Here is a 57,671-nt window from a genome sequence, read left to right as displayed (position 1 = left end):
GTAATTGCCCCGCTGCGCATCGCGGCACAGATCGCCCAGCACGGCACCGGCCTCCACCGAGGCGAGCTGATCCTTATCGCCCAGCAGAATCAGGCGCGCCGTGGGCGGCAGGGCCTGCAGCAGCGCGGCCATCATCTCGAGGTGGATCATGGAGGCCTCATCGACGATGAGCACGTCGACATCCAGCGGATTGCCCGTATGGTGGGCAAAGCGCCGCGTGTCGGGCCTGGCGCCCAGCAGCGAATGCAGGGTGCGTGCCGCCCCCATGCGCTTGACCAGTGCTTCCAGATCCAGCTCGCGGCCCACGGCCTCCTTCAGCTCCAGCAGCGAGCTGTCGATGGACTGCTTGAGCCGCGCCGCCGCCTTGCCGGTTGGCGCAGCCAGTGCGACGCGCAGCTGGGCGGCATCCGGTGCCGTGGCAAACAGCAGCGCCAGCAGACGGGCCGCCGTATAGGTCTTGCCCGTGCCCGGCCCGCCGGTGATGACGGACATGCGCCCCCGCAGCGCCAGCGCGCAAGCCAGCTTTTGCCAGTCCACCGCATTCGCGGCAGCGGCGGGCGAGCTGAAAAGCCGCCCCAGCCAGTCGCGGACCCTGGGCTCGTCAAGCGCCACCGCATCGGCCGCCGTGCGCTGCGCCATATGCGCGGCGACACTGCGCTCATAGTCCCAGTAGCGGCGCAAATACAGCAAGGGCGCAGCGCCGTCCAGCAGCACCAGCGGCTGGCCTCGGTCTGCCGCCACCGCGCCCGGCTGCACGACACGCACCACGGGGCTGCGACGCAGGGCCTGCAGCCAGTCGGCAAGCCGACCGGGCAATTGCTCCCATAGCGATTGCTGCAGGCGCTCGGCCTCCTTTGGCCAGGCGAGAATCTGATTGGGATCGCCAGCCAGCGCCTGCAAGGGCAGACAGCTGTGTCCGCGCCCCTCCATCTGCGCCAGCACGGCCGTGGCTACCAGCAGTGCGGGCCCGGCCTCGGCATCCTGCGCGGCCACAAAAGCCGCCAGGGCGCTGTCCAGACGGCGCAGCAGGCCGGCATCGGCCAGACGCTCCAGAGCGGCCAGCCAGGCCGTGGTGTCCAGCGCAATCGTGTCGCCATCCGCGGGGGCTGCGAACAGGTCCAGCGTCTGCAGATCGGCTTTGCGGCGGCCCTTCATGGCTGCTCCTCCTTCGATTCTTGCTCGCAGTCGCCGAGAAGCGCCTCAAGCCCTTGCAGCAGCGCCAGCGGCGGCTTGAGCACATGCATGCCGGCGGCCTCGCCATCGAGACCGCGCAGAAAGAAATAGAGCGCGCCGCCCAGTTGTTGCCGAGGGTCGTAAGCCGCGCCCAGCCGGCTTTGCAGCAGGCGGTGCAAAGCCAGCAGATACAGCGCCGCCTGCACGTCATAACGGTGCTCGAGCATGGCCTGCTCCAGCGCCTGAGGGGTATAGCCCGCACTGTCCTGACCCAGGTGGTTGGTCTTGTAGTCCAGCACCCAGTAACGACCGGCATGGTGAAACACCAGGTCGGCAAAGCCCATCAGCATGCCGTGCAGCTCACGCTCGGGCAGCGCCGGGCGCGGCTGACCGGGCAGGATATGCCGGCGGCACAGCGCGTCGATATGCGGTGCCGACAGGCGCCGCGCTGGCAGCCAGAACTCCATCTCGGGCAACAGCGCATCGCCTTCGCCCAGCTGGGCCAGCGAGACACCGAGCGGCGCCAGCGGCTGGTGCACCACGGCGCGCAGCCACTGCAGCACATCGGCGGCCTGCTCCTTGCGGCCCGCACGCTCGCAGCGGCGCAGCAGGCGGGTCGCCAGGGGCTCGCTGTTGTCGGGATCATCCTGAGCCTGCAGCGCAAAGTCCTCGGCGGCCAGCCATTCCAGCTGGTCGTGCAGGAAATTGCCCACCACCGGGCCGCGCATGAAGCGGTGCCACACCGCAGCATCGCTGCGCGCGCCGGCGGCGAATCTGGTCAAGGTGGGCAGGGCGGTCATGACCTCGTTGATGACGCCCAGGTCCAGCGCAGCTTCACCGGCCTCCTGGGCCTGCAGCGCACGCTCGTCCTCGGCGGGGCTTTGTGCGGCCACCGGCAGGACCGGCAGGCTGGGTGCGGCCATGGCGCGGGTCAGCGACGAAAAGCTGCCAATGCCCCAGCGGCGGTCGAACTGCGCCGCGTACATCGGCGCGGCGGTCAGGGCGGGCAAGGCCTGCGCGGCAACATAGCGCGAGGCCACGGGCAGTTCGGCCGGCAGATCCACCACGGCGATCTGCGTGCAACGCTCGCTCAGGGCCTGGATGCTGGCGCGCCAGCTGGCAGCGGACTGCGCAACATCTCCGGCCAGCAGATAGCCCGCAGCCCCCTGCTCGTTCGCACAGTTTTTGCTGTTGCCGCGCTTCATGGGGGCCAGCCCCATCCACAACGCATGGCGCGGACGGGTCAGCGCCACATAGAGCAGGCGCAGATCCTCGCGCAGGCGCTCCTTGTCGGCCTGCGCCAGTTGTGCATCGTCGTAGTCCAGCACCAGCTCGCGCGCGGGTGCGCCATCGATCTGCACGGGCAGCGAAAGATAGGCCGCCTTGCCGTCCACAGGCCGGAAGCTGCCGCCAAACGGCAGGCAGACCAGCGGATACTCCAGCCCCTTGCTCTTGTGCACGGTGACGACCTTGACCAGATCGGCGTCCGATTCCAGCCGCACGATCTGCGCATCGCCGGCCGCGCCCGGGTTCTCGATCTGGGTCGCCAGCCAGCGGATCAGCGCCTGCTCGCCCTCCAACTGGGCACTCGCGCCTTGCAGCAGCTCGGCCAGGTGCAGATAGTTGGTCAGACGGCGCTCGCCGCCCATGTCCTTCAGCCAGCGCGCCGGCAATTCAAAGCGGTACAGCGTCTGGCGCAGCATGGCCAGCACGCCCAGGCGCAGCCAGAGGCTGTGCAGCTCCTTGAGCAGCTCGCTGCGCGCGTCGAAGGCCTCGTCATCGCTGGCCAGCCATGCCAGCTCGTCAAACGACAGTCCCATCATGGGCGTGGCCAGACCGGCGCGCACGGCCAGTCCGTCCAGGGGCGCGGCCACGGCACGCAGCCACAGCAGCAGGTCTTGCGCCTCGCCGCTGGCGAAGACCGAGTCCTGATCGGAGAGGTAGACCGAGGCCACATTGCGCCGTGCCAGCGCGCGGCGCACGGCAGTGGCTTCCTTGCCCGTGCGCACCAGCACCGCGATATCGGCCGGACGCAGACGCTGTAGCGGCTGGCCGGCTTCGGCAAAGCCCGTGGCACCGTCCATCAGCCACTGCACGATCTGGCTGGCGCAGAACTCCGCCCCACGGCGGCGGATGTCGTCATTGCTCAGTGGCTCATCGCTGCTGCCGTCCCAGGCAATGGTCAGCGCGGCCATGCGCTGGCTGCCCTGCATCAACAACTCCTTGCGGCCATTTGCCTTGACGCTCTCGAACGGCAGCGGATTGCTCTGCCCGGCGCGGAACAGGAACGCCCCCTCGCCTTCGCGCACTTCAGCCTGCACAAACCATTGGTTGACCGCATCGACCAGCGCCTGCGTGGAGCGGAAGTTGGTGTCCAGCACATAGTGGCGCCCCTCGGTCGCCTGCCTGGCCTGCAGATAGCTGTAGATGTCCGCACCACGAAAGCCGTAGATGGACTGCTTGGGGTCGCCGATCAGCAGCAGCGCGCTGTCCGCGCGGTTGTCTGCCGTGCAGTAGATCTGGTCGAACAGCCGGTATTGCAGCGGCGAGGTGTCCTGGAACTCGTCAATCAGCGCCACCGGGTACTGGGCCAGAATGCCGGCCTGCAGCGCGGGGCCGTTATCGCCGGCCAAGGCCGCATCCAGGCGCTGCAACATGTCGGCAAAGCCGAAAGTGCCGGCCTGGCGCTTGAGCCACAGCAGGCGCTGCTGCACATGGACTGCTGCATGCAGGCGCAGTGCCACATGCAGGGACGGCAGCTGCGCCAGGGCCTGAAGCAGCTGCTGCAGCTCGACAGATGCGGGAGGCAGCTCCACCGGCGCATCACCCTTGCGCGCTTCATCCAGCCCGGCAGGCACCAAACGGGTCGCTCCCGTCTTCATCGCAGCCGCCAACCCATCGTGCGGTGCGGCAGCCCACTCCCGCAATGCTTTCAGCCAGTTCTTGTAGTTGGCAGGCTTGAGCTTCAAGCCATTCCAAGCACTTTTGTTGGTGCCCAACTGGCCGTCCAGCCAATCCTCGAACTGCTGCGCTTTTTGTTCCCAGCCATCGCTGAGCATTCGCAGTTGCTGCTCACGCTCAGCCAGCGTCTGCACAATGCAGTCGCCCAGCGTGCCGGCACCCGCCGTGGCAGCGATGTTCTCACGCAGCAGCGACTGCATATCCTTGACCAGAGCCTGCACATCGGGCCAGACCTGCAGCGCCGTCTCCAGCACCTCGCCCGACAGCGGGTAGCACTGCTGGCGCCAGTAATCCTGTGCAGCCTCGGTCTGACGCTGGCTTTCGTCGGCCTCCAGCGTTTCATCAAACAGATTGCCGCTGTCGAAGGCATGCTCGCGCAGCATGCGCTGGCACCAGGCGTCTATGGTGTGGATGGCGGCATCGTCCATGCACTGCGCAGCCATGTCCAGCCGCCAGGCAGCGGTTTCGCGCTCTGTGCCTTCGGCGTAGGCATCGCGCAGATCGCGCAGAAAGCCGTCGTGCGCCGCCGGTTCGGCCTCGCCGCGAAAGCATTGCACGGCCTCGATCAGGCGGGCACGGATGCGGTCCGACAGCTCGCGCGTGGCGGCCCGCGTGAAGGTCATGACCAGAATATCGGGCGGCATCAATGCTCGGGCAAAGCCGTTCTCTGCGCCGTGGCCCAGCACCAGCCGCAGATAGAGGGCTGCAATGGTCCAGGTCTTGCCTGTGCCCGCGCTGGCTTCGATCAGGCGCGAGCCCCAGAGCGGGAAATGCAGGGGCTGCAGCGCCTGGCTGCCGGGCTTCATCGGGTTGGCGGGCTCGCTCATGCCGGCTCTCCTGGTTGTTCGTTCTGGTCTGCGCACTGCATCAAGGGCAGATCCTCGGTCTGCACCTGCGCGGCCAGCCAGTCATGCAGCGGGCCATAGACCTGTTTGGCCAGGGCATGAAAGCGCAGATCGGCCGTCAGCGCCTCCCAGTCGGGGTAGCAGCGCGCCCAGCTGGGGTCTTCGCATTCGCCGCCCAGCATATAGCCGCCCTCGTAGGCCTGTGCGGCGGCGTTCAGCTCGTCCCTGCCCGCTGCGATGGCGGCTTTGAGAGGCAGCGGCAAGGGCTCGTTCTGGCCCGTCAGCCACAGCTGCATCAAGGCCTGCAAGCGCTGCGTGGCCACCTCCGGCTCCAGCGGCTGCACCCAGACCAGGGTATCGCGTGCGATCACGCCCATCAGCGTGTCGCTGCCCCTGCTTGAAAGCGCCAGACTGCGCACATAAATGGGCAGCAGCTTGTGGGCCTGCAGCTCGCCCTTTTTGTTCAGCAGCGTGCGCGGCTCCAGCGCGAACCAGCAGCGGCTGTGGCCTGCATCCGAGGGCGGCTCCTGGCGCTCCTGCAAGCCATCCATCCAATCGTCCAGCGTGACCGCGCCGGAGTGCAGCAACAGCCGCTCGCGCGGCGCCGCATGGGGCCACAGCCGCATCTGCTGCTGCCAGGCCAGCAGCGACGGCGTGGCCTGGGCCTGCAAGGCCTCGGCCTCTCGCCTGCCAAGTCCTGCCAGCGGCAACACGCCGGCACGCCCCAGACGCTGCACCTGGCGCTGCACCTGCATGCCCACGTCCAGCGCCGCATCGTGCGCCAGCTGCGTGCGCACACCTTGCTGCAGCTGCTGAATCAGGCCGTAGGCGGTCAGACCATCGACGCTGAAAAGCTCGTCGTCCTCCAGCAGCTCCTCATCCTGTTCAAAGCGCACCTGCAGGCGGTTGCGCAAAAAGCTGCGTGCGGGATGGCGCAGAAACTCCGTCAGGCGCGCCAGCGTCAGCGGCACTTCGGGATCGGGCTCGAACGCGGCCACGACAGGCAGCACCTGCGCGGCCCGCTCTTCATGCGCGCCATACCATTCGCGCGCGAAGGTCGACAGTCCCGAAGCCTGCTCGAAATAGCGGCGGCTGAAGGGCTGCAAAGGGTGCTGCCGGGTACGCTGGGCCAGCAGCAGATCTCCGCGCCCGCTGGCGCCAAGGCCTGCACTGCCTTCGCCCTGCCAGCCCTGGCTCAGATAGTCGCGCAGCTGCGAGACCAGCACCGAGGGGGGCTGTTCGCTGTTGTCGCGCACATGGCGGCCGGCCCAGCTGATGTAGAGCTTGCTGCGGGCCGACAGCAAGGCATCCAGCATCAGCTGGCGATCATCGTCACGGCGCGCGCGGTCGCCGGGTCGCTGCTGGCCGGGCAAGGCCATCAGATCGAAGTCCACGCGCATGGCGCGGCGCGGGTAGTCGCCATCGTTCATGCCCAGCAGACACACCACGTCGAAGGGAATGGCGCGCATGGGCATCAGAGTGCAAAAAGTCACGCCGCCGGCGCGAAAGCGCTGGTTGAGCGCGGGCTCGGACAGGGCCTGCAACCAGGCCTCCTGCGCCACCTCCAGCGGGATGAGGGCATCGAAGCCCGCTTGCTCGCAGGCGGCCTGCCAGCCGACCAGAGCCGTGTCGAGTGCAGCGCACAAGGCCTGGTCTTCATCGCCCTGCGCGACAAAGAAATCATCGAGTAGTGCACGAAAGCGCTGCGCCCAGGCCTGGGGGGCAGCCGCCTCGCCGGCAGCTTGCCACCATTGCAGCATGCGCCCCAGCAAGCTGGCCAGCGATCCGGCCAGCTCGGCCGTCAGGCCACCCACTTCGTCATAGGGCTCCATGCCGGCAAAAGCCTGTGTCTCGTCGAAGGCCGCATCCAACGCCGGCCCGCTGGCATAGCCCAGCAGCATGCGGCGCAGGCCGAACCAGGCGCTGTTCGGATCACCGCAGGCTGCCAGACCCAGCTGGGCTCGCTGCGCATGGTTGAGCCCCCAGCGAATGCCCGCACCGGCCATCCAGTGCGTGAGCTGGGGCAGATCGTCGGCCGCCAGCCCCACGCGCGCCGCCACGGCGGGCACATCGAGCAGGTCGCACAACTCGCTCAGACGGCAGCGCTGCTGCGGCAGCTTGAGCAGCCATTGCAGCGCCGTCACCAGCGGGCTGCTGGCGCGCGCGCCCACGTCGGCGATATCAAACGGAATATGGCGCGCATCGTGGCGGCCGTACTGGCCGAACACGGCGCGGATGGCGGGTGCAGCCTCTTCGATCGACGGCAGCATGACCACCACCTCGCGCGGCGCCAGCGCTGCGCGACCCGCAGCGGCAGGCTCGGCCAGCCATTGCAGCAGCTGGTCGTGCAGCACTTCGAGCTCGCGCACCAGGCCATGGGCCTTGTGAAAGACGATGGACTGGTCGGCCGCTGCAATCTCGACCGCAGGGTGCTCCGACATGGGCACCAGATCGCGAATGCGCTGCTGCACCTGGGTCAGCAGCGGTGCATCGATCAGCTCGCTCGAGTCTGCCTCGTCATACACATCCACACGCGGCCAGCCCCATTGCACGGCGGTGTCGCCCGTGGTGTCGAAAGCATCGAGCTGGCGCACATAGTCACGGCTCTGCCGCCCCCATGCCGCCAGCAGCGGATGGGCATGGGCGTGCATGGCCGCCAGCGGAATCTGCGCCAGGTCCTTGCCGCCCTTGTCGGCATGGCGGCGGCGCTGCTGGCGCAGCAGCTCGCGCCCGTCGATGGCATCGGCCCAGTGAAAGCGGCAGGGGTTGGGAACGGCAATCAGCACCTGACTGTGCTGGGCAATGCCGCTGAGAAACTGCATCAGCGACAGAGGCATCTGGCTCATGCCGAACACCACCACGCGGCGCGCCAGCGGCGTGACCGGCGGCTGACCGCTTTGCAGTGCGTCCAGAATCCGCGCCAGCAGGGCCGGGCGGGTGGCGGCACGCTCCTGTTCATCGAGCTCGGCCAGCACCTTGCGCCACAACTGGGGCTGCCAGAGCTGCCCTTCGGGCACGGGCGCATCGGGGCGGCCCGCCGTGCGCAGCACATTCTCGCCCTGCTCCCAGGCAGCCAGCCAGTCGGCACGGTAGATCTGGTACTGGTCGAACAGGTCGGCCAGCTTTTCAGCGAGCTGCAACAGGCGCTGCGGCTCGCCGGGGCGCAGAAAGTTGGCAATCGGTTCGAACGCAGGCTCGCCCAGGCATAGCGGCAGCAGACGCATCAGGCGCCAGATCATGGGCGTCTTGTCCAGCGGCGATTCGCGCGGCACCTCGTGCCTGCCCAGAATCTGCCGGTAGCTGCGCCAGACAAAGCGCGCCGGCAACTCGACCTGTGCAGCGGCGCACACGCCCTGCTGCTCGGCCATGCGCATCTTGAACCACTCGGCCATGCCGTTGCTCTGCACCAGCACGATCTCGGGCTCCAGCGCCTGCAAGGGATGCGCGGCCAGCCAGGCCAGCACGGTATCGGCCAGCGCCTCGGTCTGGTTGCCGTGAATGGCGATCAGGCCCGGCTGCCAGTTCGCTGCCGGTTGCGACGCCCTTGGTTGCTGCTCTGCTGTCACACGCGCTCCTGTGCCTGTCTGTGCACGATGAAAGCTGCAAGCTTAACGGCAGCATGCAAGCGCTATCAAATGAAAAGCCGGTTGCGCTCACCCACCAAACAAACTGAAGCCAAAACACCTTGAAATCAGCTCATAGCCAGCGCAAGCCGCTCTGCTTTTTGTTGCCCACGACCCATTGCGGACATTCGAGGCTGCAATGAAAAAAGCCCCAGATCATTTTTGATCTGGGGCTTGATGTTTGGTGGCCTGGGACGGAATCGAACCGCCGACACAAGGATTTTCAATCCTCTGCTCTACCGACTGAGCTACCGGGCCTTGCTGTCCAGCAACTTGAATTTGCTGAAGCGACGATTATAGGCCTATTTTTCTGCATCCCGTCCCGCCTGGGCATTCCAGCCCAAAGCATTCGCCGGCCTGCTATGCCACCGAAAAGTAGTAGGCCCGGATGCAGAAAAGCCCTGGATCATTGCTGATCCAGGGCTTTGAATCTGGTGGCCTGGGACGGAATCGAACCGCCGACACAAGGATTTTCAATCCTCTGCTCTACCGACTGAGCTACCGGGCCTTTCATCAACACCCTTGAGTGCCGAAGCCACGATTATAGGCACACTTTTGGAGCCCAAATCGAAAACTGCGAATTTTTTGGCAATTATCCGCGGCGATTGCGTCCAAGGTCCACGCCCAGTTGGCGCAGCTTGCGATACAGATGGGTACGCTCAAGGCCGGTCTTCTCGGCCACGCGTGTCATGGAGCCGCCTTCGCGGGCCAGGTGGAATTCGAAATAGGCTTTTTCAAAGCCGTCGCGCGCCTCTCGCAAGGGACGGTCGAGATCGAAGCCCTGGTGCGAATTGGGCAGATTGTCTTCCGCCGCCTGGGCCGTGATGCTGACCACGGCCGATGGCGCCGTGCCGTTGCTGGCATGCGCTGCAGTTTCCGAGCCCTGGCTGGCCGTGCTGCGCGCCAGCCCCTGCTCCACCGCCTTGAGCAGCTTCTGCATGGTGATGGGCTTTTCGAGGAATGACAGTGCACCGATGCGCGTTGCCTCGACGGCCGTTTCGATGGTCGCATGACCGCTCATCATGATGACGGGCATGGTGAGCTGACCGGCCGTGGCCCACTCCTTGAGCAGAGTGACGCCATCGGTGTCCGGCATCCAGATGTCCAGCAGCACCAGATCGTAGTTGTGTGTTGCCCTGGATACGCGTGCCTGCGTGGCGTTCTCCGCCACGTCCACACTATGACCTTCGTCGTTGAGGATTTCCGACAACAAATCCCGGATCCCCAGTTCGTCGTCGACCACTAGTATGTTTGCCATGTGTCTAAAGCCTGTTGCTATGCCTTGTGCGGAACGGGATCAAGCCGTCCCCGCACGGTCGTTAGGTACAAATGATAGCGACACTCGCGCGCCTTGCACTACCCCGTCTTCCTCTCGATTACCCAGGTCCACTCTTGCGCCATGCTCGTCGGCGATTTTTTTGACCACGGCCAAACCCAGGCCTGTGCCGCGAGATTTGGTGGTCACATAGGGCTCGAAGGCTCTTTGAAGAATATTGGGAGCAAAACCTGTGCCACTGTCGCTGATGCTCAGGCGTACACGCTGGGCCGTGTCCATCCAGCGGGTTTCGATGGTGACGGATCCTGGAGTCTGCCCTGTTTCCTGCGCTCTTTGCGCCGTGGAATCTTGCGCATTTTGCAAAAGATTGTGGATGACCTGACGCAATTGCTGGCTATCGCCCTGAATCAGCGGACAGGCTTCGTCGAGCGATGCCTCCACACGCACTGCCGCATTCTCTTCGCCATAGAGCTGCAGCACCTCAGCGACCAGTGCATTCAGATCCAGCGCTTGCAGATTGGCAGCCGGCAAACGTGCGTATTCACGAAACTCATCAACCAGACGCTTCATGGCCCCCACCTGATCGACGATAGTCTTCACGGATTTGGCCAGCAGCGCCTGCTCCGCAGGCTGCAGCTTGTCGGTCAGCTTCATCGCCAGACGCTCGGCAGACAGCTGAATCGGCGTCAGCGGATTCTTGATCTCATGCGCCACGCGGCGCGCCACCTCGCCCCAGGCCTGTGCGCGCTGGGCAGAGACGATCTCCGAGATGTCGTCAAACACCAGCAGGCGCTGGTCGTCGGGCAGCTCCGCACCGCGCATGACCAGGCTGGTGGTGTTGTGCACCACATCGCCGTTGCCGTTGCCCGCGTCCAGCTCATAGACCTGCTGCCAGCGATCACGCCCCTGCTCGGCCGAAGCATCGCCGAGAAAGATCTCGAACTGCTCCTGCACCACGCGCGCAAAGTCCTGCAAACCCGAGACATCGCGCAGGCGCTTGCCCTGGAACACCGCCATGGGCGCACGCAGAATGCGTGTTGCACCGGGATTGCTGAGGACGATGCGCCCGGAGCGATCGAGCACGATGACGCCCGAAGTAAGGTTGTCCAGAATGGTCTGCAGATTGCTGCGCGCCGCATCGAGTTGCAGCAGATTGCGGTTGGCGTCGGAGCGTGCATCGGCCAGTTGCTGGGTCATGACGGCAAAAGAGCGCGTCAGCCCGCCAATCTCGTCCTTGCTCTGCAGCGCAGGCTTGGGACGCAGATCGCCACGCGCCACATCGCGCATGCCCTGGGCCAGCAACAACAAGGGCTTGGCCAGTTGGTTGCCCAGCACCACGGCCAGCACCACGGCCCCAAACACGGCCAGAAAGAGCGCCAGCGTCAGAGTGCCGATATACATGCGCTGCAATCCACCACGAGCAAGTGCTCGCTCCTGATACTCGCGATTGGCCTCCTGCACGGCCAGGGCATTGCTGACCAGGGCTTGCGGCAGGGGAATCGTGGCCTGCAGATAACGCGCCTCCTCCAACAGATTCACGGCCGAGCTGGGCACCAGCGCCAGTGTGCGCACCTTGGCGTTGGCCGCGGCCTGATCGGCAGGCACGTCGCCGGCATCATCCAGGCCTTCGATGCTGGCCACGGCACGCTGACCGCCCTGCTCCCTCAAGCTGCGCAGCAGCTGGGTGTTGGGCCGCTCCGGCGCCAGGCTGAATTGAGACTGACCGGCACTGGCAATGGCCTTGCCTGATGCATTCCAGAGCACTACATCGGAGGCACCGATCTGATCTCGGATGCGCTCCAGCATCAGTGCCGCCCCTGCATCCGAAGTCTGCGAGAGCTGAAGGCCTGCCGTGCGCGTGTTGTTGGCCATGTCATTGGCCACGGTATCCAGCGTGGCACTGGCCAGGCTCACGCCCGCAGACAGGGCTCCCTCGACCTTGACGTCAAACCAGCTCTCTATCGAGCGCGAAACAAACTGGTAGGACACCACATAGATCAACAAGCCCGGCAACAAACCCACCAAGGTGAAGATGCCCGCCAGCTTGAGCAACAGCTTGCTGCCAAAACGCCCGCGCCTGAGCCTCAGAGCCAGGCGCAAGCCGCCCCAGAACAGCACCAGCAGCAGCAATCCGGCCACAACGACATTGGCGGCAAACAGCCAGTTGTAGTTGCGCTCATAGGCCAGCCGGTTATTCGTGGCCAGGGTCAGCAGGAACAGCAGCAGCACCCCAACCACCACCATCAGCGCCACGCCCGTGCCAACGGCCCAGCGCGTGGCGCGCGACCAGCGCGCGGCAGAGGAGCCGCCGGCGTCGCCGTCCGGGAGCTTGATGTCAGCCATCAGGGAGCGGCCTCCAGCGTCTGCGTGCGCGACAGTTGCAGATTCCAGCCCGAGCGCCCCAGAGCCCCAATCTGTAAAGGTCTGGGCAGGGACGACAGATCTACGCGAAAGCGCAGTTGCACCAAGACGCCGGAGGTCGAGCCGAGCTGGCCTGACTCCAGAATCTTCCAGCGGTAAATGCGTTGAATGGCTGCGATGGCATCCTCCAGCTGCTCGTAGGACTGGCCCAGCGCCAGTCCGGTACCGCTGCCGCCGGTGAAGGCGGAATTGGAGATATGCAAACGCCAGCGCCTGGTCAGCGGCTGGTGCGTGATGCGGTAATAGCGGGTGGCGACGCCCAATTGCTGATCGGACCAGTACCAGCGCTCGCGCTGCACCTGAGCCTCGGCAATGAAATACATGGGAATGCCCTGGCGCAGGGCATCTTCAACCTGACCGGGCAGCTCGAACTGCAGATTGGCCGAGAGAAACACCCCCTCGTCGGTACGTGTGACCTGCATGGAACTGATATCCGGCGGCACGGTATCGGCCCGGGCCAGCACGAAACTCAGGGTCAGTGCCAGCACCAGCGCAGCTGCACGGGCCGCACGCCGCAAGGCCCCCGCTACAGCGTTAGCGCAATTTTTCCAGCAGAGCGTAAAAAAAGCCGTCGTGGTCACCCAGAGGATTGTCTGCCACGGAATCGTGTTTGGCAGCTTTGCCGGGAATTAAATGACCCGGAGCAGGCAAGCTGGCCGCCGTAGTGTTGCGTGCAAGAAACGCTTGCATCTGGGCATCGCCCTCGGCCTTGAAGACCGAGCAGGTGCAATAGACCATGCGACCGCCGGGCTGCAGCAACGGCCACAGGGTATCGAGCAGCCTGGACTGGATGTCTGCCAGCTGGGCCACATCGCTCTCACGGCGCAGCCAGCGCACATCGGGCTGGCGACGCACAATGCCAGATGCCGTGCAAGGCGCATCGAGCAAGATCGCATCGAAGAGCTGAGCGCCACATTGCGATTCGAACCACGCCTGGGGCGCGGACGCATCGGCCACCAGCACCTTGGCCCTCAGGCCCAGACGCGACAGGGTTTCACCGATGCGGCGAGCCCGCTCGGGGTCGATCTCCAGGGCCGTGACTTCGATGCTGCCGGGCGCGGCGCGCTCGAGCAGATGGGCAGTCTTGCCGCCGGGCGCAGCACAGGCATCCAGCACGCGCAGCGGGCGGCCCTGGGGCTGGGGCAAGCCAGCCAGCAGTAGCGGTGCAGCAGCCTGTGCCGCGCCGTCCTGCACCGAGGCCCAACCTTCTTCAAACTGCGGCAGCTCCTGCACTGGAACCGCCTGCTCCAGCTGCAGACCGCATTCGGCGACTGCGGTCGCTTTCAGATTCATGGCTTCCAGCGCCTTCTGATACTGGGCTGGAGTGCTTTTCTGTGCATTCACCCGCAGCGTCATGGGCGGCTGGGCGTTGTTGGCCGCCAGGATGGCCTGCCAATCCTGGGGATGGTCTTTTTTGAGCCGGGCAATCCACCATGCAGGGTGATTCCAGACGGCCACGGGATCGTTGTCGGTCGCGCCCACCAGGGCATCGCGCTCGCGCAGAAAGCGGCGCAGGCAGGCGTTGATAAAGCCGGACTGCGCGCGTGCCGCGCCGTTCTTGGCGGCTTCCACGGCCTGGTTGACCAGGGTGAAGGGCGGGTAAGGGGCTTGCGCCTCATCCCAGGCCAGAGCCAGTGCTGTGCTCAGCAAGGCACTGACCTTGGGGGCCGGTGCGCGCGGTGCCAGCTGCTTTTGCAGCGCCTGGGCACGCCCCAGATTGCGCAGCACCTGGAACAGCAAGGCCTGCACTCCCGGACGCAAGCGCTGCGGCACCTGCGCCAGCACAGCCTTGCTGGACTGACCACCCAGGATGCCGTGCAAGGCCTTGGCCACTGCATCCAGCTGTTGCCACAGGGCAGGAGCGTTGGGCACGGCAGCACCTGCGGCGGCGTTCTTGGGTTGGGAAGGCTTGGAAGTCATGAAGAGCAGACCTGAAAATCTTGTAGAACCGACGCAGACCAGGATGCACAGCGGGCATTTCTATCGAGAAAACGCCAGGTCTGATCCGAGCTTGCGCAAGTCGTGTCTTGATCAATGAAAAACGCTCCCGTCTGCACAAGGCAGAGCGGGAGCGCGGTGCATCAGCAGCGAACCGCAGCCGTTGCCGGCCGCGGCCCAGTGCCATGCTTAGTCGGCAGAAGCGTCGCCAGCAGGTGCTTCGACGTCATCAGCCAGCACACCGGCCAGCTCGGCTTCCTCGGCTTCGGCGATGGCACGACGCTCGGCATCGTCCATTTCGTCCTTGGCCTTGCGAGCCTGGTGATAGGCCAGACCGGTACCGGCGGGGATCAGACGACCCACGATCACGTTTTCCTTCAGGCCACGCAGCTCGTCGCGCTTGCCCATGATGGCAGCTTCGGTCAGAACACGGGTGGTTTCCTGGAAGGAAGCCGCGGAGATGAACGAGTCGGTCGACAGCGAAGCCTTGGTGATACCCAGCAGCACGTTGGAGTACGTGGCAGGCAGCTTGCCTTCCTTCTGCATCTGTTCGTTGGTGTTGAGCACCTCGGAACGCTCGACCTGTTCACCCTGGATGTAGGTGGTATCGCCGGAGTTCTCGATGATCACGCGACGCAGCATCTGACGCACGATCACTTCGATGTGCTTGTCGTTGATCTTCACACCCTGCAAGCGGTACACGTCCTGCACCTCGTCCACGATGTAGCGCGACAGCTCTTCGATACCCAGCAGACGCAGGATGTCTTGAGGATCGGCAGGACCGTCAACGATGGACTCGCCCTTGTTCACCACCTGGCCTTCGTGGACCAGAATGTTGCGCTCCTTGGGCACCAGTTCTTCCCAGACCTTGCCTTCCAGATCGGTGATCTGCAGGCGGATCTTGCCCTTGGTTTCCTTGCCGAAGGACACGGTACCGGTCATCTCGGCCAGAGTGCCCTTGTCCTTGGGCGTACGGGCTTCGAACAGTTCGGCCACACGGGGCAGACCACCGGTAATGTCGCGGGTCTTCTGACCTTCCACAGGGATACGGGCCAGCACTTCGCCGGGGCCCACGTCCTGGCCGTCGCGCACCTGAATCAGGGCGCCGACCTGGAAGCCAATCGTCACGGCGTGGTCGGTACCAGGAATCTTGACTTCCTGGTTGTTGGCGTCGATCAGCTTGACCTGGGGACGCACCACCTTGGCAGAGCCACGACGCTTGGGGTCGATCACCACCAGAGTGGACAGACCGGTCACTTCGTCGACCTGCTTGGCCACCGTCAGACCTTCTTCCACATTCTCGAAACGCACTTGACCGGCGTATTCGGTAATGATGGGTCGGGTCAGCGGGTCCCAGTTCGCCAGGATCTTGCCGGCCTTGATGGCTTCGTCGGGCTTGATGGTCAGCACGGCGCCGTAAGGCACTTTGTGACGCTCACGCTCGCGGCCGTTTTCGCTGATCACGATCTCGCCGGAACGCGAAATCACCACCAGCTCGCCCTTGGTGTTGGACACATAGCGCATCGTGCTGTTGAAGCCGATGACACCATTGGACTTGGCTTCCACGCTCGAGGCGATGGCGGCACGCGAAGCGGCACCACCGATGTGGAAGGTACGCATGGTCAGCTGCGTGCCGGGTTCACCGATGGACTGGGCAGCGATCACACCCACGGCTTCGCCGAGGTTGATCAGGCCGCCACGACCCAGGTCGCGACCGTAGCAGGTGGCGCACAGGCCGAAACGGGTTTCGCAGGTCAGAGCCGTACGCACCTTGATTTCGTCCACGCCCTGGGCTTCCAGCTCTTCGATGGTGTCTTCGTTGAGCAGGGTACCGGCAGGAACCAGCACGGCACGGGTTTCGGGGTGCAGCACTTCTTCAGCGGTCGAACGGCCCAGCACGCGATCGCGCAGGGATTCGATCACTTCACCGCCTTCGACGATGGCGCGCATCAGATAGCCGTTGGAGGTACCGCAATCCTGTTCGTTCACGACCAGATCCTGCGTCACGTCCACCAGACGACGAGTCAGGTAACCGGAGTTAGCCGTCTTCAGCGCCGTGTCGGCCAGACCCTTACGAGCACCGTGGGTCGAGATGAAGTACTGCAGCACGTTGAGGCCTTCGCGGAAGTTCGCGGTGATAGGCGTCTCAATGATCGAGCCGTCAGGCTTGGCCATCAGACCACGCATACCGGCCAGCTGACGAATCTGCGCTGCGGAGCCGCGGGCGCCGGAGTCGGCCATCATGTAAATCGCGTTGAACGATTCCTGATCGACTTCGTTGCCGTGACGGTCGGTGGTCTTCTGGACCTTGAGCTGGTCCATCATCACCTTGGACACGTCGTCGCCGGCCTTGCCCCAGATGTCAACCACCTTGTTGTAGCGTTCGCCCGAGGTCACCAGACCCGAGACGTACTGCTGCTCGATTTCCTTCACTTCGGACTCTGCGCGGGCCAGGATGTCGGCCTTTTGCGGAGGCACCAGCATGTCGTCGATGGAGATCGAGATACCAGCGTGCGTGGACAGACGGAAACCGTTTTGCAGCAGCTTGTCGGCAAACACGACCGTGGCCTTCAGACCGCACTTGCGGAAGGAGGCGTTGATCAGCTTGGAGATTTCCTTCTTCTTCAGCGCCTTGTTCATGTTGCTGAAAGCCAGGCCCTTGGGCAGGATTTCAGACAGCAGGGCACGGCCCACGGTGGTTTCCACGAGCGAGGTCACGGGCTCGAATTCGCCGGTTTCCTTGTTCTTGTTCCACTCGGTCAGGCGCACGCTGATCTTGGCGTGCAGTTCGGTCTCGCCGGCATCCAGAGCGCGTTGCAGCTCCATCAGGTCGGCAAACACCATGCCTTCGCCCTTGCCGTTGATCTTTTCACGCGTGGCGTGATACAGACCCAGCACCACGTCCTGGGAAGGAACGATGGAAGGTTCGCCCGAAGCGGGGAACAGCACGTTGTTCGAGGCCAGCATCAGCACGCGGGCTTCCATCTGCGCTTCCACAGACAGGGGCACGTGAACAGCCATCTGGTCACCGTCGAAGTCGGCGTTGAAGGCCGCGCAGACCAGCGGGTGCAGTTGCAGGGCCTTGCCTTCGATCAGGATGGGCTCGAAAGCCTGGATACCCAGACGGTGCAGCGTAGGCGCACGGTTGAGCATGATGGGGTGTTCCTTGATGACTTCTTCAAGGATGTCCCACACCACGGGCGTACCGGCTTCCACTTCCTTCTTGGCAGCCTTGATGGTCGTGGCAATGCCGCGCTGCTCGAGCTGCGCGAAGATGAAGGGCTTGAACAGCTCCAGCGCCATCAGCTTGGGCAGACCGCACTGGTGCAGCTTGAGGTAAGGACCCACGGTAATCACGGAACGACCGGAGTAGTCCACGCGCTTGCCCAGCAAGTTCTGACGGAAACGACCGCTCTTGCCCTTGATCATGTCGGCCAGAGACTTCAGGGCACGCTTGTTGGCGCCCGTCATGGCCTTGCCGCGACGGCCGTTGTCCAGCAGCGAGTCCACGGCTTCCTGCAACATGCGCTTTTCATTGCGCGCGATGATTTCAGGAGCCTTGAGCTCGAGCAGACGACGCAGACGCGAGTTGCGGTTGATGACGCGGCGGTACAGGTCGTTCAGGTCGGAAGTGGCGAAACGGCCACCGTCCAGAGGCACCAGAGGACGCAGATCGGGAGGCAGCACAGGCAGCACTTCCATCACCATCCACTCGGGCTTGATGCCGGACTTCTTGAACGCTTCCAGCAGCTTCAGGCGCTTGGCGTTCTTCTTGACCTTGACTTCGGAGCCGGTCAGATCGTTGCGCAGGCGCTCGATCTCGACGTCGATGTCGATGCCTTCGAGCAGGTCCTTGATGCCTTCAGCGCCCATCTTGGCGGTGAACTCATCGTAGCCGTACTCGAGTTGCTTGGCGTCGTAGTCGTCCTCGGTCATGATGCTGAACTTCTTCAGCGGAGTCATGCCGGGATCGGTCACCACATAGGCTTCGAAGTACAGCACGCGCTCGATGTCACGCAGCGTCATGTCCAGCACCAGGCCCAGGCGCGAAGGCAGGGACTTCAGGAACCAGATGTGAGCGCAGGGCGCGGCCAGGTCGATGTGACCCATGCGTTCGCGACGCACTTTGGTCTGTGTGACTTCAACGCCGCACTTCTCGCAGATCACACCGCGGTGCTTGAGGCGCTTGTACTTGCCGCACAGGCATTCATAGTCCTTGATCGGGCCAAAGATCTTGGCGCAGAACAGACCATCACGCTCGGGCTTGAAAGTACGGTAGTTGATCGTTTCAGGCTTCTTCACTTCACCGAAAGACCAGGAACGGATCTTCTCGGGCGAGGCCAGGCCGATCTTGATGGCATCGAAATGCTCATCAGGCGTAAATTGCTTGAACAGGTCGAGTAGCGATTTCATGTAACTCTTTCCTTTTCGTCAAAAATCATTGCAGCCACCGCTGGATTTGCCTTGGTTTCAGCAACGAACCAAGCGCAAATCCTTTGTTTTAAAGCGGTTGCAGCTCTCTGTTTAATAGGGCTTAAGAACGTTCGAGCTCGATGTCCAAGCCCAGAGAGCGGATTTCCTTGACCAGCACGTTGAACGATTCGGGCATGCCCGCTTCGATCGAGTGCTCGCCCTTGACGATGGACTCGTACACCTTGGTACGACCGACCACGTCGTCGGACTTCACAGTCAGCATTTCCTGCAGCACATAGGCGGCGCCGTAAGCTTCCAGCGCCCACACTTCCATTTCACCGAAACGCTGACCACCGAACTGGGCCTTACCGCCCAGAGGCTGTTGCGTCACCAGCGAGTAAGGACCGGTGGAGCGGGCATGCATCTTGTCGTCGACCAAGTGGTGCAGCTTCAGGTAGTGCATATAGCCCACGGTGGTCGGACGCTCGAAGCGCTCGCCGGTGCGGCCGTCATACAGGTATGCCTGAGTGCGTGTCTCGGTCAGACCCTTGGCGGCAGCGATGTCGTCAGGGTAGGCCAGCTTCAGCATGTCCTTGATTTCGGCTTCGGAAGCACCGTCGAACACCGGCGTTGCGAATGGCACGCCCGTGGTCAGCTCCTTGGCCATAGACATGACTTCGCCGTCGTCCAGCTGAGACAGCTCTTCCTTGCGGCCGCTGCGGTTGTAGATCTCTTCCAGGAAGGCGCGCACTTCAGCAGCACGGGCTTCCTTTTGCAGCATGTCGCCGATGCGCTGGCCCAGGCCCTTGCCGGCCCAGCCCAAGTGCACTTCCAGCACCTGACCGATGTTCATACGCGAAGGCACGCCCAGCGGGTTCAGCACGATGTCGGCGGTGGAGCCATCAGCCAGGAAAGGCATGTCTTCCACAGGAGTGATCTTGGAGACCACGCCCTTGTTACCGTGACGGCCGGCCATCTTGTCACCGGGCTGCAGACGACGCTTGACGGCCAGGTAGACCTTGACCATCTTCAGCACGCCGGCAGGCAGCTCGTCGCCCTGGGTGAGCTTCTTGCGCTTTTCTTCGAACGCCAGGTCGAAGGTGTGACGCTGCTGCTCGATGGAGTTCTTGATGGACTCCAGCTGAGCGGCCACATCGTCTTCGGCAGGACGAATGTCGAACCAGTGGAACTTCTCCACGCCGTCCAGATAGGCCTTGTCGATCTTGGCGCCCTTGGACAGCTTCTGAGGACCACCGTTGGCCACGCGGCCGGTCAGCAGCTTCTCGATACGGTCGAAAGCGTCGGCTTCCACAATGCGCAGCTGGTCGTTCAGGTCCAGACGGAAGCGCTTGAGTTCATCGTCGATGATCTGCTGGGCGCGCTTGTCGCGCTGGATGCCTTCACGCGTGAACACCTGCACGTCGATCACGGTGCCTTGCGAGCCCTGATCCACACGCAGAGAAGTGTCCTTCACGTCGGAAGCCTTCTCGCCGAAGATGGCGCGCAGCAGCTTCTCTTCAGGCGTCAGCGTGGTCTCGCCCTTGGGGGTGACCTTGCCCACCAGCACATCGCCGGGTTGCACTTCGGCGCCCACGTAGATGATGCCGGACTCGTCCAGACGGTTCAGTTGCTGCTCGGACAGGTTCGGGATGTCGCGTGTGATTTCTTCGGCACCCAGCTTGGTGTCGCGAGCCATCACCACCAGCTCTTCGATGTGGATCGAGGTGTAGCGATCGTCAGCCACGATGCGCTCGTTGATCATCACCGAGTCTTCGTAGTTGTAGCCGTTCCAGGGCATGAACGCGATCAGCATGTTCTGGCCGATGGCGATTTCGCCGAGGTCGGTCGAAGCGCCGTCCGCCAGCACATCACCCTTGGCCAGCTTGTCGCCACGGCTGACGATGGGGCGCTGGTGGATGTTGGTGTTCTGGTTGGAACGCTGATACTTGATCAGGTTGTAGATGTCCACGCCGACTTCACCGGCCACGGCTTCGTCGTCGTTCACACGGATCACGATGCGGGTGGCGTCGACATAGTCCACGATACCGCCGCGCTTGGCGGTGACCACGGTGCCGGAGTCCACGGCGGCAACGCGCTCGATGCCGGTACCGACCATGGGCTTTTCAGGACGCAGCACGGGCACGGCCTGACGCGACATGTTGGCGCCCATCAAGGCACGGTTCGCGTCGTCGTGTTCCAGGAAGGGAATCAGCGAAGCGGCCACGGACACGATCTGCGCAGGCGACACGTCCATGTATTGCACGCGCTCGGCCGACACCAGGGTCGATTCACCGGCTTCACGGGCCGACACCAGCTCGCCCACCAGATTGCCTGCGGCATCCAGATCGGCGTTGGCCTGGGCAATCACGTACTTGCCTTCTTCGATGGCCGACAGGTAGTCGATGTCCATCGTCACCTTGCCGTCCACCACGCGACGGTACGGGGTTTCGATGAAACCGTACTCGTTCAGGCGGGCGTACAAAGCCAGCGAGTTGATCAGACCGATGTTGGGACCTTCAGGCGTTTCGATAGGGCAGACGCGACCGTAGTGGGTCACGTGCACGTCACGCACTTCAAAGCCGGCACGTTCGCGGGTCAGACCGCCTGGGCCCAGGGCGGAAACACGACGCTTGTGCGTGATTTCTGCCAGAGGGTTGGTCTGGTCCATGAACTGCGACAGCTGCGAGGCACCGAAGAACTCCTTCAGAGCCGCAGAGATGGGCTTGGAGTTGATCAGGTCGTGGGGCATCAGAGGCTCTTGCTCGGCCTGACCCAGACGTTCCTTCACAGCCTTTTCGATACGCGCCAGACCGGTGCGGTACTGGTTCTCGGCCAGTTCGCCCACGCAACGCACGCGGCGGTTGCCCAGGTGGTCGATATCGTCGACTTCGCCACGGCCATTGCGCAGGTCCACCAGAATCTTGACCACGGCCAGGATGTCTTCGTTGGACAGCACCATGGGACCGGTCGCGCCTTCGCGGCCGATCTTGGCGTTGAACTTCATACGGCCCACGCGCGACAGATCATAGGTGTCGGCGTTGTAGAACAGGCGCTGGAACAGGGCCTGCACGGCGTCCTCGGTAGGAGGCTCGCCAGGACGCATCATGCGGTAGATGGCAACGCGGGCAGCGAACTCGTCCACGGTTTCATCGGTGCGCAGGGTCTGCGAGATGTAGGCGCCTTGGTCCAGTTCGTTGGTGTAGATGCACTGAACATCCTGCACACCGGCGCTGCGCAGCTTCTTGAGCAGGGCTTCGGTCAGTTCTTCGTTGGCCTTGGCGATGATTTCGCCGGTATCGGGATCAACGATGTTCTTGGCCAGCACACGACCCAGCAGGAAGTCTTCAGGCACGCTGACGAACTTGGTGCCGGACTGCTCCAGCTCGCGGGTGTGGCGAGCGGTGATGCGCTTGTCCTTGGCGACCACGACCTTGCCGGACTTGTCGGTGATGTCGAAACGCGCGACTTCGCCCTTCAGGCGATCGGCCACGAATTCCATCTGGGCACCGCTGTCCATCAGGCGGAAGTTGTCGTTCACGAAGAACGTTGCCAGGATGGTCTCGGGCGTCATGCCGATGGCCTTCAGCAGGATCGACACGGGCATCTTGCGGCGACGGTCGACGCGGAAGTACAGCAGGTCCTTGGGGTCGAACTCGAAGTCCAGCCAGGAGCCGCGGTAAGGAATGATGCGAGCCGAGAACAGCAGCTTGCCCGAGCTATGGGTCTTGCCCTTGTCGTGCTCGAAGAACACGCCAGGCGAACGGTGCAGCTGAGACACGATCACGCGCTCGGTACCGTTGATGATGAACGAACCCTTGTCGGTCATCAGGGGCACTTCGCCCATGTAGACCTCTTGTTCCTTCACTTCCTTGACCACCTTGGACTGAGCCGTGGAGGACTCGCGGTCATAGATGATCAGCTGGACCTTGGCGCGGACAGCGGAGGCAAAGGTCAGACCACGGGTCTGGCATTCACGCACGTCGAAAGCGGGCTTGGCGAGGTTGTACTCGACAAACTTCATCTCCACAAAACCATTGTGGGAGACGATGGGGAAGGCGGAATTGAAGGCCGCTTGCAGGCCATCAATGGTACGTTTTTTGGGGGCTACATCTGCCTGCAGGAATGCTGTATAGGCATCTTTTTGCATCTGCAGCAGATAAGGCACTTCGAGCACGCTATCGCGGCTCCCGAAGCTTTTGCGGATTCGCTTGCGTTCGGTATAAGAATAGGCCATGAGATCTCCGGGCAAAGACATGAGTCCTGGGTCTGCGACGACTGCCCCACAGGGTTCTCCTGCGGGCTTGGCGGTTGGCCACTACCAACCATGGCTGACGGCGATGCGTTGCACATCGCCCGAACCAAGGCATCTTCTGCTGTCGGATTGTCAGAAGACACTAAAAAGCAGACTCCCTAGGAAACCTGCTTTCTGGTGTGTTCTTTAAGCGCACTCCACAAGCGCCAAAGGCTGGAGACCCTTTTACGAGTCTCCAGCCCTTGATTTCACTGAATTACTTCAGTTCAGCCTTAGCACCGGCTTCAACCAGCTTCTTCACAGCGGCTTCAGCGTCAGCCTTGGGAGCGGCTTCCTTCACGGTCTTGGGAGCGCCGTCGACCAGATCCTTGGCTTCCTTCAGACCCAGGCCGGTGATTTCGCGCACAGCCTTAATCACGGACACCTTGTTGGCGCCAGCTTCGGTCAGCACCACGTTGAATTCGGTCTTTTCTTCAGCAGCAGCAGCGCCACCAGCAGCGCCGCCAGCAGCGGGAGCAGCCATAGCAGCGGCGGACACGCCAAACTTCTCTTCAATAGCCTTGACCAGGTCGTTCAGTTCCAGAACAGTCATGCTGTCCAGGGCGGTCAGGAATGCGTCTTTATCGAATGCCATTTTGATTTCCTAAAATTGGTTGGTTTTGCCGAGCACTCAGGCTGCGGCTGTTTCTGTTGCCGCTTCGGCAGAGCCTTCGCCCTTCTTGGCCGCCAGAGCGCCCAGCACAACGGCTGTACGCGAGATAGGCGACATGAGCAAGCCGCACAGTTGTGCGAGCAGTACTTCCTTGGAGGGGATGTTTGCCAGTTGCTTAACGCCGTCGATGTCCAGGGCCTTGCCTCCGAACGCACCACCGCGAATCACCAACTTGTCGTTGGTCTTCGCGAAGTCGGCCACCACCTTGGCGGCAGCCACTGCGTCTTCAGAGAAGCCATAGATCAGGGGACCAGTCATCTGGTCAGCCACCACGTCAAACGCGCTACCGGCAACAGCACGGCGGGCCAGGGTGTTCTTCAACACGCTCAGGCTCACACCCTTGCTGCGAGCATCGGCACGCAGTTTGGTCATGTCGGCGACCGTGATGCCACGGTATTCCGCGATCACAAGCGTTTGAGCTTTAGCGGCGAGGCTGGTCACTTCGTTGATGACCGCTTCTTTCTCACTGCGATTAAGACTCAAGGTCTACTCCTTCAAATGCATATGCAAGGCAAGCCCTGCATACACGCTCTTGTTGCAGCGACCAACTGTTTAGGAAAAAATTCCATCTGCAGCGGGATCGCCATCTGCGTTGGCCTTCGTGATTAAGTGATCAAATCACACCAACGGTCTTGGATGACCTGCAGGAGCAACAACTCCCGCAGCCCACCACACCAGATGAGCAAAGCTCATCTGACGATTTCTAGCAATTACGCCGAGATGGATTGTGTATCGACGCGAACGCCCACACCCATGGTCGACGAAACAGCCACCTTGCGCAGGTACAGACCCTTGCTGGAAGCAGGCTTGGCCTTGTTCAGTGCATCGATCAGAGCAGCCAGGTTGCCCTGCAGCTTGTCGGCATCGAACGAACGGCGACCGATCGTGCCGTGCACGATACCAGCCTTGTCCACGCGGAACTGCACCTGACCAGCCTTGGCGTTCTTCACGGCCGTAGCGACGTCAGGAGTCACGGTGCCAACCTTGGGGTTGGGCATCAGGCCGCGGGGGCCCAGGATCTGACCCAGCTGACCCACAACGCGCATAGCGTCGGGAGCAGCGATCACCACGTCGAAGGGCATGTCGCCGGCCTTGACTTGAGCAGCCAGGTCGTCCATGCCGACCACGTCAGCGCCGGCAGCCTTGGCTTCTTCAGCCTTGGCGCCTTGTGCGAACACAGCCACGCGAGCAGTCTTGCCGGTGCCGTGAGGCAGAACCACGGCGCCACGCACCACTTGATCCGACTTCTTGGCATCCACGCCCAGTTGCACGGCCACGTCGATGGATTCATCGAACTTGGCAGTTGCAGCTTCCTTCACCAGCGCCACGGCGTCAGCGAAAGAGTACAGCTTGTTGGAATCAACCTTGCCCTGGAGAGCTTTTTGCTTCTTGGTCAACTTGGCCATTTACACACCCTCCACGATCACGCCCATCGAACGGGCAGAACCAGCCAGCGTACGCACAGCAGCGTCAACGTCAGCGGCGTTCATGTCCTTCAGCTTGGTCTTGGCGATTTCTTCCAGCTGAGCACGCGTGATCTTGCCGACCTTGTTCTTCAGAGGATTGGCAGAACCCTTGTCCAGCTTCACAGCCTTCTTGATCAGAACGGTTGCGGGAGGAGTCTTGATGACGAACGTGAAGCTCTTGTCAGCAAAAGCCGTGATCACCACGGGCAGAGGCAGGCCGGGCTCGACACCTTGGGTCTGGGCGTTGAACGCCTTGCAGAATTCCATGATGTTGAGGCCGCGCTGACCCAGCGCAGGACCAATGGGAGGAGAAGGATTGGCCTTACCAGCTGGCACTTGCAGCTTGATGAAGCCGACGATTTTTTTCGCCATGTTGAGCTCCTTACGGGTATAGCGCCATTTGCGATGTCTGCAAACAGCTCCCCGAGGTTGCTGACTCTATAAAAAAGCTTCGCATCGAGTCAAAAAATGCGAAGCCCTAGATTCTATTGCGAATCTCAAGTTTTCTCAACTTGAGAGAATTCCAATTCCACAGGAGTTGCGCGGCCAAAGATGGTGACCGAGACACGCAGACGGTTCTTTTCGTAGTTGACTTCCTCGACGGAGCCATTGAAGTCCGCAAACGGACCTTCCTTGACACGAACCATTTCGCCGACCATGAACTCGACCTTGTGGCGGGGCTTTTCGGTGCCCTCCTGCATCTGGTCGACGATCTTGCGAACTTCTTCTTCAGAAATAGGGGCAGGACGGTTCTTGGCACCGCCGACGAAGCCGGTCACCTTGCTGGTGTGCTTCACCAGGTGCCAGGTATCGTCATCCATCACCATTTCGACGAACACATAACCGGGGAACAGGCGACGCTCTGTGGTGCGACGAGTGCCGTTGCGCATTTCCACCACTTCTTCGGAAGGCACCAGGATGCGGCCAAACTTGGACTGCATGTCCGAGCGAGCAATACGCTCCGCAATATTGCGCTCGACAGCCTTCTCCATACCCGAATAGGCATGGACGATATACCAGCGCAGATCGGGATTGGCGGGTCCCGCTGCTCCACCATTCACATCTGTTTCGACTGCATCAGCCATTACTTCCTCCAGCCCAAAATCAAGTCGTACAAGACCCATTCAAGCGTCTTATCGGTGAACCACAAGAACAAGGCCATCACCACCACAAACGCAAAGACATACAGTGTCATCTGCATGGTTTCCTTGCGGGTGGGCCAGACCACCTTCTTCACCTCACGCCAAGCATCACGAGCAAAGCCAATGAAGCGCTTGCCCGGCTCAGAGATCAGAAACACGCCAGCAGCCAGCACCAGGCCGACAATCAGAGTCGCCCACTGCACCAGCGCACCTTGCTTGCTCAACAGATAAAAGCCAGCAATAGAAGCAACAACTAAAGCCGCAACAGCGGCTAATTTTGCTTTGTCAGCAGCAGAGCTGACTGTTTCAACCTGAGTAGTGGCCATATTTTGTTTCAAATGCACAAAAATGTGCAATTTCAAGACACAAAAGCCCGCCAAAGGCGGGCTCTTGTTGATTCCACCATTAAGAGGTGGCAGGGGCAGTAGGAATCGAACCTACAACCTTCGGTTTTGGAGACCGACGCTCTGCCAATTGAGCTATACCCCTACAAATCAATTATGCAATGATCGTGGCAACCACACCGGCGCCCACAGTACGACCACCTTCGCGGATAGCGAAGCGCAGACCTTCTTCCATGGCGATGGGGGAGATCAGCTTCACAGTGATCGACACGTTATCGCCAGGCATCACCATTTCCTTGCCTTCGGGCAGTTCGATGGAGCCGGTCACGTCAGTTGTACGGAAGTAGAACTGGGGACGGTAGTTGTTGAAGAAGGGAGTGTGGCGACCGCCTTCGTCCTTCGACAGCACGTAAACTTCAGCAGTGAAGTTGGTGTGGGGCTTGATGGAGCCGGGCTTGCACAGCACTTGGCCGCGTTCCACGTCTTCACGCTTGGTGCCGCGCAGCAGCAGACCCACGTTGTCGCCAGCTTGACCTTGGTCCAGCAGCTTGCGGAACATTTCCACGCCGGTGACGGTGGTCTTGACGGTGTCCTTGATACCGACGATTTCGATTTCTTCGCCGACCTTGACAATACCGCGCTCGATACGGCCGGTCACCACGGTACCACGACCGGAGATGGAGAACACGTCTTCCACGGGCATCACGAAGGCGCCGTCAACAGCACGCTCGGGAGTGGGGATGTAGGTGTCCAGAGCTTCGGCCAGCTTCAGGATGGCAGGCTCGCCCTTGTCGGACTGGTCACCTTCCAGGGCCAGCTTGGCGGAACCGCGGATGATGGGGGTGTCGTCACCGGGGAAGTCGTACTTGGACAGCAGCTCGCGCACTTCCATTTCGACCAGTTCCAGCAGTTCTTCGTCGTCCACCATGTCGGCCTTGTTCAGGAACACGATGATGTAGGGCACGCCCACCTGACGCGACAGCAGGATGTGCTCGCGAGTCTGGGGCATGGGGCCGTCAGCAGCGGAGCAAACCAGGATAGCGCCGTCCATCTGAGCGGCACCAGTGATCATGTTCTTCACATAGTCAGCGTGGCCGGGGCAGTCCACGTGAGCGTAGTGGCGGTTGGCAGTTTCGTACTCAACGTGCGAAGTGTTGATCGTGATACCACGAGCCTTTTCTTCGGGGGCGTTGTCGATCTGCGAGTAATCCTTGGCTTCACCGCCGAAGTGCTTGGACAGCACGGTAGCGATAGCAGCAGTCAGGGTGGTCTTGCCGTGGTCAACGTGACCGATGGTGCCCACGTTCACGTGGGGCTTGGTGCGCTCGAATTTTTCTTTTGCCATTTTTCCGACTCCGAAAAAATTAATTCACTGCAAGAGGATTTCGGCGCAACCCTATCAAGCGAGCGCACCAGAAAATGGTGCCCATGGCGGGAATCGGACCCGCGACCTCTCCCTTACCAAGGGAGTGCTCTACCACTGAGCCACATGGGCAAAGAAGCTGCAAAAACAACTTCTAAAATCTTTGCTCGCAAACTGGAGCGGGAGACGGGAATCGAACCCGCGTCATTAGCTTGGAAGGCTAGGGTTCTACCATTGAACTACTCCCGCACAGATTTACTACTGCACGTGACTGCTATTTCTAGCAATCGCTCTTCTCAACCATTGCTGGTGGAGGGGACAGGATTCGAACCTGTGTACGCGTTAGCGGGCAGATTTACAGTCTGCTGCCTTTAACCACTCGGCCACCCCTCCGAAGAGACTCGAATTGTAGCATCTATTTTCAGCTTAAAAAGAAATTTTGAAATTTCTTTTTTCTTACCGAAGATCGATGCTGGCGCGGCTGGCGGGGATCGAACCCACGACCCTTGGCTTCGGAGGCCAATACTCTATCCACTGAGCTACAGCCGCGAATCCGTCAGGCCGCTCGCACGGCCAACAACAATTCAACAGCCGCAATTATTGCACGGGTTTGGACACCCAAATCACAAATTCACCTGAAATCCCAAACCAGACAAGTAGACATCCACCGACATCGAACCGACCTTGACCAATGAGAAACTTCCTTCCGTCAATACCCAACCATGTATAAGACCTACAAAAAGAGAGTGCAAACCGAGAGCCGCCTCTTCCGGGGATACCGACAACTGCACGGACTGCCCCTGTGCCGCAGCTGCCAGGTCGTGCGCAAATTTTTCCCGAGCGAAGCCTGAACTTTCTATATGCTGCAAACGCACATCGGCCAGCTCGCCCACGTATTCCATTTTGAATAGCGCCGTTTCAAACACCTTGCGTCTGCGCTCATCCTCGTCCAAGCTCTCGAACACACACAGGATGGAGTGACGAATGCGCTCTAGCGGCAACAGGTCACCATACCTGTCGTCACAGATTTCTTCGAAAGGCAGGCATATGCGCCCAAGCATGGAAACAAAGACATCCATCTTGTCCTTGAAGTGCCAGTACACCGCCCCGCGTGTCGCCCCTGCACGCTGGGCGATATCGCCCAGAGAGGTTCGAGACACGCCCTTCTCGAAAAACACCTCTTCAGCCGCATCCAGCAGCTTGGTGCGCGTCTCATCCGCTTCAGCCTTGGTTCTTCGAGCCATCACTCACCCTCTTCATCAATCGCCGGCGATAGTTCGCCGCGAGAAAAGCCATTTCTCAACTGCTTTACGCAGCGTTTTCAATTATACATTTATGCATGTATGTATAATTTCCTTAGCACCGATATGCAGGAAACCATCTAGGGTTTCCACCCGAATGAGCGCTCCACTGCGGACAGCGCTCTTTTCTCGTTTTCACAATGTCAACCGGAAGGACGTTCATGCACCCGATGTATGAAGCAAACCAGGCTCCCGACAATCAGTCCCATTCAGCCGCATCCGGCACCCGCTCCATGGTCATAGGCCTGAGCTTGGCTGCTGCACTGGGCCTAGTCGCATGCAGTGACAAAAACGCGGAAGCTCAAAAAGCACAAGCAGCCGCTCAGGCACAACCACCCGAAGTTGGTGTAGTGACGGTCTCCATGCAGAACGTGCCTTTGATCTCCGATCTGCCCGGTCGCCTGGAGCCATCGCGCATTGCTCAGGTTCGCGCGCGCGCAGCCGGCATCGTGCAAAAGCGCCTGTTCCAGGAAGGCTCGGATGTCAAAGCAGGCCAAGCCCTGTTCCAGATTGACAACACCCCGTACAAAGCCAACCTGCAGAGCGCTCAGGCGACCCTGGCACAGGCCGAAGCCAATCTCGCTCAGGCATCTGCCACCGCACGCCGCTACAAGCCACTGGTGGAAGCCAATGCCATCAGCAAGCAGGAATACGACACCGCCATCGCCAACGAGAAAGCGGCCCTGGCACAGGTTGCCGCAGGCAAGGCGGCAGTCACCAATGCCAACGTCAACCTGGGCTATGCCAGCGTGACGGCCCCCATCTCCGGACGCATCGGCCGCGCTCTGGTGACGGAAGGCGCTCTGGTCGGCCAGGGCGAAGCCACGCAGCTGGCAACCATTCAGCAAGTCAACCCGCTGTATGTGAACCTGACCCAGTCCTCTTCCGACATCATGCGCATGCGTGAAGCGCTCGGCTCCGGCAAGTTGGCAAAGGTAGGTGACAACGCTGCGCGCGTCCACGTCTATTTGGACGATGGCAAGGAGTACGCACACACCGGCAAGCTGCTGTTCACCGACCTGACCGTGGACCCGACGACGGGCCAGGTCAGCGTGCGCGCGGAACTGCCCAATCCCGACGGACTGCTGCTGCCCGGCACCTATGTGCGCGTGCACCTGGAGCAGGCACAGGTCGAGAACGCCGCGCTGATTCCGCAACAGGCCGTGACCCGCAATGAAAAGGGCAACTTCGTCATGATCGTGGCCGAGGATGGCTCGGTGGCACCGCGCCCCGTTCAGATCAGCCAGTCCAGTGGCACCAACTGGGTTGTCACCTCCGGCCTGAAAGCTGGAGAAAAAGTCATGGTGGACGGCCTGATCAAGGTGGGCATGGGAGCCAAGAAGGTCAAGCCCGTCGAGATCAACAATGCAGCTGCCGGCGCCCCCGCGCAGCCCTCTGCTGCGGCCCCCGCCGCACCAGCGCAAGAGAAAGCTGCCACACCAGCCGAAGGTGCTGGCGAAGGCAAGGCAGCCAAGTAACAGGCACGATCCATGTCCAAGTTTTTCATCCACAGACCGATCTTTGCCTGGGTGATCGCGATTTTCGTGATCATTGCGGGCGTGATCTCCATCACCAAGCTACCGGTGGCACAGTTCCCATCGGTCGCACCTCCCACCATCAACGTGACAGCGACCTACCCGGGCGCCACGTCACAGACCATGACGGACTCCGTTCTGCAACTGATCGAGCGCGAAATCAACGGCGCGCAAGGTCTGATGTATATGGAAGCCTCCGCCCCTGCGGGCGGTCAAGGCACTCTGACCGTCACCTTTGCTCCGGGCACCAACCCCGATCTGGCGCAGGTGGACGTGCAAAACCGCCTCTCACGCGTGCTGCCCCGCCTGCCTCAGGTCGTTCAGGCCCTGGGCGTGCGCGTGGACAAGTCCATGAGCAACTTCCTGATGATTCTGGCCTTCCAGGCCGAGTCCGGGGAGACCTCGCGTGACGACATCGCCGACTATGTAAACCGCAATGTGGTGCCTGAAATCCAGCGTCTGGACGGCGTGGGCAAGGCACAGCTGTTTGCCTCGGGTCGAGCCATGCGCGTCTGGGTGGACCCGGCCAAGCTCCAGGGTTATGGCCTGTCGATTGCATCCGTCAATGCAGCGATTGCCGCACAGAACCAGCAGATCTCCGGCGGTGCACTGGGCAATCTGCCCAGCACACCCGGAACGACGACCACGGCAACGATTGTGGTGCCCGGTCAGCTGAGCACGCCCGAGGAATTCGGCGAAGTGGTGCTGCGCTCCAACTCCGACGGCTCCACCGTGCGCCTCAAGGACGTAGCCCGCATCGAACTGGGCATTGAAAGCTATGCCTTCGAGTCGCGCCTGGACGGCAAGCCCGCCGTGGCAATGGCCGTGCAGCTGACTTCGACCGCCAACGCCATGGCGACGGCCAAACTGGTCAAGGCCAAGATGGCCGAGATGGAGCCCTTCCTGCCTGCCGGCGTGAAATGGTCATCGCCCTACGACACCTCCAAGTTCGTGAAGATCTCCATCGAGAAGGTGGTGCATACGCTGCTTGAAGCCATCGTGCTGGTGTTCATCGTGATGCTGATCTTCCTGCAGAACATCCGCTACACCCTGATCCCTACCATCGTGGTGCCCATCGCATTGCTCGGCACCTTTGCCGTGATGCTGGTTGCCGGCCTGACCATCAACATTCTGGCCATGTTCGCCATGGTGCTGGTGATCGGTATCGTGGTGGACGACGCCATCGTGGTGGTGGAAAACGTCGAGCGCATCATGGCCGAGGAAGGCCTTCCCCCCAAGGAAGCCACCATCAAGGCCATGGGCCAGATCCAGGGCGCCGTGGTCGGCATCACCGTGATTCTGGTGACGGTGTTCCTGCCCTTGGCCATGTTCTCCGGCGCGACAGGCAACATCTATCGCCAGTTCTCGCTGGTGATGGCCATCTCGATCTTCTTCTCGGGCTTCTTTGCGCTGACGCTGACGCCTGCGCTTTGCGCCACCATGCTCAAGCCCATTCCCAAGGGCCACGCGCACGACAAGAAGACCGGCTTGCTCGGCCCGTTCTACAACTGGTTCAACCGCAAGTTTGAGGCTGGCACAAGACGCTATTCAGCCGCTCTGTCCGGTGTGGTCAAGCGCTCCGTACAGGCCTTCATCGTCTACCTGCTGGTGATCGCCGGTGTGGTCTTCATGTTCCTGCGACTGCCCACGGCCTTTCTTCCCACCGAAGACCAGGGCTATGTCATCTCGCTGGCTCAGTTACCTCCCGGCGCGAGCCTGGAACGCACCAGCAAGACGATGGCTGAGCTGGAGAAGTTCGCCCTGAGCCAGCCTGAGACCGATCACATCGTGAGCATTCTGGGCTTCAGCTTCATGGGTCAGGGCCAGAACGTGGGCCTGGCGTTCACCACGCTCAAGGACTGGTCCGAGCGCGCCGGTGCTGGCTCGGATGCCAAATCCTTCGCTGACCGAGCCAAGGGCGCCATGTTAGCGCTGCGCGATGGTTTCATCTTCACGCTGGTCCCCCCCTCCATTTCGGAGCTGGGCAATAGCGACGGTTTCACCTTCCGTCTGCAAGACCGCGGCAGCAAGGGGCATGCAGCCTTGCTGGAAGCCCGCAATCAGCTGGTTGCCAAGGCCAACCAGAGCCCTGTGCTGACCGGCGTGCGCTTTGATGGTGTGGACGACGCACCGCAATGGCAGGTGGACATCAACCGCGATGCGGTCTATGCCCAGCGCGTGAGCATGGGTGATCTGGCCACGACGCTGGCAACGGCCCTGGGCTCGTCCAACTCCACGGACTTCCCCAACAACGGCTTCATGCAGCGCGTCACCATCCAGGCCGATGCCGCCCGCCGCATGCAGCCCGAGGACGTGATGCGCCTGACGGTCCCCAACGCGCAAGGCCAGCTGGTGGAACTGTCCACCATGGTCAGCGCCAAGTGGATCAGCGGCCCCATGCAGCTGACACGCTACAACGGCTACCCCTCCATGAGCATCACCGGTCAGGCCAAACCCGGCTTTACCAGCGGTGACGCCATGAAGGAAATGGAAAAGCTGGCCCTGGAACTGCCCGACGGCTTCGGCTACGAGTGGACCGGCCAGTCCCTGGACGAGAAGAAGGCTGGCTCCTCGGCCATGCTGCTGTATGCGTTCTCCATCCTGGCCGTGTTCCTGTGCCTGGCCGCGCTGTATGAAAGCTGGAGCATTCCGCTGTCCGTGCTGCTGGTCGTGCCTCTGGGCGTGTTCGGCGCCGTGGCCGGCATGCTGATGCGCGGCATGCCCAACGACATCTACTTCCAGGTGGCGCTGATCACGGTGATCGGTCTCTCGGCCAAGAACGCCATCCTGATCGTGGAGTTCGCCAAGGACCTGCATGCGGAAGGCAAGAGTGCACTGGAGGCCGCGCTGGAAGCCGGTCACCTGCGTTTCCGCCCCATTCTGATGACTTCGCTGGCCTTTATTCTGGGCGTGGTGCCGCTGTACATCGCCTCCGGCGCCAGCGCTGCCAGCCAGAAGGAAATCGGCACGGGCGTGTTCTGGGGCATGGTGATCGGCACGCCGATCTCCGTGTTCCTGGTGCCCGTGTTCTTTGTGGCCGTGTTCAATCTGTTTGGCAAGAAGTCCAAGCAAGACTCCAACGCCACTTCCCCGGCGGCAACTTCTGCAGCACAGGGAGGCTCGCAACATGAATAAAACCTTGCTACCCGTAGCACTGGCCGGCGCGCTGCTGGCCAGCGGCTGCTCCTTCATCCCCACGCTGGAGCGTCCCGCCGCTCCGGTGGCGGAGCATTACTCTGCCGCCGACGAGCAGGCTGGCACCACCGCGGCCGCCGACATCCCCTGGCAGCAGTTCTACACGGACCCTCGCCTGCAGCAGGTGATCCAGCTCGCGCTGGACAACAACCGCGACCTGCGTGTGGCCGTGCTCAACATCGAAAAAGCGCAGGCCCAATACCAGATCCAGCGCGCCGCTCAGTTCCCTGAGTTCGGTGTGGCAGGCAGCGCCAGCCGCCAGCCCAGTGCCACCACGGGCCGCTATGCCAACTCGTACATGGCGGGCCTTTCCATGCCCAGCTGGGAGATTGACTTCTGGGGGCGCATCGGCAGCCTCAAGCAGCAGGCTCTGGCCCAGTATCTGGCGACCGAGGAAGGCCGAAAGGCGGCCCAGATCAGCCTGATCGCGACAGTCGCCAACACCTGGCTGAACCTGCAGGCTGACGAGGAGTTGTTGGCCATTTCCCGTCGTACCCTGGGCACACGCGAACAGTCCATCAAGCTGACCAAGCTGCGACTGGACTCCGGCGTCGCTTCCGAGCTGGACTACCGCCAGGCCCAGTCGCTGACCGAAAGCGCACGCGCCACGCTGGCCCAGCAAGCCGGTCAGCGCGAGCGCGACATCAACGCCCTGACGCTGCTCGTGGGCCAGGCTCTGCCTGCCGATCTGCAGACCAGCATGCAAGGCAAGCAACTGCGCGATCTGCCGGCCCTGGCCGATGTGCCGTCGGGCCTGCCTTCTGACCTGCTGCTGCGCCGGCCCGACATCCGTCAGGCAGAGCAAAGCATGATTGCCGCCAATGCCAGCATTGGCGCGGCACGCGCGCTGTTCTTCCCGAACATCTCCTTGACTGCCTCGGCAGGCTTTGTGAATTCGGAAGTCTCCGATCTGTTCAAGTCGGACTCCGCAGCTTTCACGATTGCGCCTTCGCTGTACCTGCCCATCTTCAATGCAGGCCGCAATCGCGCCAATCTGCAGGTTGCACAAGCCAGCCAGAAGATTGCCGTGGCGCAATACGAAGGCTCCATCCAATCGGCCTTCCGCGAGGTGTCCGACACCTTGGTGAATCGCCGAGCACTCAAGGATCAGCTCGATGCCCAGTCGCGTCAGCTGGAAGCGGAGCAGGTGCGCTACAAGCTGTCGGACCTGCGCTACACCAACGGTGTGGCCAGCTACCTGGATCTGCTGGATGCGCAGCGTTCGCTGTTTGCACTGGAGCAATCCGTGGTTCAGGTGCGCCTGGCGCAGCTGCAAAACCAGGTCAATCTCTACAAGGTGCTGGGCGGCGGCTGGACGGAGGCAAGCGCCAGCAACAACCCATCGGCAGCAACTGCAGCCCAGTAATCAGGCCAAGTTTTGCACCCTCACACAAGGCGTCTTCGGACGCCTTTTTTCATGCCCGCCACAAATTGACTGCACAAAGTTGATCCAACTCAACTCCTTTATGCAGCAGCCGTCAACCCGGATCGTCGTGCACTGGTGTTCTTAACCCTCACTTCTATAATGGTTTGTTAATTCCCATCCCACGATCTCAGAGGACTTCATGAGCGAGCAACACCACGAAGAAGCCCATACAGGCCCTATCAAAAAACCCAAGCAGTTGTTGCTTGCCGTCTTCTTCTCGTTTGTGGTTCCCATCTTCGTCATCATCGGTCTGGTCAAGTTCGTGACTTCGTCCGACACCACGGGCGCAGGTACGGCCAATGCCGAAATGGCCAAGGCCATGCGTCTGCAAAAAGTGGGAACGGTGGAAATTCGTGATGCCAACCGCCCCCTGCGCGGTGGCGCGGAAGTCTTCAAGTCGCAATGCGCGGCCTGTCATGAAACCGGCGTAGCCGGCGCACCCAAATTCCAGGATGCGGCAGCCTGGGGCCCGCGGATCAAGCAGGGTCTGGAAACGCTGGTGCACTCTGCCCTGGCCGGCAAGGGTGCGATGGCGGCCCAGGGTGGCGGCGAATTCAATGACACGGAAATTGCCCGTGGCGTGGTCTATATGAGCAATGCTGCCGGCGCCAACTTCCCCGAGCCCCAGCCTGCAGCCGGCGCAGCAGCCGGAGATGCCCCCGCAGCAGCACCTGCAACCCCCGTCGCCGCAGCACCTGCAGCAGCTGTTGCTGCCACCGAGGCTGCACCCGCAGCCGCCCCGGCTCCCGCAGCAGCAGCCGCCTCCGATGCGGGCAAGAACCTCTACAACACCACCTGCATGGCCTGCCACGCCAGCGGCGTAGCCGGTGCTCCCAAGTTTGGCGACAAGGCTGCCTGGGCACCTTTCATTGCCAAGGGCATGGACGATATGGTGCAGAAGGCCACCCAAGGCGTGGGTGCCATGCCTCCCAAGGGCGGCTCCACCGCATCGGATGCAGACTTCAAGGCCGCCATCCAGTACATGGTGGATGCTGCCAAGTAGGCCCTGCTTTGCCCCACAAAGACCGGCCTTTGGCCGGTTTTGTTACTTTTAGCCTCAAGCCCTTTACACACAAGCGCAAGCAGCTATCAAACTTGATAGTCCTGCGGGCTGACTACAAAACCGAACTGCAACGGCAGCAAGGCGCTCTCCATCTCCCGCGCCTCGGGCAGCGCGCCGCTCTCCAGCGCATTGGCGGCATCCAGCATGTCCAGACTGTGCACCATGCCCAATCCTTGCGGCAGGGCCAAAAACAGCCGCCCCTGCTCGTCCAGCAGCACCTGAGCCACCTGTTCGGCAGCCAGCTCCTGGCCCGTATGACTGTGCAACTGCAAGCCATGCTCCGCGTATCGCAGGCGCCATATCCACGGCGCACTCTCCAGTTCCACATACACGCGCTGCGGGCCGTTCTGAAAATACCAGCGGCCATCTGGCTCGACCAGATAGTTGCGGCCAATGAACTCGGCCAGCTTGTCGTGCTGCAGCAAATTGCCCTTGGAGCCGGGTTTGCCACTGGCAAACGCGCCGCAGGCCTGGGCCTGCTCATCCCTTAGCCACCACTGGCCGCGCGCATCCAGACCCAGCCAGCCACTGCAGGCCGGCACATTGGGCCATTTCGCCATGGCCTGTTTCACGATCTCATCCATCACTCATCTCCTGATTATTCGGCGCCCGCTCAGAGCCGCTGCTCCAACCATTCGGTCACCGCCAGCGGCATGGCCTGCACATGGGCCGGCCAGGCACCGCTGGCAAAACCCACATGCCCGCCATGCGGCGGCTGCCAAAGCTGGACAGAGGCGCTCACCTCGTCGGGCGTGGGCAGGCTGTGCGCCGGCACAAAGGGATCGTTGCGCGCATTGAGCAACAGCAAAGGCACGGCCACCTGCTTGAGCAGCGGCTTTGCCGAGGCACGGACCCAGTAATCATCGGCATTCCTGAAACCGTGGACCGGGCCGGTAAACACATCGTCGAAGTCATGCAGGGTGCGCGCGCGCTGCAGCCGCAGCCTGTCGAACACCCCCGGCGACTGCTGCCATTTGGCCAGCGCCTTGGGCACCAGGGTGCGCATGAACATGGGGGTGTAAATCCAGCGGTTCAGCCCGCGCCCCAGATTGACGCCGCCGGCCACCAGATCCAGCGGTGCACAGATCACCGCTGCGCCCTTGACGAGCTCTGCAGCAGCCTGCCGCTGCACTCCGGCCCAGCGTGCAAGGGCATTGCCGCCCAGCGAGACCCCCATGGCCAGCAACTCTCCATTTGCGCCTTGCCGCAGCCGGCGCAAAATCCAGTCCACCTCGTCCGAGTCGCCGGAGTGGTAGGCGCGCAGCAGGCGATTGGGCTCGCCGCTGCAACCGCGGAAATGCGGTACAGCCAGATGCCAGCCACGCTGCGCACAGACCTGGGCCAGGGCCTTGGCGTAGTGGCTGGAGGAAGAGCCCTCCAGGCCGTGAAACAGCACCAGTGTGGGAGCGCTTGCACTTGCCGGATGACTTGAGAAGTCGATATCGATGAAATCGCCATCGGGTGTATCCCAGCGCTCACGCCGCCATGCCGGAGTCTGCGCTTCCCTGGCGTAGAGGGCCGCCCAGATGGTCTGTATATGACCGCCCGGCTGCCACCAGGGCGCACGAAACTGCTCGAATTTCATGAAGATCCCAGCCAGCTCCGCAGCTCGGACTGCAGGCCATCTTTTTGCGCCGCGCGCCAGACCAGCTCCGGCGGCGCCACATGAATTCCCGGCGGCGCCTTGAGCAAGGCAGCTTCCACCAGACGGGCCACATGCATGGCCCGCACCGGGCGCTCCGCCTGCGGCAGCATATAGCTGAGCGCCGACAACATGGTCTTTGCCGTGCGCTCCAGCCAATGGCCGGCACTGGCTTTTTGTACCTCCCTGGCCGAACGCACAAAAATCAGCCGCTCAAAGCCCAGCGCAGCCACGCTTTGCTCGTTGAGATTGGCCAGACCTTGCTTCAGCGCCTGAGGCAGACTGCCCATATCGTGGGGCAGCACCACGGCAAGCGTCTGCACACCACAGCGCAGCATCCACTGCGCCAGCGCCTGCAGCTGGTCGGGCTGGGGCGTCCACAAGGCTCGCTCGCGCTGGTAGTAGGGGCGCGGTGGCTCGAACATGATGAGACCCACATCAGCCTGCTGCACAGGCCATTGGCGCACATCGTCATACTGCTGGGCGAGCAGCTCCATGCCACGCAGGCCCTGCACATAAGGCTCGCGCGCCAGCACCTGGACCAGCGCATAGTTCTGCGCGCCAACCACGCGGCTGAGCACCTCGTTGCCTAGCGGCCCCGTGGCCCCGGCCAGCAACAGGCGTGGCAAGGCCTCCGTTTTCGGACCGGGACGCTGTGCGCCACGCAGGGCATCGAGTGGAGAAACAGTGGACATGATTGCAATGCTAGCGCTGCTGGACAGCGGACAGGGTGACAGGCCTTGCACGCACACGAACCGGCCAAGCCCTTATGCTATGGTTTCCGTCTCAATTTCGTGAATGGAAACACCCATGAAACGCTGGCTTCTGGCAATCGCAACTGCGGCCTCCATGCTCTCCCTCACGGGCTGCGGCTATAACGACTTTCAGCGTCTGGATGAAAAATCCAAGGCCGCCTGGAGCGAGGTGCTGAACCAGTACCAGCGCCGCTCGGACCTGATCCCGAACATTGTCGCCACGGTCAAGGGCGAAGCCAACTTCGAGCAGGAGACCCTGACCAGGGTGATCGAGGCACGCGCCAAGGCCACCTCGATTCAGGCCACGCCCGAGCTGATCAACAACCCCGAAGCCTTCAACAAGTTCCAGCAGGCTCAGGGCGAGATTTCCAGCGCGCTCTCGCGCCTGATGGTCGTGGCGGAACGCTATCCCGAACTCAAGGCCAACCAGGCGTTCCGCGATCTGCGCGTGACGCTGGAGGGGACGGAAAATCGCATCACCGTGGCGCGCAACGAATACATTGGCACCGTGCAGGCCTACAACGTGCTGGCGCGCAGCTTCCCCACCAATATCACGGCCAAGGTATTCAGCTACCAGGTCAAGCCGACCTTCACGGTGCAGAACGAGGCCCAGATTTCCCAGCCACCGGCCGTTGACTTCTCCACACCCGCAGCGCCTGCCGGCAGCAAGTAATTGCGAGTACCGCCCTAGAAATTTATGCAAAAATCGTCTCAAGCCCTTATCTATAAAGCGCTTGCAGCTATTGTTTTTGCAGGCATGATGCTGCTATTGGCGCTGCCGGTCCGGGCGCAAGGCAGCGCAGGCGCTCAGCTGCAGCCCGTGCCCGAGCTGACAGCACGCGTCATCGATCAGACCGGCACGCTGAGCCCCGGCGATCTGCAGTCACTGGGCGAGCAGCTCAAGAAGCTGGAGGATGAGACCGGCGCCCAGGTCGCCGTGCTCATGGTCGCCACCACGGCCCCGGAAGACATCGCCGCCTATGCCTGGCGTGTGGCCAGCAGTTGGAAGCTGGGACGCAAGGACATTGGCGACGGCTCTCTCATCGTCGTGGCCAAGAACGACAGGCGCATGCGCATCGAAGTGGCGCGCAAGCTCGAAGGCGCCATTCCCGACATCCAGGCCGCACGCATCATCGATGGCGCCATGAAGCCCCGCTTTCGCGCCGACGACTATGCGGGCGGACTGTCGGCCGCCATCGAGCAGATGGGCCTGCTGATTCATGGCGAGAAGCTGCCCGCACCGCAATCCCAGGCCCGCAAGACCGGCCCATCCTGGTCCGAGCATCTGGACTTTCTGCTTCCGCTGCTGTTTTTCGGCTTTCCGATCGGGATTGCCATCGCCCGCGCCATCTTTGGCCGCGTGCTGGGCTCGCTGATCATTGGTGGCATTGCCGGGGCGGCCGCTTATGTGATCACCACCAGCCTGTTGATCGCAGGCGTGGCAGGCTTTGTGGGCCTGATCTTCACCCTGCTCTCCAACCTCTCGCGCGGCGGAGGCGGTCCGTATATCAGCACCGGCGGGGGCGGCGGCTGGAGCAGCGGCAGCGGAGGCGGTTTCAGCTCGGGGGGCGGTTTCAGCTCCGGTGGCGGCGGCAGCTTTGGTGGCGGTGGCGCCTCGGGGGACTGGTGACATGAGCAATATCTTCCAACGCCTGGCACGCCTGGTGCGACACCGCTGGGCCGAACGACATCTGCGCAAGGCCTTGCCGCCTGCCACGCTCAAGGAGCTGGAACTGCTGATCGCCAAAAGCGAGCTGGGCCACACCGGCCAGGTCCGCATCTGCGTCGAGGCCGGCCTGCCCTGGAGCTATATCTGGCGCGATGCCACGGCGCGCCAGCGCGCGCTCTCGCAGTTCGCCAAGCTCCATGTCTGGGACACGGAGCACAACAACGGTGCTCTCATCTACCTGCTACTGGCCGACCACGCCATAGAAATCGTGGCCGACCGCGCCCTGGACCGCACCATGAGTGCCGAGCAATGGCAAACGTTGATCAGCGATATGCAGTCCGCCTTCCAGGGCGGGCATTTCAGCGTGGGCCTGGTATCGGCATTGGAGCGCGTCAACCGGCAACTGCAGGCGCATTTCCCGCGCAAATCCGCGGCCAACACGCAGCGAAACCTGCCCGATACGCCTGTGGTCCAAAGACATCTGCCGGGCCGCAGCCGCTGATCCGGTTCTGCAGTCGCCTGCGTCGGCTGCAGACCGCAGAAGCCTCAGGCCAGCACATGCCGCCCGTACGGCGAACACAGCCAGAGCACGGCCGCCACATTGATCAGGACCATGAGCCAGAACTGCAGCTGAAAGCTGGTCTTGCTGCTTTTGTGGCGCAGCCACTGCTGGGCCAGCAGGGCTCCGGGCCAGCCTCCGGCCAGCGCCATGGTCTGCAGCGTTTTTTCCGGCGTGCGCCACTGCCCCTTCTGGGCGGCCCATTTGTCCTGCCAATAGGCCATGAAGGTCAGCATGCTCAGGCCCGCATAGACCAGCCAGAGGATGCGCGGTACGCCCCAGATCACGGCGGCAGCCAGCATCAGCAGCAGCCAAACCAGCAACACCCCATAGCTGAAGCCGCTGGAGGCATGCCAGCCCTGAGGCAGCGTACGCGAGGACTGCAAGCGCCCTGCAGACGGGCTGTTGCGCCGGGCCTGGGTCAGCGAGCCGCCAGCGCGCCATGCAACCTGAAGCGCGCGCTTTCTGCCCTGCTCCATGCCGACGGCAAACTCCAAACGCTGGCCGGGCTGGGGACGCTGCTCTGCGGGCGGGCGCGGCTCAAAAGCGCTGATATGGACAAACAGGCGCTCGCCTCCGCCATCGGCCTCTATCCAGCCAAAGCCACGCTCGTCATTCCATTGCGTCAAGGTACCGCTGTAGCGCATCTCCATCCTTTGTTGTTTTTGACACCGCGAACAGACCCGGTGATGCAAAAAGCAGGCGGGTCCCATCCAGAAAAAACCTTTTCCCCCGCATGGCTGTGTTAGTTTTGGGGCAGCCGTATTTTCTTAAGAAAGCACTCAAGCATGCAGAAATCTCTGTTCTCTCTGGCCGTCATCAGCGCTGTCCTGGCACTGAGCGCCTGCTCCTCCATCAGCCCCAGAGGCGCCGAAACACCGGCCGAATACGACTACGCACTGAGCTGCAAGCTCAAGGAAGATGACCCCAAGAAGTGCGAAGCCCAGATTCGCGCTCTCTGCGAAGACCCCAGCAAGGCCGTGGTGCGCAAATCGCGCCATGTGGATCCCAAGGACAACTCGGTGGTCTACGGCTATCAGGCTGCCTGCAACGGCTAAGCCCTGCAGCACTCCGACATACCGGGTATTGCGCGCCTTGCCCTTCGAGGCATCAAGCGCGATGCGCCTGAACCTCAGGAATGAACAGGCATGAAAAAGCCACCGCATGCGGTGGCTTTTCTTTGCTGATGCAGGTGCTCCAGGGCACCAGACATCAACGCTTCTGGCGGTACTTGCGCAGAGCGGCAATCTGAGCGGCCATGACGGCCAGCTCGGACTGTGCACGAGCGATGTCCAGCTCGCCCTTGGCGTTCTTCAGGGCTTCCTCGGCGGCAGCCTTGGCCTTTTGCGCCTTCTCATCGTCCAGATCCTTGCCGCGGATGGCGGTATCGGACAGCACGGTCACGCAGTTGGGTTGCACTTCCAAAATGCCGCCGGCCACGAAGACGAACTCTTCGCTGCCATCAGGCATTTCGATGCGCACCGAACCCGGCTTGATGCGGGTGATCAGCGGTGTGTGGCGGGGATAAATGCCCAGCTCGCCCGCTTCACCGGGCAAGGCGACAAAGCGCGCTTCACCGGAGAAGATGGACTCTTCGGCACTGACCACATCAACGTGGATGGTGTTCATCTTTGCTCCTAGAAAAGGTAAAAACTGGTCCTAAAACAAGCACACCCCAAGCCAGAGACGCCGAGCAAGGGCCGCCCCGCAGCGAGGGCGTCGCCCCCCTCCTGAAAGAGAGGGGGAAGCGGCGCAAGCCGCTCAGGGGATGCAAGCTAGTTAGGCAGCCAGCTTCTTGGCCTTCTCGAAGGCTTCGTCGATGGTACCAACCATGTAGAAAGCCTGTTCGGGCAGGTGGTCGGCTTCGCCATTCACGATCATCTTGAAGCCACGGATGGTTTCAGCCAGAGGAACGTACTTGCCGGGAGCGCCGGTGAACACTTCAGCCACGTGGAAAGGCTGCGACAGGAAACGCTGCATCTTACGAGCGCGGGACACGACCAGCTTGTCTTCGGGAGCCAGCTCGTCCATACCCAGAATCGCGATGATGTCGCGCAGTTCCTTGTAGCGCTGCAGCGTACCTTGCACTTGGCGAGCCACCTTGTAGTGCTCTTCGCCAACCACTTGGGGATCCAGCTGACGGCTGGTGGAGTCCAGTGGGTCCACGGCGGGGTAGATACCCAGCGAAGCGATGTCACGGGACAGCACCACGGTGGAGTCCAAGTGAGCAAAGGTCGTGGCAGGCGAGGGGTCGGTCAAGTCATCGGCTGGCACGTAAACGGCCTGGATGGAAGTGATCGAGCCCACCTTGGTGGAGGTGATACGCTCTTGCAGCTTACCCATTTCTTCAGCCAGGGTAGGCTGGTAGCCCACGGCGGAAGGCATACGGCCCAGCAGAGCGGACACTTCGGTACCGGCCAGTGTGTAGCGGTAGATGTTGTCCACGAAGAACAGCACGTCCTTGCCTTCGTCACGGAAGGCTTCGGCCATGGTCAGGCCGGTCAGCGCAACGCGCAGACGGTTTCCTGGAGGCTCGTTCATCTGACCGTAAACCATGGCAACCTTGGACTCGTTCAGGTTGGCCTGGTTCACAACGCCGGCATCCGACATTTCGTGATAGAAGTCATTGCCTTCGCGGGTACGTTCACCCACACCGGCAAACACCGACAGACCACCGTGGCCCTTGGCGATGTTGTTGATGAGTTCCATCATGTTCACGGTCTTGCCCACACCGGCGCCACCGAACAGACCCACCTTGCCGCCCTTGGCGAAAGGAGAGATCAGGTCAATCACCTTGATGCCGGTTTCCAGCAGTTCCTGCGAAGGCGACAGTTCGTCGTATGCAGGAGCCTTGCGGTGGATGGGGGCAGTCAGTGCCTGGTCCACATCGCCGCGCTCGTCGATGGGGTTGCCCAGCACGTCCATGATACGACCCAGAGTCGCCTTGCCCACGGGCACGGTGATGGGGTTGCCGGTGTTGGTGACCATCAGGCCACGCTTGAGGCCGTCGGAAGAACCCAGGGCAATGGTACGCACCACGCCGTCGCCCAGCTGCTGCTGAACTTCCAGGGTCAGGGCCGTGCCTTCCAGCTTCAAGGCGTCATACACCTTGGGCACCTGGCCGTGGGCAAACTCCACGTCCACCACGGCGCCGATACATTGAACAATCTTGCCTTGTACTTGAGCCATTTTTTGCTCCAATCTGTTTGTTCGTTAAAGCCGTTTACACAGCGGCTGCGCCTGCCACGATTTCCGACAACTCGGTCGTAATCGCTGCCTGACGCGTCTTGTTGTAGACCAGCTTCAACTCGCCAATGACACTACCTGCGTTGTCGGTTGCGGCCTTCATGGCCACCATGCGCGCCGATTGCTCGGACGCCATGTTTTCCGCAACGGCCTGGTACACCAGGGACTCCACGTAACGAACCAGCAGTTCGTCGATGACGCTCTGAGCGTCAGGCTCGTAGATGTATTCCCAGGATGCACCGGTCTTTTCGGCTTGCATCTTTTCGGACGAGAGGGGGAGCAGCTGCTCCACCACCGACTCCTGCTTCATGGTGTTGATGAACTTGGTGTACGAAAGGTACACCGCACTCAGCTTGCCTTCAGCATATTGGTCCAGCAACACCTTGACAGGCCCGATGAGCTTGTCGAGGTGAGGCGTGTCGCCCAGGCCTGTAGCGTGAGAGACCACCTTGGCACCGACACGGTTCAGGAAACCCAGTCCCTTGCCGCCAATGGCCACCGCTTCTGTCGCAATGCCCGCATCCTGCTGTTCGCGCAACTTGTTGGTGACGACACGCAACACGTTGGTGTTCATGCCGCCGCACAAACCCTTGTCGGTCGTCACCACGATGACGCCGACCTTCTTGGCATCGCTCACTTGCATGAACGGATGCACATACTCAGGGTTGGCTTCGCCAAGATGGGCTGCAATGTTGCGGATTTTTTCGCTGTATGGACGGGCAGCCAGCATCCGGTCCTGCGCCTTGCGCATTTTGGATGCAGCCACCATTTCCATGGCTTTGGTGATCTTCTTGGTGTTTTCCACCGATTTGATCTTGCCGCGTATTTCCTTACCTGCTGCCATGATGACTCCTCGCCGGTATTAAGCGAAGGACTTCTTGAATGCAGTAATGGCTGCAGTCAGTTCAGCTTCGTCCTTGCCTTCCTTGTCGAAAGCACGCTTTTCGTTCAGACGGTCCAGCAGAGCGCCGTGGCTGGTCTTCAGGAACTGGTGCAGACCAGATTCGAAGGGCAGCACTTGCTTGACTTCGATGTCGTCCATGAAACCCTTGTTCACTGCGAACAGCGAAGAAGCCATCAGAGCGGTCGACAGAGGAGAGTACTGAGCCTGCTTGAGCAGTTCGGTCACGCGGGCACCGCGGTCCAGCTGCTTGCGGGTTGCTTCGTCCAGGTCGGAAGCGAACTGCGCGAAGGCAGCCAGTTCACGGTACTGAGCCAGGTCGGTACGGATACCGCCGGACAGGCCCTTCACCACCTTGGTCTGAGCGGAACCACCCACGCGGGACACCGAGATACCGGCGTTGATAGCGGGACGGATACCGGCGTTGAACAGGCTGGTTTCCAGGAAGATCTGACCGTCGGTAATCGAAATCACGTTCGTGGGAACGAAAGCGGACACGTCGCCAGCTTGTGTTTCGATGATAGGCAGGGCGGTCAGAGAACCGGTCTTGCCCTTGACTTCACCCTTGGTGAAGGCTTCGACGTAGTCGGCGTTCACGCGAGCGGCACGCTCCAGCAGACGGCTGTGGAGATAGAACACGTCGCCGGGGAAGGCTTCACGTCCGGGAGGACGGCGCAGCAGCAGCGAAACCTGACGGTAGGCCACGGCCTGCTTGGACAGATCGTCATAAACGATCAGAGCGTCTTCGCCGCGGTCGCGGAAATATTCGCCCATCGTGCAGCCGGAGTAGGCCGACACGTACTGCATGGCTGCAGATTCGGAAGCGGTAGCGGCCACGACGATGGTGTAGTCCATCGCGCCAGCTTGCTCCAGAGCGCGCACCACGTTCTTGATCGAAGATGCCTTCTGACCAATAGCCACGTAGATACAGGTAACGCCCTGACCCTTCTGGTTGATGATGGCGTCGATAGCGACAGCCGTCTTGCCAGTCTGACGGTCACCAATGATCAGTTCACGCTGACCACGGCCCACGGGAACCATGGAGTCGATGGACTTGATACCGGTCTGCAGGGGCTGATCCACGGATTGACGTGCGATCACACCAGGAGCGACCTTCTCGATCACGTCCGTCATCTTGGCGTTGATGGGGCCCTTGCCGTCGATAGGCTGACCCAGGGCGTTCACCACGCGGCCGACCAGCTCAGGGCCCACGGGCACTTCCAGGATACGGCCGGTGCACTTGACGGTGTTGCCTTCTGCGATGTGCTCGTAAGCACCCAGAATCACGGCGCCCACGGAGTCGCGCTCCAGGTTCAGAGCCAGACCGTAAGTGGGTTGACCGTCGGCGCCTGCGGGGAATTCCAGCATTTCGCCAGCCATCACGTCCGACAGGCCGTGCACGCGCACGATACCGTCAGTCACCGACACCACGGTGCCTTGGTTACGGACGTCAGTGCTAGCAGCCAGCCCTTCGATGCGGCTCTTGATCAGTTCAGAAATTTCTGCGGGATTGAGTTGCATGACTCTTTCCTTCTTTCTTGTGTGTTAGCCGAGACCTCAAGCGCATTACGCGGTGAGGGCCGCTTTCATTTGTTCCAGACGGGCCTTGACGGAGGTGTCCAGCACCTCGTCGCCCACCACGACGCGAACGCCACCGATCAGCGATTCATCGAGCTTCACGGTGAGATTCAGCTTGCGGCCAAAGCGCTTTTCCAGCGTGGCGCCAAGCTCGGCCAGCGCTGCATCCTCAATCGGGAAAGCGCTGTACACCACGGCATCCGAAGAGCCGCTCTTGCTGTTCACGAGGCTGCGGAACTGGGCTGCCACTTCAGGCAGCACGTCCAGACGGCCGTTTTCGAGGACCACACGCAGGAAGTTGCGTGCGGACTCGGGCAATGCCGACTTGGCCACACCCGTGATGAGATCGAACACTTGCGCGTCGCTCACGTTCGGGTTGTCGGCCAGTTGGCGCAATTGCGGGTTGGCGGCAATCGCCGCCAATTCCTCCACCCAAGCGACAGTGCTGTTCAAGTCTGCAGCCTTGTCAACGCAGGCTTTGAACAATGCTTCGGCGTAAGGGCGGGCAATGGTGGCGAGTTCTGCCATTTTTTGCGTTCCTTACAGCTCTGTCTTCAGGCGGTTCAGCAGATCAGCGTGGATACCGGCATTGACTTCCTTCTTCAGGATCTGCTCGGCACCCTTGACGGCCAGCGCTGCCACTTGCTCACGCAGGGCTTCACGGGCAGCAATGGCTTGCTGGTCAGCTTCAGCGCGGGCAGCAGCAACAATCTTGTTGCCTTCTTCTGTCGCGCGGGCCTTGGCTTCTTCAATGATGGCCTGGGCGCGGCGTTCGGCGTCCGCAAGCCGCGAAGCTGTTTCGTTGCGCGTCTGGGCCAATTCCTGCTCGACGCGCTTGTTGACAGCGGTCAATTCGGTCTTGGCCTTGTCGGCAGCAGCGAGGCCATCGGCGATTTTCTGGGCTCGCTCATCCAGTGCCTTCGCGATCGGGGGCCACACGAACTTCATCGTGAACAGCGCCAGAACCAGGAAAACACCAAGCTGAACGAACAGGGTCGCGTTAATACTCACGGCAACACCTTTCTATTTAGGGCGTTGAACGGAGCTTAGGCAACCAGTTGGAAGGGGTTGGCGAAGGCGAACAGCAGAGCGATAGCCACACCGATCAGGAAGGCGGCGTCGATCAGACCAGCCAAGATGAACATCTTGGTTTGCAGTTCGTTGATCAGCTCAGGCTGACGTGCCGAGGATTCCAGGAACTTGCCACCCATCAGAGCGATACCGATCGAAGCGCCGATAGCGCCCAGACCAACAATCAGACCACAAGCCAGAGCGACGAGACCGAGAACGTTTTCCATGATGACTCCTAGGGATTAAAGAAAGGTTGAGTGAAAGAAAGGATTTCAGTGAGCTTCATGTGCCTGGCCGAGGTAAATCAGCGTCAGCATCATGAAAATGAAGGCTTGCAGGGTAATGATCAGGATGTGGAAGATCGCCCAGATCGAACCTGCAATGATGTGCCCCACGGGGAGCAACACACCGGAAAGCGACATGGCAGCCGCACCGCCCATCAAGGCGATCAGACAGAACACCAACTCACCAGCGTACATATTGCCGAACAGTCGCATACCGTGCGAAACCGTCTTGGCAATGTATTCAATGATTTGCATGGCCAGGTTCACAACACCCAGGATCACAGCAAACACGGGATTCTTAGAGGTGCCGAACGGAGCGGTCACCAGTTCGTGAGCCCAGCCGCCCATGCCCTTGATCTTCACCGAGTAGATCAGGCACAGCACCAGCACGCCGGTCGACAGACCCAGAGTGGTGGACAGGTCGGCGGTAGGCACGACACGCAGGTAGGCATGAGAGTCGCCCTGGGCGGTCTGCCACAGCACGGGCAGCAGATCCACAGGCAGCATGTCCATGGCGTTCATCGCGAAGATCCAGACGAACACGGTCAGTGCCAGAGGAGCGATGAACTTGCGAGATTCGGCGTTGTGAATATTGGCCTTGGCCTGGTTGTCCACCATTTCGACCAGCATTTCCACCGCAGCCTGGAAACGACCGGGAACACCGGAAGTCGCCTTGCGGGCAGCCAGCCAGAGGACGAACAGGCACAAAGCGCCCAGAGTCACACTCACGGCAATCGAATCCAGATTGAACACGGAGAAGTCGATGATGGACTTCTGCTTGATGTTCTGGAGGTGTTGCAAGTGGTGAACGATGTATTCACTTGCAGTTGGTGCGTGCGCTTCTGCGGCCATCGGTCAACTTCTCTCAAATATCAATCGGTTTTTGGACACTGGATCGCACCAGAAGCGCAACCCAATACGTTTTCATCACAACAATCAAGCCGACCAGCAGCGCCAGCCAGCTCAGGTCAGGTACCAGCTTGGGTGCAGCCGCCAACATGGCGATACACAGCACCAGCTTCACCAGCTCCCAACCGAAAATCCCTGCCATGGCCGCCCCGGCACCTCCCGGCCGCTGACGAACCACGCCTCTTGCAAACAGCGCCGCAGGCAACACGACCGCCAGCGCTCCATACGCCGCCGACCAGCCTGCGGCTGCACGCCCCGTGATCAACCACGACAGCAAAGCCACGATAACGCCGACCAGCGTCTGAACGATGACGATGCGCCAGACCGAAACCTGCGGAAAGCGCGAACGCCATGCAGAGGCTTCTTGTGCGGTCAGGGGCTTGAAGTCTTCGACTTCGTCCTCATCCTGAAAATCAGCGGGCATGTTTGTCATGTTTTCTTTCACACCGCTGACTAGGCAAGACTTTTTACAAAGCCTCTGATTATAAGTAAAAACCCCCGTCGTTAGATAGGGGTTGATACTGTCATGCGCAAAACGTCTTTGACAAGACCCGAGGGTTGTCGCTGAGTGACAACATCTGCCACCCTCGGCTTTGGTGCGGCGCGAGTGTGCCCTATTTGAAATACCTGATTACCCTGAATTGTCTGCCACCTGCCAGGGGCTTTGCCGCTTTGGCAAGCCTCGTCAAGCCATGGATTAGGCCCACGCGCGCAGGGCTGCCCGGCGTGGCGCACAATCTTTCTTACTCATTGACAGGCTGTTTCACCAACGGCAATTTTTCATTCCAGCCAAGGACTCTTCATGAGCGACACGCCCAACCCATCTGCCGCCAACGAGAACGGTCAGCAAGAAGACCCACGCAAGGATTCGCTGATCGAGTACCCGAGCCAGTTTCCCATCAAGGTGATGGGTGTCAAGAATGAGCATCTGGTGCATGAAATCACCAAGATCGCCGAAAAGTTCGACCCCAGCTTTGACGCCAGCACGGTGGAGCTGCGCCCCAGCTCCGGCGGCAACTACCTGGGCGTGACCATCACCATCACGGCCACCAGCCGCGAGCAGTTGGACGATACCTACCGCGCACTGACCTCTCACCCCCTGGTGAAGGTCGTGCTGTGAGCCACAGCCCGGTTGCTTCGGCCTTGCAGCCCCCCGAAGCCATGGATCTGCGCTTTCTGGGGCGCACCGGCTATGAGGCCTCGGTGGTCGCGATGCAGGAGTTCACGCGCACCCGCAACGCGAGCACGCGTGACGAGCTCTGGATTTGTGAGCACTCACCGCACTTCACACAGGGGCTGGCTGGCAAAACCGAAAATGTCCTGAACCCCGGCGATATTCCCGTGGTCGCCACCAATCGTGGCGGCCAGGTGACCTATCACGGCCCCGGCCAGGTGGTGGCCTATCCGCTGCTGGATCTGCAGCGCATGGGCTACTTCGTCAAAGAGTATGTGTACCGGCTGGAAGATGCGGTGATCCGCACGCTGGATCATTTCGGCGTTACCGGCCACCGCGTGGCAGGCGCCCCCGGCATCTATGTGCGCCTGGACGATCCGCGCAGCCATGCCATGCTGGAGCAGCGCCCGCAGCACCGCGAAGCCGGCAGCCCGGCGCCCGAGCCGCATTTCGAGGGTCTGGGCAAGATTGCCGCACTGGGCATCAAGGTCAGCCGCCACAGCACCTACCACGGAGTGGCCCTCAATGTCGATATGGATTTGGAACCTTATTTGCGAATCAACCCTTGCGGATACGCAGGGCTGAGGACGGTGGACCTTTCTACAATCGGCGTACAGACAACCTGGGACGAGGCCGCATCCGTGCTGGGCCGCCAGCTGAAGGCGCGTCTCTCTCCCTGAAGGCAAGATCATGAGCACCAATGAAGTTGTGCGCGAAGCGCAGTCCGCCGAAAACTACAACCCGCTGGCCAAGCAGAAGGCTGCCGCCAAGCTGGCACGCATCCCCGTGAAGGTGGAGCAGGCCGAAGTCCTGAAGAAACCCGAATGGATACGCGTCAAGGCCGGCAGCCCCAGCACGCGCTTTTACGAAATCAAGGACATTCTGCGCAAGAACAATCTGCACACGGTCTGCGAGGAAGCCAGCTGCCCGAATATCGGCGAGTGCTTTGGCAAGGGCACGGCCACCTTCATGATCATGGGCGACAAGTGCACGCGCCGCTGCCCCTTCTGCGACGTGGGCCATGGCCGCCCCGATCCGCTGGACGTGAACGAGCCGCTGAACCTGGCGCGCACCATTGCCGCGCTGCGCCTGAAGTACGTGGTGATCACCAGCGTGGACCGCGACGACCTGCGCGACGGCGGCTCGGGCCACTTTGTGGAATGCATCAAGAACATCCGCGAGCTCTCGCCCGAGACGCAGATCGAGATCCTGGTGCCCGACTTCCGCGGCCGTGACGACCGCGCACTGGAAATCCTCAAGTCGGCTCCTCCCGATGTGATGAACCACAACCTGGAAACCGCACCACGTCTGTACAAGGAAGCGCGCCCCGGCTCCGACTATCAGTTCAGCCTGAACCTGCTCAAGAAGTTCAAGGAATTGCACCCCGATGTGCCGACCAAGAGCGGCATCATGGTGGGCCTGGGCGAGACGGACGAGGAAATCCTGCAGGTGATGCGCGATATGCGCGCCCACAACATCGACATGCTGACCATCGGCCAGTATCTGGCGCCCACCAACAGCCACCTGCCCGTGCGCCGCTATGTGCACCCCGATACCTTCAAGATGTTCGAGCAAGAGGCCTACAAGATGGGCTTCACCCACGCTGCCGTCGGCGCCATGGTGCGCTCGAGCTACCATGCCGACCAGCAGGCCCATGCCGCCGGCGTCTGAGCACCGAAGACGGCACTCACAAAAGCAGCCCCTGTGGCTGCTTTTTTCATGCCCGGATGCGATGAGCAGTGCTGCGGGCGCCAGGATTTTCCAAAAAAATAAAGCTCCTGAATAAGGAGCTTGATGCGCTTTTCTTGTAGCGCTTACAAGGTCTATCAATAGCAGGATCGTTGCATATCATGCGCCAAAAGCTATGAATTTTGAATAACTCACTGTTTACATCGAAAAAACGCCTGGCTAACCGGCAAACCGCTGGCTGGCAAAAACGACTGCAGGCTGAACAGGCCCGACGAGTCGCCCCACGATGAAACTGAGCAATGCAGCACTTGATACCCCACCAGAGTCCTGCGCTGCAAGCAGGATGAATATTAACATCAAATGAGAATCAATATCAATTAATTCTCACTTCAGACAAAAAGAAATCTGTAAACACCTGTTTTGCAGCCATTTCGCAACCGTTGACACCCGCAATCACGGCGCATGCTGGTTTCAGCCACACTGCAGCACCAGCCGCGCTCGGTCGAAGCGACGTGCGCGCAGATCGTCGCGGCGCATCCACAGATAGACCTGGCCTCCATCGCCCCAACCCATGCCACCTTTTTCATCGCTACCGATCTGCAGCAGCAAAAGCCACTGCGTTGCAGTATTGCGCACAGCCAGCGTGGCATCGTCCGCGTAGGCATCGCCATCACCGCAGTAATGCCCCGCGGCCACCAACGCGCATTCGGTCTGCATATCACCCTGGACAGGCGTGGGCCAGCCGCCGATGCGATGGCAACCGCTATCCTCTCCACCGCTGCTGGCAGCATTTTGTGCATCATCAAACCACCATTCGACAAAGCGGTCACGCTGCTCTTCGTCAAGCGCCATGCCCTGGGAACTCCACTGAGCGCTCTCCAGGGGCAAGGCCGTGACGCAGGCATGCAGTTCGCAGGCCAGGGGAGCGAGCTGGCAGTGATCGGGCAGCTCTAGCAGCGCCGGCGGCTGCGGGCGCCGCTCGAGCGCGGCATCGCCCTCGGAGAAGATCAGCTTCAGCGCACAGGCATCGGCAGGATCGAAACCCCAGGGCTGCTCCATCAGGTCGTAGAAGACGGACAGCAGTCCGGACTCGGGGAAATCCGCATCCAGAGTCCCGGCGGAGCGGGCTTCGGCGAAGTTGATCTGCGCCACAAAGCTCAGCGGAAAAGTGCCTTCAAGCCTTGCGACGTGCTGCAAGGCTTCTTCGCGAAACAGCTGGACCTGCTCCGGCCTGGCCCATCGCCAGCGGCTGTCGGGAGCAAGGCTGTCTTCGCGATGGGGCTTCACCCGCTGCTCATGGTCCGGATAGCGTCCGCGCTCGGGCCAGGCCACACCGGCAGGCAGGTCGGGACAGCCGCCCAATTTGGTGCTGCCGGACGCGATCTCCGCTTCATCTTCCACCGCAGAGGTCTGCAGCCACACGGCCGGCCTGGCTTGCGCAGCCAGTTGCTGCGCAAGCGCTGCATCTTCCAGCACCAGCTCGAGCGCACGGGCGATTTCCTGCGAATCTGCGTAATTCATCCATCCCTTTTCTGCCTGCCTCGAGGTCGTTCCCTGGGTTCTTCAGGGCGCCAGCATCTGCGCCGGGCATTCGCTGCCCAGTACCTCGCTGGCCCAGGGTGCAAGCTTGCTGGAGTCCGCACGCAGCACCTCCTGCTTGACGGCCAGAATCTGCGCGGGGTGCATGGAAAAGCTGCGCAGCCCCAGGCCCAGCAGCAGCCGGGTCATGCTCAGATCACCGGCCATTTCACCGCAAACGCAGACTTCCTTGCCTGCGGAATTGGCTGCAGCGATGACCTCGGCCACCAGACGCAGCACGGCCGGATGCATGGGATCGTAGAGATGGGCCACGGTTTCGTCGGCACGGTCAATGGCCAGCGTGTACTGGATCAGGTCGTTGGTGCCTATGGACAGAAAGTCGAAATATTGGAGAAAGCTGCGCACCGTCAAGGCGGCCGCCGGGATCTCGATCATGGCTCCCAGCTTGACCGGGCCGTAGGCGACGCCGCGCACATCGAGCTCATGCTGCGCCTGGCGCAGCTGGGCCAGAGTCTGCTCGATCTCGCTGCGATGGGCCAGCATGGGAAACAGCAGCTTGATCTGCCCATGCGCTGCCGCGCGCAGAATGGCTCGCAGTTGAGTGCGGAACATGACGGGGTCGGCCAGACTCCAGCGTATGGCGCGCAGGCCCAGCGCGGGGTTGAGGTAGTAGTCCTTGGGCTGTGCCTTGTCCAGCGGCTTGTCGGCCCCCACATCCAGCGTGCGGATGGTGACCGGCATGCCTTGCATGCCGTCTATGGCCTCACGATAGGCGCGGTACTGCTCTTCTTCCCCGGGCAGATTGCCGCTGCGCCCCATGAACAGAAACTCGGTACGGAACAGCCCCACGCCGACTGCGCCAGCACGCACGGCAGCAGCCCCGTCGCTGGGCTGCTCGATATTGGCCAGCAACTCCACCTTCTGCCCATCCATGGTGAGGGACGGCGTGTAACGCAGACGGGTCAGGCGCTCGCGCTCCAGTTCGGTCTGGCGCTGGCGAAAGCTGTACTCCGCCAGGATGATGGGCGTGGGGTCCACGATGACCACGCCCTCGTTGCCGTCGATGATGACCCAGTCATCCTGGCGAATCAGCTGGCTTGCGGCCCGCGCGCCAACCACGGCCGGAATGTCCATGCTGCGTGCGACGATGGCCGTGTGGCTGGTCTTGCCGCCCACGGCGGTGATGAAACCCGCAAAGACCTTGCTCTTGAACTGCAGCATGTCCGCTGGCGACAGGTCTTGTGCGACCAGCACCAGCGGGGTTTCCGTGGTGACGTCGAGAGGCAGCTGCTGCCCATCGGTTGCAGGCACGGTGCCAGTCGGAGCCAACGGTGGAGCAACCTGTGCAAGCGGACTGGCCGCACCCTTCATGTGGCGCAGAATGCGCTCCACTACCTGCTCCAGATCGGCCTTGCGCTCGCGCAGGTACTCGTCGTCCATCTCGTCGAACTGGCGCGAAACGATTTCCAGCTGCGTGGTCAGCGCCCATTCGGCGTTGTAAAGACGCTCGGAGATCCAGTTGCGAATGGCCTCGGCCAGCGCCTGGTCCTGCAGCAGCATCAGATGCACATCGAGCAGCGCATCCAGCTCGCCGGGCGCGTCCTTGGGCATTTCCTCCTGAAGCCGGCGCAGCTCGTCAATCACCGCATTGCGTGCCGTGCGGGCACGCTGGATCTCCGACTCCACCTGATCGGGCCGGATGAAGTAGTGCACCACCTCCATGCGACTGGAGGCCACAACGACCGCGCGCCCGATGGCAATCCCCCGGGAGACGGCCAGGCCGTGGATGGCAAATGTCATAGCGAATGCCCTTTCGCGAATTTCGCGATTGCTTTTTGCTTGCTTCTTGCTCTTGTTTTTGCAGCAGTCAGTGCCAACTATCACTGCACTGCGGCATCAAAAACGCTCTACTTCATTGACAGCAAGGCCTTGCCCGCTATCAAAAGAGCTAATCGTCGAGCTGCCACCTGCGCGCGGTCAAGCCGCGGCACAGGTGAAGCAGCCTTTACTGGCCTTCGCCAAACTTGTCGTTGATCAGGGCCACCAGCGCATCCGTGGCTTCCTGCTCCTGCACTCCATCGGTTTCCAGCTCCAGCTCGGAGCCTATGCCTGCCGCCAGCATCATCACGCCCATGATGCTCTTGGCATTGACGCGGCGCTCGCCCTTGGTCAGCCAGACCTCGCAGGGGAAGCTGCCGGCCAGCTTGGTGAGCTTGGCCGATGCACGGGCATGCAGGCCCAATTTATTGCTGATGGTGATATTGGTCTTGATCATTGGAAGGTCGTGCGCTTTGATTTTGTCGGGAACTGCCGGCCACCTGCATCACCCCCTGGCTGCCGCCCACCATGGCCCGCGAGACCAGGGCATCCAGCGGCTCGTGTCGATAGCCGATGGAGCGCAAGAGCATGGGCAGGTTCACCCCCGCCACCAGCCTAGCCTGCAACAGCCCGCTGAGACGCTGGGCCACGTTACAGGGTGTGGCGCCGAACAGATCGGTCAGCACCAGTGTCGGTGCATCCAGCCCGCCATGCGCCACCAGCATGGCCAGGGCACGCTCCAGCGTGGCCTCGGGCGCCTCATCGGAAGGCACGTCCAGGGCCAGCAGGTCGTCAGCGCTATCGGCAAACACATGCAGCGCGCATTCGCGCAATGCAGCGGCCAGAGGAGCGTGAGTGAGCAAAAGAATGCGCGTGGTCATGTAGTCACAGTTCTTGATAGCAAATTATGGCTTGTCGCCGCCGTCAACAAGGGCAATGAGGTGGATGAAGCGCAAGGGTCATGATCTGGATGCGGGCTTATTGCAATTGCAGGCCCGAAAAAAACAGCTCGGCCTCTGCAGGCATGACCTTGTCAGCGTAAATCACCGCGTGATAGACCCTGGCGCCGCTGCCTTCCAGGCGAGCGAACCACAGTCCATGTCCCACCACCTTCTGTCCGCTCGGGCCCTGGCCTTCGAACGTGATGCGCAGGGACTGCGGCAGATTCAGCGCCCCCTTGGGCACCCATGGACCGTCTCCCCTGGCATTGAGCTTTGTCGCGACGCCGTCTGCCGACTTCAGTTGCTTGAGCACCGCCTGCTGCCAGAACGTCAGAGCCTCGGCCGCGCGGGCGGGCTCGGCCACGGCGAAATGCGATACCGCATAGGTCGCGCCCCGGGCCTCGCAGCCCACTACCGACAGCGGCACCTGGCCCAGGCCCAGCTCAACAGGGCGGCTGGCCGTCTGCGCATCGCAGGGCAGCAGCGCTTGCAGCGGCGCATCCTTGAGCTGGATGGTGCGCCAATTCAGCGCCGGGCTGCAGGCGGCCAGCAGCGCACCGCTGACCAGCAGCGTCGCAGCCCAGAGTCCGGTTTTCTTCATGACCCATTATCGGCAGCGGCATGGGCCCGGCCTGTCACGCAAGCCTAGGGTTGACCCGTGGGTCAAGCAGTAAGAACTGAACTTTCGGCGTGTTTGACACACCAATCCACAGATCAGCAAGGTGCTGAAGATTTGTGCACAATCAATCTCTATGGCAAGCAAACATTGGATCGCAGGCATTGTGGCGGCCGCCGTCATCGGCGTCGGGGCCTGGGTGTATTCGGGCGCAGGGCAGGCCGCGGCGCCGCAATCCACCTTTGTGCTGCTGGACGGCAGCCAGAAAACCACCGCCGACCTCAAGGGCAAGGTGACGCTGGTGAACTTCTGGGCCACCAGTTGCACCACCTGCGTGGCAGAGATGCCCGAGATCATCAGCACCTACCAGAAGTACCAGGGCAAGGGCTTTGACACCCTGGCCGTGGCCATGAGCTACGACCCGCCCAGCTATGTCGTGAACTTCGTCGAATCGCGCAAGCTGCCCTTCCAGGTCGCGCTGGACAACACCGGCAACGTGGCCAAGGCATGGGGCGATGTGCAACTCACCCCCACCACCTTCATCGTCAACAAGCGCGGCGAGATCGTGAAGCGCTATATCGGCGCCCCCGACTTTGAGCAGTTGCACAAGCTGATCGAGAAGCTGCTGGCCGAGCCGACAAGCGCCTGAGCTCATTCAAAAACATAGCTGGCTACGCATGCCACTGCTAGATTTCAAGATGAAATCAAGCTGAAATCAGCCATCAACAAGCGCAAGGCGCTCATAAAAAAACCGGCAATGCCGGTTTTTTTGCGTCTGCCTGATGCAGAACAGTCTTGGCTTACTTATTGCGGAAGCTGTCGTGGCAGCTC

General features: G+C 61.6%; 48 protein-coding genes and 7 tRNA genes (2 of these 55 cut by a window edge). 12 read left to right on the top strand and 43 right to left on the bottom strand.

Annotated elements, in window-relative coordinates; all coding sequences use genetic code 11:
- The 24 genes from recD to CTR2_RS01700 form a co-directional block, all read right to left on the bottom strand.
- Positions 1-1,155, bottom strand: partial view of an exodeoxyribonuclease V subunit alpha gene (recD, locus tag CTR2_RS01815; RefSeq protein ID WP_087085342.1) — the 5' portion only. 936 nt of this gene lie to the left of the window's left edge; the window shows 1,155 of its 2,091 coding nt (coding positions 1-1,155); it begins with the start codon at positions 1,153-1,155; its stop codon lies off the left edge, out of view.
- Positions 1,152-4,961, bottom strand: a complete 3,810-nt coding sequence (recB, locus tag CTR2_RS01810) for an exodeoxyribonuclease V subunit beta (protein WP_087085343.1) — start codon at positions 4,959-4,961, stop codon at positions 1,152-1,154. The genes recD and recB overlap by 4 nt, the downstream gene beginning before the upstream one ends.
- A complete protein-coding gene (gene recC, locus CTR2_RS01805; RefSeq protein WP_087085344.1) occupies positions 4,958-8,545 on the bottom strand; it encodes an exodeoxyribonuclease V subunit gamma in 3,588 nt (1,195 codons plus the stop codon). The genes recB and recC overlap by 4 nt, the downstream gene beginning before the upstream one ends.
- A gap of 239 nt (positions 8,546-8,784) precedes the next feature.
- Positions 8,785-8,860, bottom strand: a tRNA-Phe gene (locus CTR2_RS01800).
- A gap of 174 nt (positions 8,861-9,034) precedes the next feature.
- A tRNA-Phe gene (locus CTR2_RS01795) sits at positions 9,035-9,110 on the bottom strand.
- Positions 9,111-9,194: 84 nt separating this feature from the next.
- Complete coding sequence (locus tag CTR2_RS01790; protein ID WP_003065673.1) at positions 9,195-9,860, bottom strand: response regulator; 666 nt, start codon at positions 9,858-9,860, stop codon at positions 9,195-9,197.
- A gap of 39 nt (positions 9,861-9,899) precedes the next feature.
- A complete protein-coding gene (locus tag CTR2_RS01785; RefSeq protein WP_087085345.1) occupies positions 9,900-12,221 on the bottom strand; it encodes a sensor histidine kinase in 2,322 nt (773 codons plus the stop codon).
- Positions 12,221-12,790, bottom strand: coding sequence for a DUF4390 domain-containing protein (locus CTR2_RS01780; protein ID WP_087085756.1), 570 nt, complete (start codon positions 12,788-12,790; stop codon positions 12,221-12,223). Before CTR2_RS01780 ends, CTR2_RS01785 begins: the two co-directional genes overlap by 1 nt.
- A 43-nt stretch (positions 12,791-12,833) precedes the next feature.
- Complete coding sequence (gene rsmB, locus CTR2_RS01775) at positions 12,834-14,219, bottom strand: 16S rRNA (cytosine(967)-C(5))-methyltransferase RsmB (protein WP_087085346.1); 1,386 nt, start codon at positions 14,217-14,219, stop codon at positions 12,834-12,836.
- A gap of 207 nt (positions 14,220-14,426) precedes the next feature.
- Positions 14,427-18,650: a DNA-directed RNA polymerase subunit beta' gene (rpoC, locus tag CTR2_RS01770; RefSeq protein WP_003065685.1), complete on the bottom strand. Its 4,224-nt coding sequence runs from the start codon at positions 18,648-18,650 to the stop codon at positions 14,427-14,429.
- A 121-nt stretch (positions 18,651-18,771) separates the two neighbouring features.
- Positions 18,772-22,884: a DNA-directed RNA polymerase subunit beta gene (gene rpoB / locus CTR2_RS01765; RefSeq protein WP_003059330.1), complete on the bottom strand. Its 4,113-nt coding sequence runs from the start codon at positions 22,882-22,884 to the stop codon at positions 18,772-18,774.
- Between the two features lie 274 nt (positions 22,885-23,158).
- A complete protein-coding gene (gene rplL, locus CTR2_RS01760; RefSeq protein ID WP_003059332.1) occupies positions 23,159-23,536 on the bottom strand; it encodes a 50S ribosomal protein L7/L12 in 378 nt (125 codons plus the stop codon).
- A 36-nt stretch (positions 23,537-23,572) separates the two neighbouring features.
- On the bottom strand, positions 23,573-24,097 hold the full coding sequence (gene rplJ, locus CTR2_RS01755; protein ID WP_003065692.1) for a 50S ribosomal protein L10: 525 nt from the start codon (positions 24,095-24,097) through the stop codon (positions 23,573-23,575).
- A 227-nt stretch (positions 24,098-24,324) separates the two neighbouring features.
- Positions 24,325-25,020 carry a 50S ribosomal protein L1 gene (rplA, locus tag CTR2_RS01750; RefSeq protein WP_003065693.1) on the bottom strand — a complete coding sequence of 232 codons (696 nt, stop codon included), beginning with the start codon at positions 25,018-25,020 and terminating at the stop codon, positions 24,325-24,327.
- Positions 25,021-25,452, bottom strand: a complete 432-nt coding sequence (rplK, locus tag CTR2_RS01745; protein WP_003078114.1) for a 50S ribosomal protein L11 — start codon at positions 25,450-25,452, stop codon at positions 25,021-25,023. It abuts the gene before it with no gap.
- Between the two features lie 125 nt (positions 25,453-25,577).
- Positions 25,578-26,165, bottom strand: a complete 588-nt coding sequence (gene nusG, locus CTR2_RS01740) for a transcription termination/antitermination protein NusG (RefSeq protein WP_003065695.1) — start codon at positions 26,163-26,165, stop codon at positions 25,578-25,580.
- A complete protein-coding gene (gene secE / locus CTR2_RS01735; RefSeq protein ID WP_034349432.1) occupies positions 26,165-26,548 on the bottom strand; it encodes a preprotein translocase subunit SecE in 384 nt (127 codons plus the stop codon). The genes nusG and secE overlap by 1 nt, the downstream gene beginning before the upstream one ends.
- 87 nt (positions 26,549-26,635) lie before the next feature.
- Positions 26,636-26,711, bottom strand: a tRNA-Trp gene (locus tag CTR2_RS01730).
- Between the two features lie 9 nt (positions 26,712-26,720).
- A complete protein-coding gene (gene tuf / locus CTR2_RS01725) occupies positions 26,721-27,911 on the bottom strand; it encodes an elongation factor Tu (RefSeq protein ID WP_012836789.1) in 1,191 nt (396 codons plus the stop codon).
- A gap of 75 nt (positions 27,912-27,986) precedes the next feature.
- A tRNA-Thr gene (locus tag CTR2_RS01720) sits at positions 27,987-28,061 on the bottom strand.
- A 43-nt stretch (positions 28,062-28,104) separates the two neighbouring features.
- Positions 28,105-28,178 (bottom strand) — tRNA-Gly (locus tag CTR2_RS01715).
- Positions 28,179-28,236: 58 nt separating this feature from the next.
- Positions 28,237-28,322 (bottom strand) — tRNA-Tyr (locus CTR2_RS01710).
- An 80-nt stretch (positions 28,323-28,402) separates the two neighbouring features.
- Positions 28,403-28,478, bottom strand: a tRNA-Arg gene (locus CTR2_RS01705).
- 74 nt (positions 28,479-28,552) lie between these two features.
- The gene (locus CTR2_RS01700) at positions 28,553-29,173 is read right to left on the bottom strand and encodes a TetR family transcriptional regulator (protein WP_003065361.1); all 621 of its coding nucleotides are present in this window, start codon (positions 29,171-29,173) and stop codon (positions 28,553-28,555) included.
- 227 nt (positions 29,174-29,400) lie between these two features.
- Between CTR2_RS01700 and CTR2_RS01695 the strand changes: the two genes are divergently transcribed.
- The 4 genes from CTR2_RS01695 (at position 29,401) to CTR2_RS01680 (ending at position 36,389) form a co-directional block, all read left to right on the top strand.
- Complete coding sequence (locus tag CTR2_RS01695) at positions 29,401-30,708, top strand: efflux RND transporter periplasmic adaptor subunit (RefSeq protein WP_176391754.1); 1,308 nt, start codon at positions 29,401-29,403, stop codon at positions 30,706-30,708.
- A gap of 12 nt (positions 30,709-30,720) precedes the next feature.
- Positions 30,721-33,900: an efflux RND transporter permease subunit gene (locus CTR2_RS01690; protein ID WP_087085348.1), complete on the top strand. Its 3,180-nt coding sequence runs from the start codon at positions 30,721-30,723 to the stop codon at positions 33,898-33,900.
- Positions 33,893-35,326: an efflux transporter outer membrane subunit gene (locus CTR2_RS01685; protein WP_087085349.1), complete on the top strand. Its 1,434-nt coding sequence runs from the start codon at positions 33,893-33,895 to the stop codon at positions 35,324-35,326. The genes CTR2_RS01690 and CTR2_RS01685 overlap by 8 nt, the downstream gene beginning before the upstream one ends.
- A gap of 199 nt (positions 35,327-35,525) precedes the next feature.
- Positions 35,526-36,389 carry a c-type cytochrome gene (locus CTR2_RS01680; protein WP_087085350.1) on the top strand — a complete coding sequence of 288 codons (864 nt, stop codon included), beginning with the start codon at positions 35,526-35,528 and terminating at the stop codon, positions 36,387-36,389.
- An 86-nt stretch (positions 36,390-36,475) separates the two neighbouring features.
- Here the strand turns inward: CTR2_RS01680 and CTR2_RS01675 are convergent, their stop codons facing one another.
- The 3 genes from CTR2_RS01675 to CTR2_RS01665 are packed head-to-tail and all read right to left on the bottom strand — an operon-like array spanning position 36,476 to position 38,786.
- On the bottom strand, positions 36,476-37,033 hold the full coding sequence (locus CTR2_RS01675; RefSeq protein ID WP_087085351.1) for a DUF2946 family protein: 558 nt from the start codon (positions 37,031-37,033) through the stop codon (positions 36,476-36,478).
- A gap of 29 nt (positions 37,034-37,062) precedes the next feature.
- Positions 37,063-38,034 carry a YheT family hydrolase gene (locus CTR2_RS01670; RefSeq protein ID WP_087085352.1) on the bottom strand — a complete coding sequence of 324 codons (972 nt, stop codon included), beginning with the start codon at positions 38,032-38,034 and terminating at the stop codon, positions 37,063-37,065.
- On the bottom strand, positions 38,031-38,786 hold the full coding sequence (locus CTR2_RS01665; RefSeq protein ID WP_087085353.1) for a Rossmann-fold NAD(P)-binding domain-containing protein: 756 nt from the start codon (positions 38,784-38,786) through the stop codon (positions 38,031-38,033). Before CTR2_RS01665 ends, CTR2_RS01670 begins: the two co-directional genes overlap by 4 nt.
- 115 nt (positions 38,787-38,901) lie before the next feature.
- Here CTR2_RS01665 and CTR2_RS01660 point away from each other — a divergent pair, with 115 nt between their 5' ends.
- From CTR2_RS01660 to CTR2_RS01650, 3 genes are all read left to right on the top strand, one after another.
- The gene (locus tag CTR2_RS01660; protein WP_003059354.1) at positions 38,902-39,519 is read left to right on the top strand and encodes a LemA family protein; all 618 of its coding nucleotides are present in this window, start codon (positions 38,902-38,904) and stop codon (positions 39,517-39,519) included.
- Positions 39,520-39,603: 84 nt separating this feature from the next.
- Positions 39,604-40,476: a TPM domain-containing protein gene (locus CTR2_RS01655; RefSeq protein ID WP_087085354.1), complete on the top strand. Its 873-nt coding sequence runs from the start codon at positions 39,604-39,606 to the stop codon at positions 40,474-40,476.
- 1 nt (position 40,477) lies between these two features.
- Positions 40,478-41,017, top strand: coding sequence for a TPM domain-containing protein (locus CTR2_RS01650; RefSeq protein ID WP_087085355.1), 540 nt, complete (start codon positions 40,478-40,480; stop codon positions 41,015-41,017).
- Positions 41,018-41,061: 44 nt separating this feature from the next.
- Here CTR2_RS01650 and CTR2_RS01645 read toward each other — a convergent pair whose 3' ends face one another.
- Positions 41,062-41,727: a cold shock and DUF1294 domain-containing protein gene (locus tag CTR2_RS01645; protein WP_254913472.1), complete on the bottom strand. Its 666-nt coding sequence runs from the start codon at positions 41,725-41,727 to the stop codon at positions 41,062-41,064.
- Between the two features lie 135 nt (positions 41,728-41,862).
- Between CTR2_RS01645 and CTR2_RS01640 the strand changes: the two genes are divergently transcribed.
- Positions 41,863-42,132: a hypothetical protein gene (locus CTR2_RS01640; protein ID WP_087085356.1), complete on the top strand. Its 270-nt coding sequence runs from the start codon at positions 41,863-41,865 to the stop codon at positions 42,130-42,132.
- A gap of 154 nt (positions 42,133-42,286) precedes the next feature.
- On the opposite strand, the gene CTR2_RS01635 is transcribed toward CTR2_RS01640, so the two are convergent.
- The 9 genes from CTR2_RS01635 to CTR2_RS01595 form a co-directional block, all read right to left on the bottom strand.
- Positions 42,287-42,703 carry a F0F1 ATP synthase subunit epsilon gene (locus CTR2_RS01635; protein ID WP_003059364.1) on the bottom strand — a complete coding sequence of 139 codons (417 nt, stop codon included), beginning with the start codon at positions 42,701-42,703 and terminating at the stop codon, positions 42,287-42,289.
- 150 nt (positions 42,704-42,853) lie between these two features.
- Positions 42,854-44,263, bottom strand: coding sequence for a F0F1 ATP synthase subunit beta (gene atpD, locus CTR2_RS01630; protein ID WP_087085357.1), 1,410 nt, complete (start codon positions 44,261-44,263; stop codon positions 42,854-42,856).
- 34 nt (positions 44,264-44,297) lie between these two features.
- The gene (atpG, locus tag CTR2_RS01625) at positions 44,298-45,164 is read right to left on the bottom strand and encodes a F0F1 ATP synthase subunit gamma (protein WP_087085358.1); all 867 of its coding nucleotides are present in this window, start codon (positions 45,162-45,164) and stop codon (positions 44,298-44,300) included.
- A gap of 18 nt (positions 45,165-45,182) precedes the next feature.
- Positions 45,183-46,742: a F0F1 ATP synthase subunit alpha gene (gene atpA, locus CTR2_RS01620; RefSeq protein WP_003059371.1), complete on the bottom strand. Its 1,560-nt coding sequence runs from the start codon at positions 46,740-46,742 to the stop codon at positions 45,183-45,185.
- 45 nt (positions 46,743-46,787) lie between these two features.
- Positions 46,788-47,327: a F0F1 ATP synthase subunit delta gene (locus CTR2_RS01615; protein WP_087085359.1), complete on the bottom strand. Its 540-nt coding sequence runs from the start codon at positions 47,325-47,327 to the stop codon at positions 46,788-46,790.
- Between the two features lie 12 nt (positions 47,328-47,339).
- The gene (locus CTR2_RS01610; protein ID WP_003059375.1) at positions 47,340-47,810 is read right to left on the bottom strand and encodes a F0F1 ATP synthase subunit B; all 471 of its coding nucleotides are present in this window, start codon (positions 47,808-47,810) and stop codon (positions 47,340-47,342) included.
- Positions 47,811-47,845: 35 nt separating this feature from the next.
- Entirely contained in the window at positions 47,846-48,097 is a 252-nt protein-coding gene (atpE, locus tag CTR2_RS01605; RefSeq protein ID WP_003059376.1) for a F0F1 ATP synthase subunit C, read from the bottom strand.
- A gap of 45 nt (positions 48,098-48,142) precedes the next feature.
- Positions 48,143-49,006, bottom strand: a complete 864-nt coding sequence (gene atpB, locus CTR2_RS01600) for a F0F1 ATP synthase subunit A (RefSeq protein WP_003059377.1) — start codon at positions 49,004-49,006, stop codon at positions 48,143-48,145.
- 13 nt (positions 49,007-49,019) lie between these two features.
- Positions 49,020-49,487, bottom strand: coding sequence for an ATP synthase subunit I (locus CTR2_RS01595; RefSeq protein WP_087085758.1), 468 nt, complete (start codon positions 49,485-49,487; stop codon positions 49,020-49,022).
- Positions 49,488-49,865: 378 nt separating this feature from the next.
- Here CTR2_RS01595 and CTR2_RS01590 point away from each other — a divergent pair, with 378 nt between their 5' ends.
- Genes CTR2_RS01590 through lipA form a run of 3 tightly spaced genes read left to right on the top strand, consistent with a single transcriptional unit; the run spans position 49,866 to position 51,908 of the window.
- A complete protein-coding gene (locus CTR2_RS01590; RefSeq protein ID WP_003065410.1) occupies positions 49,866-50,183 on the top strand; it encodes a YbeD family protein in 318 nt (105 codons plus the stop codon).
- 41 nt (positions 50,184-50,224) lie between these two features.
- Positions 50,225-50,917, top strand: a complete 693-nt coding sequence (lipB, locus tag CTR2_RS01585; protein WP_087085360.1) for a lipoyl(octanoyl) transferase LipB — start codon at positions 50,225-50,227, stop codon at positions 50,915-50,917.
- A 10-nt stretch (positions 50,918-50,927) separates the two neighbouring features.
- On the top strand, positions 50,928-51,908 hold the full coding sequence (lipA, locus tag CTR2_RS01580) for a lipoyl synthase (RefSeq protein WP_003059385.1): 981 nt from the start codon (positions 50,928-50,930) through the stop codon (positions 51,906-51,908).
- Positions 51,909-52,397: 489 nt separating this feature from the next.
- Here the strand turns inward: lipA and CTR2_RS01575 are convergent, their stop codons facing one another.
- The 5 genes from CTR2_RS01575 to CTR2_RS01555 all read right to left on the bottom strand — a co-directional run bounded on the left by CTR2_RS01575 (position 52,398) and on the right by CTR2_RS01555 (position 56,825).
- Positions 52,398-53,447: a DUF1963 domain-containing protein gene (locus tag CTR2_RS01575; RefSeq protein ID WP_087085361.1), complete on the bottom strand. Its 1,050-nt coding sequence runs from the start codon at positions 53,445-53,447 to the stop codon at positions 52,398-52,400.
- A 42-nt stretch (positions 53,448-53,489) separates the two neighbouring features.
- Positions 53,490-55,265 carry a phosphoenolpyruvate--protein phosphotransferase gene (ptsP, locus tag CTR2_RS01570; protein WP_087085362.1) on the bottom strand — a complete coding sequence of 592 codons (1,776 nt, stop codon included), beginning with the start codon at positions 55,263-55,265 and terminating at the stop codon, positions 53,490-53,492.
- Positions 55,266-55,470: 205 nt separating this feature from the next.
- Complete coding sequence (locus CTR2_RS01565; protein ID WP_034407599.1) at positions 55,471-55,740, bottom strand: HPr family phosphocarrier protein; 270 nt, start codon at positions 55,738-55,740, stop codon at positions 55,471-55,473.
- Positions 55,709-56,164, bottom strand: a complete 456-nt coding sequence (locus CTR2_RS01560) for a PTS sugar transporter subunit IIA (RefSeq protein ID WP_043003828.1) — start codon at positions 56,162-56,164, stop codon at positions 55,709-55,711. The genes CTR2_RS01565 and CTR2_RS01560 overlap by 32 nt, the downstream gene beginning before the upstream one ends.
- 97 nt (positions 56,165-56,261) lie before the next feature.
- On the bottom strand, positions 56,262-56,825 hold the full coding sequence (locus CTR2_RS01555; RefSeq protein WP_087085363.1) for a hypothetical protein: 564 nt from the start codon (positions 56,823-56,825) through the stop codon (positions 56,262-56,264).
- 151 nt (positions 56,826-56,976) lie between these two features.
- Between CTR2_RS01555 and CTR2_RS01550 the strand changes: the two genes are divergently transcribed.
- Positions 56,977-57,489, top strand: coding sequence for a TlpA disulfide reductase family protein (locus CTR2_RS01550; protein ID WP_087085364.1), 513 nt, complete (start codon positions 56,977-56,979; stop codon positions 57,487-57,489).
- 151 nt (positions 57,490-57,640) lie between these two features.
- On the opposite strand, the gene CTR2_RS01545 is transcribed toward CTR2_RS01550, so the two are convergent.
- A protein-coding gene (locus CTR2_RS01545; RefSeq protein ID WP_087085365.1) for a c-type cytochrome crosses the window boundary here: on the bottom strand, positions 57,641-57,671 show its end. Its footprint extends 416 nt past the window's final position; 31 of the gene's 447 nt are visible here — the last part of the coding sequence; the start codon falls outside the window, past its right edge — the gene reads right to left on this strand; it ends in the stop codon at positions 57,641-57,643.

Origin of the sequence: Comamonas thiooxydans, from assembly GCF_002157685.2 — a bacterium.
GTDB lineage: Bacteria > Pseudomonadota > Gammaproteobacteria > Burkholderiales > Burkholderiaceae_C > Comamonas > Comamonas testosteroni_H.
This window is presented reverse-complemented; position numbering and strand designations above follow the sequence as displayed.

Coding starts and splice junctions, on each gene's coding strand:
- lipA (WP_003059385.1), top strand. CDS start 50,928: ATGAGCACCAATGAAGTTGTGCGCGAAGCGCAGTCCGCCGAAAACTAC.
- CTR2_RS01670 (WP_087085352.1), bottom strand. CDS start 38,034: ATGAAATTCGAGCAGTTTCGTGCGCCCTGGTGGCAGCCGGGCGGTCAT.
- rsmB (WP_087085346.1), bottom strand. CDS start 14,219: ATGACTTCCAAGCCTTCCCAACCCAAGAACGCCGCCGCAGGTGCTGCC.
- atpG (WP_087085358.1), bottom strand. CDS start 45,164: ATGGCAGCAGGTAAGGAAATACGCGGCAAGATCAAATCGGTGGAAAAC.
- CTR2_RS01640 (WP_087085356.1), top strand. CDS start 41,863: ATGCAGAAATCTCTGTTCTCTCTGGCCGTCATCAGCGCTGTCCTGGCA.
- rpoB (WP_003059330.1), bottom strand. CDS start 22,884: ATGGCCTATTCTTATACCGAACGCAAGCGAATCCGCAAAAGCTTCGGG.
- CTR2_RS01680 (WP_087085350.1), top strand. CDS start 35,526: ATGAGCGAGCAACACCACGAAGAAGCCCATACAGGCCCTATCAAAAAA.
- rplA (WP_003065693.1), bottom strand. CDS start 25,020: ATGGCCAAGTTGACCAAGAAGCAAAAAGCTCTCCAGGGCAAGGTTGAT.
- lipB (WP_087085360.1), top strand. CDS start 50,225: ATGGATCTGCGCTTTCTGGGGCGCACCGGCTATGAGGCCTCGGTGGTC.
- rplK (WP_003078114.1), bottom strand. CDS start 25,452: ATGGCGAAAAAAATCGTCGGCTTCATCAAGCTGCAAGTGCCAGCTGGT.
- CTR2_RS01700 (WP_003065361.1), bottom strand. CDS start 29,173: ATGGCTCGAAGAACCAAGGCTGAAGCGGATGAGACGCGCACCAAGCTG.
- CTR2_RS01565 (WP_034407599.1), bottom strand. CDS start 55,740: ATGATCAAGACCAATATCACCATCAGCAATAAATTGGGCCTGCATGCC.
- CTR2_RS01595 (WP_087085758.1), bottom strand. CDS start 49,487: ATGCCCGCTGATTTTCAGGATGAGGACGAAGTCGAAGACTTCAAGCCC.
- atpD (WP_087085357.1), bottom strand. CDS start 44,263: ATGGCTCAAGTACAAGGCAAGATTGTTCAATGTATCGGCGCCGTGGTG.
- CTR2_RS01590 (WP_003065410.1), top strand. CDS start 49,866: ATGAGCGACACGCCCAACCCATCTGCCGCCAACGAGAACGGTCAGCAA.
- CTR2_RS01555 (WP_087085363.1), bottom strand. CDS start 56,825: ATGAAGAAAACCGGACTCTGGGCTGCGACGCTGCTGGTCAGCGGTGCG.
- CTR2_RS01650 (WP_087085355.1), top strand. CDS start 40,478: ATGAGCAATATCTTCCAACGCCTGGCACGCCTGGTGCGACACCGCTGG.
- ptsP (WP_087085362.1), bottom strand. CDS start 55,265: ATGACATTTGCCATCCACGGCCTGGCCGTCTCCCGGGGGATTGCCATC.
- atpB (WP_003059377.1), bottom strand. CDS start 49,006: ATGGCCGCAGAAGCGCACGCACCAACTGCAAGTGAATACATCGTTCAC.
- CTR2_RS01690 (WP_087085348.1), top strand. CDS start 30,721: ATGTCCAAGTTTTTCATCCACAGACCGATCTTTGCCTGGGTGATCGCG.
- CTR2_RS01660 (WP_003059354.1), top strand. CDS start 38,902: ATGAAACGCTGGCTTCTGGCAATCGCAACTGCGGCCTCCATGCTCTCC.
- recB (WP_087085343.1), bottom strand. CDS start 4,961: ATGAGCGAGCCCGCCAACCCGATGAAGCCCGGCAGCCAGGCGCTGCAG.
- tuf (WP_012836789.1), bottom strand. CDS start 27,911: ATGGCAAAAGAAAAATTCGAGCGCACCAAGCCCCACGTGAACGTGGGC.
- CTR2_RS01645 (WP_254913472.1), bottom strand. CDS start 41,727: ATGGAGATGCGCTACAGCGGTACCTTGACGCAATGGAATGACGAGCGT.
- CTR2_RS01685 (WP_087085349.1), top strand. CDS start 33,893: ATGAATAAAACCTTGCTACCCGTAGCACTGGCCGGCGCGCTGCTGGCC.
- CTR2_RS01560 (WP_043003828.1), bottom strand. CDS start 56,164: ATGACCACGCGCATTCTTTTGCTCACTCACGCTCCTCTGGCCGCTGCA.
- atpE (WP_003059376.1), bottom strand. CDS start 48,097: ATGGAAAACGTTCTCGGTCTCGTCGCTCTGGCTTGTGGTCTGATTGTT.
- rpoC (WP_003065685.1), bottom strand. CDS start 18,650: ATGAAATCGCTACTCGACCTGTTCAAGCAATTTACGCCTGATGAGCAT.
- secE (WP_034349432.1), bottom strand. CDS start 26,548: ATGGCCACTACTCAGGTTGAAACAGTCAGCTCTGCTGCTGACAAAGCA.
- CTR2_RS01550 (WP_087085364.1), top strand. CDS start 56,977: ATGGCAAGCAAACATTGGATCGCAGGCATTGTGGCGGCCGCCGTCATC.
- CTR2_RS01615 (WP_087085359.1), bottom strand. CDS start 47,327: ATGGCAGAACTCGCCACCATTGCCCGCCCTTACGCCGAAGCATTGTTC.
- atpA (WP_003059371.1), bottom strand. CDS start 46,742: ATGCAACTCAATCCCGCAGAAATTTCTGAACTGATCAAGAGCCGCATC.
- CTR2_RS01635 (WP_003059364.1), bottom strand. CDS start 42,703: ATGAACACCATCCACGTTGATGTGGTCAGTGCCGAAGAGTCCATCTTC.
- nusG (WP_003065695.1), bottom strand. CDS start 26,165: ATGGCTGATGCAGTCGAAACAGATGTGAATGGTGGAGCAGCGGGACCC.
- CTR2_RS01665 (WP_087085353.1), bottom strand. CDS start 38,786: ATGTCCACTGTTTCTCCACTCGATGCCCTGCGTGGCGCACAGCGTCCC.
- CTR2_RS01655 (WP_087085354.1), top strand. CDS start 39,604: ATGATGCTGCTATTGGCGCTGCCGGTCCGGGCGCAAGGCAGCGCAGGC.
- rplL (WP_003059332.1), bottom strand. CDS start 23,536: ATGGCATTCGATAAAGACGCATTCCTGACCGCCCTGGACAGCATGACT.
- CTR2_RS01785 (WP_087085345.1), bottom strand. CDS start 12,221: ATGGCTGACATCAAGCTCCCGGACGGCGACGCCGGCGGCTCCTCTGCC.
- CTR2_RS01575 (WP_087085361.1), bottom strand. CDS start 53,447: ATGAATTACGCAGATTCGCAGGAAATCGCCCGTGCGCTCGAGCTGGTG.
- CTR2_RS01790 (WP_003065673.1), bottom strand. CDS start 9,860: ATGGCAAACATACTAGTGGTCGACGACGAACTGGGGATCCGGGATTTG.
- CTR2_RS01675 (WP_087085351.1), bottom strand. CDS start 37,033: ATGGATGAGATCGTGAAACAGGCCATGGCGAAATGGCCCAATGTGCCG.
- CTR2_RS01695 (WP_176391754.1), top strand. CDS start 29,401: ATGTATGAAGCAAACCAGGCTCCCGACAATCAGTCCCATTCAGCCGCA.